This window comes from Pseudochrobactrum kiredjianiae (assembly GCF_030362795.1).
GTDB lineage: Bacteria > Pseudomonadota > Alphaproteobacteria > Rhizobiales > Rhizobiaceae > Pseudochrobactrum > Pseudochrobactrum kiredjianiae.
Genome location: NZ_JAUCBM010000016.1, coordinates 1 through 57,671, shown reverse-complemented (window position 1 = coordinate 57,671; position 57,671 = coordinate 1). Strand labels below are relative to the sequence as shown.

The window sequence follows — 57,671 nt, the reverse complement described above, 5'->3', positions numbered from 1 at the left end:
TCATAGGCGCGTGCAATATCGCGCTCTTTCTTAATGGTGTTGCCATAAGAAATGCGATCTGCAGATGCACCGGCATTCAATGCCATTTCAATTTCTGCAACGGATGCTGTGTCGAAGTTCGAGCCCATGGAGGCGAGCAGCGACAGAATCTGCGGTGCAGGATTTGCCTTTACAGCATAGAAAATGCGCGAGGCAGGCAAAGCCTTTTCAAAATGTTCATAGTTTTCACGCACAACGTCGAGGTCAACGACAAGGCAAGGGCCTTCCGGACGTCGGGTGGCAAGAAAGTCGATAATGCGCTGAGTAGCCATCCTGATCTCCTGAACTGCATTTAAGCAGTGAAAAAGCCGCATCTTCATATCATTTGCGATGCGAAAGCCTGCCCTCGTGCGATGAGCACAAGGTTGAGCATGGTTTCAAAGGACTGATGAGCAAATACCTGCGCTTTCACGCAACATAAAGTCATCAGAGGGACAAAGTGCCTTACGGCAAATATGAATCAGCCTCGCGCGTAGCCAGCCTTTGGAGATGCGGGAAACACGGAACAAATACATATGCAGATGGATCAACGCCCTGAATTTAGCGTTTCTCCGCTTTGTCTGCCTTGGCTTGGAATGGGAAATCCCGGTTCCGCACTTAGGGCAATGAGGGTGTGCCTCTTTGAGTTTCCGACCTGTGGAGAGCCGGAAGACAGCAGAAAGGCCCGCACCGTCGTTGCTTCAAGATGTCCTCGATCCGTGGTTGGCCATCAGATCGACTGGAGCGGTTAGGTCCAGGTTACCGTACCGGGTCATTCTCCATTAAGAATACCGGCGGACACCCACAGGCACGTGCGACTTTGGGCAAGGGCGATATAAGATGATTTATGTGTCCACACAATGACAAATTTGAGCTGATTTGATTTTTTTTGGTTAATAAATCACTTCTTTATTCAAAATACGGCGCAGTGCTTTATGAAGATCATTAAAATCACGGTCACAGAACTTTAGTATGACGAATCACTTTGAAATTTCTGAGACATTTTGAATATTCAGGATCGCGATATATGGTGCAATTTCGTCGCCGATCTGAAGGGAAGAGTTCATGGACACACTGACACGGATGCGTGCTTTTATTGATGTGGTTGAAGCCGAAGGTTTCTCCGCAGCAGCACGTAAAATCGGCCGTTCAAAAGCGCTTCTCTCCAAATATGTCCGTGAGCTGGAAGATGATCTGGGCGTGCGTTTGCTGAACCGCACAACACGACAATTCTCACTCACAGAGAGCGGCCATACCTACTATCACCGTGCGACGGAAATCCTGCGCGAACTCGACGATTTGCAAGATTCCATCTCTGAAAGCAGCGGCGATGTGCGCGGTAAGATCAAACTCACCGCCCCGCGCAGCTTCGCTGACGCCTCACTGGGCATGTCGCTGATTGATTTTTGTGCCGATCATCCTGAAATCTCCCTCGACATTCATCTCGATGACCGCTTTGTGGATTTGGTTGAAGAAGGCTTTGACCTTGCTATCCGTATTACCCGTTTGCAGGATTCATCGCTGATTGCCAAAAGGCTGACTGCATTTCACACCGTTGTCTGCGCCTCGCCGGATCTGATTGCACGCCTTGGCCTGCCGGAAACACCGGAGCAGTTGCGTGACATGCCCTGCATTGTCGATACCAACAGCCGCTCGCGCAACAACTGGCAGTTCCGCAATCAGGACGGCTCGATGATGACCGTCGCCATTCGCGGCCCTTTAGAAGTGAACAGCCCGCTCACCACGATGGCGGCGACAGTCAAAGGCTTAGGGTTCAGCGTATTGCCACGTTTTGTGGCCGATCATGAGCTGGCCAAAGGCACGCTTGTACCAATGCTTCAGGATTTCATGCTCAATGACGGCGGCATTTACGCCGTTTATCCGCACCGTACCTATCTGCCAGCCAAAGTGCGCCTGCTGGTCGATTATCTTGCCAAGTGGTTCAAAGATAATCCCTGCAAAGAACTGACCGGCGGAGAGCAATAAAACACAACGGCCAGTAAACGAGTTGATTTTTAAATTTGACGTTTGAAACAACATTGATGTCGGTCGGGGTTCAAATGTCAAATTCAATCCACTAGAGCGCCGTGTGCCATACTTGGCGCACAAAACTCGCTCTAACACTTTAAAATGAGAGCATAATTTCACCTTAAACTGATCCAAGTTTAAGGAATTATGCTCTAGCCGTAGTTTCGCCTCACTACTCACTCAATTTACCGCTTTGCGCATTAAAAGATTTTCGATTCATGACGAACAGTAACAACAAGCGTTTTCTGAATGTAGCCGGACTAACCTGCATCCTTGCAGGGCTTAGCGCTGCGCCAGCTGCAGCACATCCGCATGTTTTTGCTGAAGCCCGTTTAGAGATCACCATCTCACCGGAACGCACGATTGAGAAACTGGCGCATGTCTGGCGTTTTGATGATCTGTTTTCATCGACTGTTTTGTTAGAATTTGACAAGAAAGGCACATTGAAACTCGATGCAGCAGAGCTCAATGAACTCAGCACAACCATCGACACATCAATTGCCGAGTATAAATATTTTCAGACAGTTACGCAGGATGGCAAAGATATTGCCATGAAAAAACCTGAGCATCTGATTGCTGATCTGCCGGATAATCAGTTGATCGTGCTGTTTGAAAGCAAACCGGACAAACCATTGAAGCTGGAACCGGGGCATAAACTCAGTTTCGGTGTCTATGATCCGACCTTTTACACCGCGATTGATTATCTGAAAGATGAAGATTTGATAATCAAAGGTATGCCTGCCGGTTGCAGCTCTGCGGTTGTGCGCCCTGACCCTGATGAGGCGCTTGCGCAAAATCAGGATAGTCTGACACAAGCGTTTTTTGACGAAGCCGCGGCCATGACCAATGACGTGTCCAAATTCTTCGCCACCCGCATAGAAATCACCTGTAAATAATCTCCGCGCGGCCATTTCATCGGGTCGCGTTCACATCGCATTCGTTACGTTATATCATCAGAGGTACCGCAGTATGAATTTCATCAACAGGCAGAGGCTTCATCTCTCACCGTTAAGGCATTCTGCTCTGCTCCTGACCATACTGCTTACCTGTCTTTTGCTTGTCTCCGTATCGCAGACATGGGCGCAATCTTCCTTAGGCATCGGCGCCAGTGAAGTCTCACTGCAACCCACCGGCCCCTTTGCGCATCTGATCTTATGGATTAATGCCGAGCAAAAACGCTTTTATCTGATGATGACTACAGCGCTCAAAGCCATGCGGGAAGACCCGTGGGCAGCATGGACGCTTGTCAGCCTGTCCTTTCTCTACGGCATATTACACGCCGCAGGTCCCGGTCACGGTAAAGCAGTGATTTCATCCTATATGATTGCCAATGAGACAGCTTTGCGTCGCGGCATTTTCCTGTCTTTCATTTCATCCATTTTGCAGGCAATTTCTGCCATTATTCTCGTAACCCTTGCATGGTTTGTATTACGTAGCATTGGCATTACGATGGGTGCAGCCGGACGCTACATGGAAATTGCCAGCTATGTGCTGGTGATCCTCTGCGGTATCTATATTCTCATCCGTAAATTCCGCGCCAAACCACAGGCTTCGCCGGTCATACCGGCAGAGGTTGCGGCACCGTCACCTGTCTGGCAAGGTTCACTTTCAGCGGCTGCAACACAAAAACCGACCGCGCTCAACACATCCATGCGGCTCAAATATCAGCCTGCCAATGCCAAATCAGCGACTTTCGATCATGAGTTTTCCGGCAGCGGCGCCAATTGCACCGCTTGCGGCCACAGCCATCTTGCAGACCCGTCCACGCTGGGTGGTGATTTCAACTGGAAAACCGCCTGGGCAGCCATCATCGCTGTGGGTGTGCGCCCCTGCTCCGGCGCCATTATTGTTCTGACATTCTCGATGCTCAACGGCCTGATGCTCGGCGGCATTCTTTCCACATTTGCCATGGCAATCGGCACATTTATCACTGTGGCTGCACTGGCAACTTTGGCTGTGACTGCTAAGAACACCGCTTTGCGACTGGTCAAAAACCCGCTGATGTCAACGCGCCTGCAAACGGCGATCGAGGTCGCCGCCGCATTGTTTATCATTCTCACCGGCGTGCTATTACTGACTGCCGCCCTGAGTTAAACATCGGTCAATGCTGGCGTTTTTTCTGTGCTTTTGCCCGCAGCCAAAACACTGCGAAAAACGCCATGACAAAGACAATAGCAATCAATGCGGCCAGCACATGGCTGTAAGGCCCCACTGCCAGCATAATGATTGGCATGAAGTAAAATAGCGCACCAAAAACCACCAGTATCAGTGCGGCGGCAAGTGCAGAGTTGCGTGTTTCATTGTTATTTTTTTGCGGCGCCGTCATGTGATCCTCCCCGATCCTGACTACTGCACAATTCCTTAAACCTGAATCAGTTTAAGGTAAAATTATGCTGTAAATATAAAGTGTTAGAGCGAGTTTTGTGCACCCAAGAGGGTGCACAAAGCTCTAATTGCGAAACGCTTCCAGCTTTTGAATTTGCTGCCCGCTCGCGTCAAAATTCTCAGGAGCCAACCAGTTTTGATAAGCTTGTTTCAAGGTCGGCCATTCGCTGTCGATCATAGCATACCATGCCGTATCACGGTTCTTGCCTTTAACAATCAGATGCTGGCGGAAAATACCTTCAAACTGGAAGCCGAAACGCTCTGCGGCACGTTTTGACGGCAGATTGTCATTATTACATTTCCACTCGTAGCGGCGATAGCCAAGCTCATCGAAGATATACTGCATAAACAAATATTGCGCTTCTGTTGCCGCTGGCTTGCGGGAGATCAGCGGTCCCCAATAGACATTGCCGATTTCAATACTGCCGTTTTCTGCATCAATACGCATCAGCGCCTGACGACCCGCGATTTTGCCTGTAGCCTTGTCGATAATGGCATAAAACAGCGTCGTCTGGCTCGCTGCGGATTTCTCCAGCCACGGACGCATGTCTTCCAATGTTGCGGGAACAGTATCAAATAACCATGTAAAACGGCTGTCTGCATCATCAACGCTGGAGGCCTCAAACAAGCCTTGCCCGTGCTTATCAGCATCAAGTGGCTCCAGCCGGACATAGCGCCCTTCAAGAACCTTACGTTCGGGCAACGGACGTGGTGTCCAATCAGACAAATCCCGCATAATTATTTCTCCTCATTTTGTGGGAGAAATGACCATATTTTATGACGTTTGCAAACTGATTTCATTTTGCTGCAAACGGGCAGCACTGCGATCTATCGACACTGCTTTAATGAGCGCGAAAATTTGATCGCCCTTCTGAAGATTGAGATCCTGTACAGATTTGCGTGAAATGCGCGACAGCAACTGCACATCACCCAATTGCAGATTGAGTTCCGCAAAAGGTCCGTCATCCGTTAGAATAGAATTGATCACCACGGGAAAAATATTACGGATACTAATATCAACCGGCGCATAGCGTGACAAAGACACATCACGGGAGCGGATGCGCAACCGCACCTTCATGCCTGTTTGCAAAGCGTGATCTGTAAGCTGGAAACAATGCCCGCCAATGGCGATTTCAGCCATGGCATAAGCATCATCACTGCGGGTGACTTCTCCCAGCAACAACACACTTGTTGTATCGCCTGTGCCATCAATCTGGCTGAAAATATCAAACACTGAACCGCTTTCCTTCACCCGTCCCCGCTCCAGCAACACGAGCGTATCTGCCAGCCGCGCAACCTCATCCACCTCATGGCTGACAAAGACGATTGGCAAACCACTCTCATCCCGCAGACGCTCCAGATAAGGCAAAATCTCCTGTCGCCGCGCATGATCCAGCGATGACAGCGGCTCATCCAGCAACAGCAGTCGCGGCGCTGACAGCAATGCCCGACCTATGGCAACGCGCTGTTTTTCACCGCCGGACAATTGATGCGGCTTGCGCTGCAACAATGCACCGATTCCGAGCAGTTCGGTGATTTCTTCAAGCTTGCGTTCGGGTTGGCGTTTTCCTGCCCATTGCGCATAGGTCAGATTGCGCAACACACTGAGATGCGGAAATAAACGGGCATCCTGATAGACATAGCCGATATGGCGTTGCTCAGGCTTCAAATGTATATTTTTGGCGCTGTCAAACAGCACTAAGTTGCCAATCGCAATCCGCCCTGCCTCAGGTTTCAGGGTTCCGGCAATCATCCGCAGCAAAGTGGTTTTACCCGCACCGGAGGCACCGAATAGAGCAGTCACGCCGGTTTCTGCACGGAAAGCCGCCTCAACACGAAAGCCGCCATTGCCGCCTTTGACATTCAGTTCAAGTGCATTGGAAGAAAGCTTTGGCATTACTTCCCTCCTGCCGTGAGGCGACGCTGCAACCATTCGGATAGAACTACCGCCAGAACTGACAATACCACGGAGACCAGAATAAGCTTCAGCGCAGCGGCATCACCGCTCGGGCTCTGCATCAGCGCATAAATCGCCAGCGACAGCGTTTGAGTCTCACCCGGAATATTGGAAACGAAAGTAATTGTGGCGCCGAATTCGCCCAGTGCCTTGGCAAAACCCAGCACACTGCCGGCAATAATACCGGGCATAAGCAAAGGCAGTGTCACAGTCATAAAGGCTTTGATCCGCCCTGCGCCGAGAGTGCGGGCAGCTTCTTCCAAACCCTTGTCAATATTTTCAATGGCCAACCGCATAGGGCGGATCAGCAACGGCAAAGCCATCACGCCGGCAGCGAGCGCTGCGCCGGTCCAGCGGAAAGCAAAGCTGAAACCAAACCATTCCAGCAACAAACTACCGATAGCGCCACGCGCGCCGAACAGCACCAGCAGGAAATAACCGGTAACGACCGGCGGCAAGACCAAAGGCATGGTCAGCACCGCCTGCAACAGACTTTTGCCGGGGAAATCATAGCGCGCCAATATCCACGCAAAACCAAAAGCAACCGGCATCGCCCCGAGAATAGCAATTCCTGCTATTCTCAAAGACAATGCGATGATTTCCATTTCCGGCGTAAGCATCATCAAACCAATGCTTTATTTTGCATCGGCCGCAGGCACAAAGCCTTTATCGGCAATGATTGCCTGTCCGGCATCACTGCGCAGGAACGCCAAAAAGGCTTTCGCATTTTCATCTGGCGTACCAACCAGTGCTGCCGGATACAGAATTGGCGCATGGCTGGATGCAGGGAAGCGGTAAACTTCTGTCAGTTCCGGCACCTGCGCACGGTCAGACGCATAGACAATACCGGCATTCACTTCCCCACGGGAAACATATTGCAGAGCAACACGTACATTCTCTGTAAATACTGCATTGGCAGAAACATCAGCCCAGATGCCGAGCTTTTCCAGAGCGGCCTTACCGTATTTACCGGCAGGCACATTGGAAGGATCGCCCATCGAGAAACGTCCGGCTTTCAGGATTTCAGCCGCTTCCGCAGGTTTCGCATCTTTAGCTCCGGCGATCACCAGCGCATTACCAGCAATTACAGCGCGGCTATCATTATCGATCAGCTTGCGTTCCTGCACATAATCCATCCAGTCGAGATCCGCTGAGATGAAAATACCGGCAGGCGCACCGGCTTCAATCTGTTTTGCCAGCACCGAAGAAGACGCATAGGACGCGGACACTTCCGAGCCGTTTTCAGCTTTAAATTTTTCTGCCGCCGTATCAATCACGTCTTTCATGCTGGCTGCAGCAAAGACAACAATTTTCTCTGCCGCAAAAGTCGGCAGGGCAGTACCAGCCAGCAGGCCAAGCGCAACAACAAATCTGATCATGACATCCCTCAATATTTTTCAATCATTATATTTCATCATGCATAACGTGTCCTAACCCATGCATCAAGCAATAAAAAAAGGCCCTCCGAATGGAGAGCCTTTGATAAAAATTCAACTTATGTGAAATCAATCTCCGATATGCTGCTTGGCACCGCGCTCTTTCGCCAGCAATACCTGACGCTGACGCTCGGCATAACGGGCACGGTCAGCATCACTGCGCTCATGATAGCAGCTATCGCAAGAAATACCTTCCTCATAGAACTGAGACAATTTGCTTTCCGGTGTCACCGGATTACGGCAGGCGCGGCACAGCTCCACATCACCTTCAATCAGACCATGACCAACGGAAACGCGCTCATCAAAAACGAAACACTCACCTTCCCATCGCGTGTCTTCCGCAGGCATATCTTCAAGATATTTCAGAATGCCGCCTTTAAGGTGGAAAACATCGTCAAAGCCTAAGCCTTTCACGAAAGCAGTTGCCTTTTCGCAGCGGATACCACCCGTGCAGAACATGGCAATTTTCTTGCCTTCCATCTCACCGCGATGCTCTTCAACCCACTGCGGGAACTCGCGGAATGTCTTGGTCTTCGGGTCAATCGCGCCTTTAAAAGTACCAATGGCATATTCATAATCATTACGTGTATCGATGAGAATCGTATTTTCATCATCAATCAGCGCATTCCACTGTTCCGGCTGCACATAGGTGCCGACGCTCTGCAATGGATCAATACCTTCCACACCCATGGTCACGATCTCTTTCTTGAGACGTACCTTCATGCGGTTGAACGGCATCTGGCTAGCTGTCGAATATTTCAGTTCAATATTCTGCTCGCGCAAGGCAGGAATAGCTTCAATGAAAGCAATCAGCGCGGCAATGCCGGACTGGGTTCCGGCAACGGTGCCGTTCAACCCTTCAGCAGCCAGCAGCAAAGTTCCTTTGATACCATTCTGGTCGCAAAGTTCAGTTAGCGGAGCCTGATAGGCTTCAAAATCCGGAAAACGCGCAAAACAATAAAGCGCAGCAACAGTGAAATGTGCCTCACACATAGATAAACCTCAAAAGCTGGTCGCCTCGCAAAGGCGCTGCCGTGATATTCCGCCTGACAATCACAAAATTTGTCAGACAGCCGAAAACAAACGAATTTGTCTCTTTGTGCTGTAACGCCGCTTTACGCTGATTTCAAGATCATGGCCGGATTTTGCCTGCATACTGAGGGATCTATCCCCGCCCTGAACGGCCATGGCAAATTCACAGCGGTTTTGTTTCAGGAGAAATGGCGATGTTTAATGCAGATATCAGGGATATGTTTCTAAAAGCAGGGCGCGAACACGATCTCGATCCCGCAGCATTGGCCGCTATCGCCCAAACAGAAAGCGGCGGCATTGTAACCACCCGTATCAATGGTCACGATGAGCCCTTAATCCGTTTTGAAGGTCATTATTTTGACAAGCGTCTCAGCCCTGCGGATCAGGCAAAGGCCAGAGCATTAAAACTCTCTTCTCCCAAAGCCGGAGCTATTCGCAATCCTGCCACGCAAGCTGCACGCTGGCAGCTGTTACAACAAGCCGCGCAGATTAATCGCGATGCAGCATATGAATCCACATCTTGGGGCGTCGGACAAGTTATGGGAGCCCATTGGCACTGGCTGGGTTATCCCTCTGTGATTGAAATGGCTGAGACTGTGCGCCAATCCGTACAACAGCAGATTGAGCTGATGTGCCGCTTTCTGACCTATAGCCATTTACGCGATGCACTCAATAATCACGATTGGCAGAAAATCGCTTATAACTACAACGGTCCACTTTATGCGAAAAACCAATATGACCGCAAACTGGCACAGGCCTATGCGCTTTATCAGCCTTTGTTTCCGCCCTCCCGTCCCCTCACCCCGTTAACAGCATAGACAAAACCACGCTTGCCCGTTAAATCGATTATAAAACAATCGTGAGGGTGAGATGTCGCAGAAAACTGAAAAGCTGATTCCAGTTATGACGGGTCAAACTGTCATTCCGGTACTGTTAATTGACAAAGCGCAGGACGCTGTGCCGCTTGCACGCGCTTTAGCCAAAGGTGGCCTGCCTGCCATCGAAATCACCCTACGCACTGAAGCAGCGCTTGATGCAATCCGTGCAGTTGCGGAAGAAGTACCGGAAGCAATTGTCGGCGCAGGTACAATCCTCAATGCACTTCACTATGAACAGGCTGTGCGTGCCGGTTCACAATTCATTGTCAGCCCCGGTGTGACCGATGCTATTCTGGATGCAGCAGAGCAAAGCGACATCCCGCTACTGCCAGGTTGCGCCACCGCCAGCGAAGTGATGTGCTTGCGCGAGCGCGGCTACACCCATGTGAAATTCTTCCCTGCTGAACAGGCCGGCGGTGCGCCCTATCTCAAAGCCCTGTCCTCCCCGCTCGCAGGCACATACTTCTGCCCGACCGGCGGCATCAGCCTCAGCAATGCGATGCATTACCTGAACCTGACGAATGTGCTTTGCATCGGCGGCTCGTGGATTGCACCAAAAGAACTGGTTAATGACGGCAAATGGGATGAGATTACAGCTCTTGCCGCAGCCGCAGCAGCGCTTAAAGGCTGAGTTTTATTATCATTTACAGACATAAAAAAGGGGGCTTTCGCTCCCTTTTTTATGTCCCGTTACAGAGATCAATTCATCTTTGAGAATTTAGCAATCGGAATGAAAGTCACTGCATTGCCTGTAAAGCGGTGCGCATTACCGGCAGGCAAATCTTTCTGGAAACCAGCGGTATAAACAACGGTTGGTGCCTGACGCATTGCATCATTACGCAGGACCGGATTTGAAACCGGAACAACCTTGGCGACTGGCTCACTTGAAATAACCGCATCTGTTGCCGCATCAGCAGGCTGGAGCACAGCATTGGCCGCAGCTTTTGCAGTCGTCCGGTCTGAACGACCTGCTTTTGCAGTTGTACGGACAGTCTCGGCGCTTACAGCATTATTCTGAGCGCTGGCAGCAGGATTACGTCCGGATTTACCACCGCGCATATCTTGCGGCATCACCATAGCAACCTGCTGTTCCTGAGCCTGCGGGCGTGGAGCCTGCGGCGCAGGGATAGCGGCAGTATGGTCACTATTGCTCAACAGATCAGCAATCACATCCTGACCGGCATCTGCACGCGCGACAGACGGCTCACGAACTGCCTCCGGTCGGGTTGCAGGAATTGCAGCCGATGCGAGAACTGTATTAATTGCCTGACCGGCGGCCTGCGGACGCTGTACCGGAACCGGCACATAACCGCTCAGCATAGGATTGGTATTCGTGCTTCCGGTATCTGCAGCAACCAGCGCTGCAATCTGGTCATTAGCTGGTTGTGCAGGTGCAGAAGGCGCACCCGAGGCACCGGCAAATGCCTGCGCTTCCAGTGTGTTCGGTGGCGGAGGCGCCATCGCCATCAGCACTTCCGCCTCAGTTTGCGGACGTTTGGTTGGCAAAGGCACAGCAAAGGCCATTGCAGCTTCTGCATCCGGTGTCATTTCCACGGGAGCAGCAGGGCGCGGTGCATTCATTGGCACCGGCGCATTACGGGCAGGCAGAGCCGCAATCACAGTTTCTTGTTCAGGTTCAGGTGCACGATTTGGTACGGCAGGAACCGGAGCCTGACGGGCAGGAACGGCAGCTGCAGGTGCATTGCGTGCAGGACGGGCATTTGCCACGGCACGGCTGCTACCTTCACCATTATCTTCTTCTTCGTCAGCACCACCACCAAACAGCATGCCAAACAGGGATTTGCTCTTTGGCTTGGCAGACGCCATCTGAATACTGCCACCACCGGCCTTACGAGCCTCATAGGCAGCAAGTGCCTGCTCATAACCCGGCAATGGCTTGCCGTCGGTTGGTACGTGAATTGTCTTACCATCCGGGAAAACTGCCAGCAATTCGCGGCGGCTCAGGCGCGGCCAATGGCGCACACTGCCCACATCAAGATGCACAAACGGCGAACCGGAGGTCGGGTAATACCCTACGCCACCGATCTGATAGCGCATAGCCGTATCGCGCAGCTTCTTCAGCGGCACGCCCGGAATATAGAAATCCATCGCCTTACCAAGCGTATGCTGACTGCTTTTCGCAACACCGCGTGTACGCGAGCGCAACATAGAGTTGGTGGCCGGAGAACGGTAAGCGGAAACAACTGTAATATAATCGCGGCCACCGGCAGTCTGATAAACCTGCCAGACCAGATCGAACAAGCGCGGATCCATCTTGGTCGGCTCGTTACGGCGCCAGTCACGCAGGAAGACATTCAGCTTCTTCAAGCCATCGGGCAGATATTTGCCGTTTTTCTTAAAGGTAATTTCGGCACGTTCACCGGTATGCACAAAATGCAGCTTCAACGTACGGGTTTCGGCTGCAGCCTGTGACGGTGCGAAAGCTGTAACAGCCGTGAAAACAAGAGCCAGCTGCGCGCTGAGTTTAACAACCCTGCTCGCCCAGCCTGCCAGTTTAGATGTTTTGCTGTTTTTCAATTTCGAATGCCTTACCGTTTACAGTCACGCTATTCAGATGAATATCGGATTTAATGGTTAATAGACACTTATTGAACAGACAATGAGTTTTCAGCATGACGAAAAAACCGCATTCGGGAAGCACTTTCCATCATGGTAAAGAGTTTATGAACAAGTTTTTCAATCTAAGGCTGTGCCAATTTTAAATTACACGCAATTCACCTGCAAAATCCAATCGCACCCCTAAATGTTGCATATATGCACCATCTGATTGAAAATATTCATCTTTCATAACGAATTTACAGCTTGCTCTACTTACAGCTTTGCAAAAAACACACGACGGCAATCACAAAATTTATATATTATTTCAGAGATATAACCGACTTTATACGGACAATTTCCACACCAAATCGCTCACGTTATTTCTTTTACGTAACACAATGTGATGGGATAAATGCCCTAATTCGGGGAACCAAATCGGCTTTTCACTCTCCTTAAACAGAAAATGCCCAAATCAGCGAGCAACCTGCAAGTGATTTGCTGTCACAGATTAACGCCATGAACAAACCGGCACCTGCATTTCTGCCCGCAATTTTCACGCTGATGAGACATATGAAATCTGTGCAGGAACGTCCTATATAGTCATCAGTCATGAAAAGAATCGTATGAGGTTGAACCGTTATGAATTTACACAACCACGCAGAGTTTCTCCGCATGCCAGCCGATGCACCGCAAGCACAGGCCGCAGCATCAACGGATCTGAGCAATCTGCCACGCTGGAACCTCACCGATCTTTACCCTGCGCCGGATAGTCCTGAACTCAGCCAAGACCTTAAACTCTCAGCGGAGCGCTCCGTTGCCTTTGAAACCAAATGGAAAGGCAAGCTGGAAGCGGAAGTCTCCAAGGCACAAGGCGGCAATTTCGCCGATGCGATCAAAGAATTCGAGCAGCTTGAAGAGCTGATGGGGCGCATCTACTCCTATGCAGGTCTGCTCTATGCGGATGATACATCCAGCGCGACCAATGCCAAGCTCTATGGTGACGTGCAGCAGAAGCTGACTGATGCCAGCAGCCATCTGATTTTCTTCTCGCTGGAACTTAACCGCATTGATGATGCCCTGCTTGACAAGGCAATCACTGACAATCCGGCCATTGGCCACTATAAGCCGTGGCTGGTTGATCTGCGTAAAGACAAGCCTTATCAGCTGGATGATAAGACCGAAGCGCTGTTCCATGAAAAATCCGTCACCGGTTTTGGCGCTTGGAACCGCCTGTTTGATGAAACCATGAGCGGTTTGCGCTTTACAATCGACGGTAATGAACTGCCGATTGAGCCGGTGCTGACCATGTTGCAGGATGCCGATGGCGCAACGCGCAAAAAAGCATCGGCAGCGCTTTCCAAAACCTTTGGTGAAAATCTGCGCCTCTTTACGCTGATTACCAACACGCTGGCCAAGGATAAGGAAATTTCCGATCGCTGGCGAGGTTTTGAAGATATTGCTGACAGCCGTCACCTGGCCAACCGCGTGGAACGCGAAGTTGTCGATGCACTGGCCAGAGCGGTCAATGATGCTTATCCGCGTATTTCACATCGCTATTATGCGCTGAAAGCCAAATGGCTTGGTCTTGAGCAACTCGACAACTGGGATCGCAACGCACCGCTGCCGGAAAGCTCACAGGCGACAATCGGCTGGGATGAGGCAAAAGCGACTGTGCTTGATGCCTATGCAGGCTTTGCGCCGGAAATGGCCGATATTGCCCGCGACTTTTTTGACAAGAACTGGATTGACGCCCCAAGCCGCCTCGGCAAAGCACCGGGGGCTTTTGCGCATCCGACCGTGCCTTCCGCACATCCTTATGTGCTGCTCAACTATCTCGGTAAGCCGCGCGATGTGATGACCCTTGCCCATGAGCTGGGTCACGGTGTGCATCAGGTGCTGGCTGCGAAGCAGGGCGCATTGATGGCATCCACCCCGCTGACTTTGGCAGAAACCGCATCGGTTTTCGGGGAAATGCTCACCTTCCAGTCCCTGCTCGCAAAAGCCAAGGACAAGCGTGAGCGTAAAGCTATGCTCGCGCAAAAAACCGAAGACATGATCAATACTGTTGTGCGCCAGATCGCCTTCTATGAGTTTGAACGCAAAGTGCATACCGAGCGCAAAAACGGCGAACTGACCGCTGAACAGATCGGTGAAATCTGGATGGAAGTGCAGCGCTCAAGCTTAGGTCCGGCAATTCGCCTCAACCCGGGCTATGAGAGCTTCTGGACATACATTCCGCACTTCATCCATTCGCCATTTTATGTCTATGCCTATGCATTCGGTGATTGCCTCGTGAACTCGCTCTATGCGGTTTATCAGAACAATCCTGAAGGCTTTCAGGACAAATATTTCGACATGCTGAAGGCTGGCGGCACCCGCCATCATTCAGAACTGCTGGCACCATTTGGTCTCGATGCATCTGATCCGGCGTTCTGGCAGCAGGGTCTGTCGGTCATTGAAGGCATGATCGATGAGCTGGAAGCGATGGAAGACTGATCGCTGTGATCCCGCATTCTTCTGAAGCCACTATCCTGTTTCGTGATGATGTTGAACAGCAGTCCATGCTGTTCAACAATCCTGAGCAATTGATCATCATCGAGCAGGCTTCGGATTTTGAGGCGGGTTTTGCTGCACTGGAAGCGGCACGCCGTCAAGGAAAATGGCTGGCTGGCTATTTCAGCTATGAAGCAGGCTTTTTGCTGGAGCCGAAGCTGGCACCATTATTGCCGGAAAACCGCCGCGTGCCACTGATGTGCTTTGGCGTTTTCAATGAACCACCCGCGACTATATCTGACGACACGCCGCCAGAAGACACCAATGCCGGTCTCTCAAACTTCCACGCCGGTTGGTCACAGAGCGATTATCAGCGGTGCTTTGATCGTCTGCACCGTCATTTGCGGGAAGGTGATTGCTATCAGGGCAACCTGACCTTTCCGATCACGGCACAGTATCATGGCGCGCCGGAAGCCCTGTTTAACGAACTGAGCAAACGCCAGCCGGTGCGCTACAGTGCATTTATCAACCTGATGCCGCAAGACAAGGCACCGCTTATCCTGTCTCGCTCACCGGAGCTTTTCTTTGAGGTTGATAAAGACGGCTGGATTGAAACCCATCCGATGAAGGGCACTACGCCGCGGGGACAAACCCCGCATGAGGACGATGCCTTTCGTGATTTTCTGATCCACGACGAGAAAAGTCAGGCCGAAAACCGCATGATCGTGGATTTACTGCGTAATGATATCTCGCTTATTAGCGAAGTCGGTAGTCTTTCGGTACCCAAACTGTTCCATGTCGAGCGCTATCCGACTGTGCATCAAATGGTCAGCCATGTACGGGCTAAACTTCTGCCCGATCTCACAATCCGACAGGTTTTTGCAGCACTGTTCCCCTGCGGCTCAATTACCGGCGCGCCTAAAATCAGCGCCATGACAATTCTTCATGCGCTGGAGCAACAGGCTCGCGACATGTATTGCGGCTCTATCGGCTGGATCGCCCCATCAGGCGAAATGCGTTTCAACGTCGCCATCCGTACGCTGTCACTTTATTCTGACGGAGAAGCCGTTCTCAATGTCGGCGGCGGTGTGGTCTATGATTCAACCGCAGAGGCCGAATATGCCGAATGTCTGCTGAAAGCCCGTTATGCAACCGGTGACAGCCATGTCTCCGGCACATGAGGTGCCAAAATGCAAAAACCTGATTTTGGTCTGATCGAAACTTTGCGCTTTGAGCCTGCCAATGGTTTTCTGCGATTAGAGCAACATTTGCAGCGCCTGCAATCTTCAGCAAAAGAACTCGGCTTTGTCTTTGATGAGGCTATTATCCGCGCAGAGCTACAATCACATGGCAAAGGCGATCAGGCTTTGCGTGTCCGGCTTTGTTTAATGCCTGACGGCAGGACTGATATCATCACCGCGCCGTTCCAGCCCCTGAGCACAGATACGCACTGGGTTTTGGCGGTTGCTGAAACACGCCTCAACAGCACTGACCCGTTGCTACGTCACAAAACCACCCGCCGAGAAATTTACGAGACCGCACGGGCAGAGTTCACGCCAATGCAAGCGGATGAAGTCCTGCTACTCAATGAAAAAGATGAATTATGCGAAGGCACGATTACTTCTCTTTTCATTGATATGGGCGATGACCTGTTGATGACGCCGCCTTTGGAATGCGGCTTGCTCAGTGGTGTATTCCGGCAGGAATTACTGCAAAGCGGCAAAGCCAAAACCGCAATCCTCACCATGCAGGATTTGCAAAATGCCAAAGCAATTTTTGTCGGAAATTCATTGCGCGGTATGATTGCAGCGCGGCTTGCAGTGAAAGCCTGACAAAACCGGCCTCAAAATGCCATGCTTACATTCTAGAGCGGTTTACATCCAGCTTAGATCATGGCGCTGGCTCTAGATTCTTTAGTTTGACGCATTCTCATGCCATTCAAGTAACCCAACTTGAATGTGAAATGCTCTAACTTTCCCACCACAAAAACAAACCCAAAATGCTACGAACACCAAGATGTGAGGTAAAAAAGCAACAGATACAAGGCTCTTGATGGTTAAGAAACCTATAATGCTCTTGTATTTAGCAGCAATTCCATACATCAAATTACTATAAAAATTTTGCAGAATCCCGGGAGAGCTCGCTTATGAAAACATTCCGCACGGCCGCATCCCTTTGTTTGGCTGCCACACTTGCTGCCTGTACAACCTATGGCCCGATCAATGATGGCGGTGGCAACAATGTTCCTACCCGTCCGGCCAATGCCGGTCTTGACGGTGGCTGGGTTGATGCCAACGGCATTACATCCAATTTCAACGGCGGTATTTTTGAAACCCGTACAACAGACACCAATGAAAAGCTGGCAGAAGGTAATTACCGTTATCTGTCTCCGCGTCTGGTGGAAATTGATATGCGTTCAATCGTTCGCGGCACCACATCCAAGGTCAATTGCGCACAGGTAACCCAGTCACAGCTCAATTGCACCACATCGACAGGTTCGCAGTTCTCGCTGACACGTAAAGCCTGAACCACTGCGCTTTGAAATTCAGAAACGCCCGTAGCAAGCTGCGGGCGTTTTTGCGTTCTGGCATCCCAAAATAGGGAGATGCAAAGAGCATTCGTCATATTATCATGCTATTTTGAATAATCTGTCAGCGGAGAGAACCATGTCCCGACTGTTTAAAATCCTGATCTGCAGTGCAAGCCTTACAGCCCTGTCACTGCCTGCCTATGCTGATTATGCTCTGACCATCCTCCACACCAATGATACGCATTCCCGTATTGAGGAGGTCAACAAATATGATGCAACCTGCTCAGCCAAGGAAAGTGCTGAGCAACAATGTTTCGGCGGTATGGCACGGCTGAAGGCGGCCATTGATGCAGAGCGCGCCAAGACAGACAATGTGCTGGTTCTGGATGCCGGTGATCAGTTTCAGGGTTCGCTGTTTTTCACCACCTATAAGGGCGTGGATAATGCCGAGTTCATGAATGCCATCGGCTATGATGCCATGGCACTCGGTAATCATGAATTTGACCTTGGCCAAGACGGGCTGGCACCTTTCTTAAATGCAATCCGGCTACCGGTTCTCTCAGCCAATATTGAAAGTGCTGACACCTCCCCCATTCACGGCAAGTTCGCACCTTATCTTGTTAAAACTGTTGGCGGTGAAAAGATCGGCATTATCGGCCTGACCACACCGGATACGGTAGCGATTGCGCGGCCTGGTAAAGACCTGCGCTTTCTCGATGCTAAAGAAACACTGCAGCGCCTGATCCCCGAGCTGAAACAACAGGGCGTTACCAAGATCATCGCTCTCACCCATCTGGGTTATGATGAAGATCAAAAACTGGCGGCAGAATTGGATGATCTGGACGCCATTGTCGGCGGACACAGCCACACACTGCTCGGTGACAATGCGCGCGCTTCCGGCCCCTATCCTACTCTGGTTAAAAATCCGTCAGGCAAAATGGTGCCGGTGGTAACCGCTTCTGCCTATACGCAATATCTGGGTAAGCTGGTGCTGGATTTTGATGATGCCGGCAATCTCAAATCCGCCTCTGGCGCCCCTATCCGGCTGGATGCCTCCATTAAACCGGATGAACAACTGGCAAAGCGTATAGCAGAAATGGCCAAGCCGATTGAAGCGCTGAAAACCCGCCGCGTTGCCGAGGCAACCAAGCTGATCGACGGTTCTGCCGTTAGCTGTCGTACACAGCAATGCCCGATGGGCGATCTGGTGACCAGTGCCATGCTTGATCGTGTCCGCGATCAGGGGATTACAGCAGCACTCATTAACGGCGGCGCTTTACGCGCTTCCATTAAAGCAGGTGAAGTCACGATGGGCGATGTGCTGGTCGTACTGCCATTCCAGAATACGGTTGCAACCTTCCAGATCAAAGGCAGCGACTTACGTGCGGCGCTGGAAAACGGCGTCAGCCAGATCGAAAAAGGAGCAGGCCGCTATCCGCAGGTCGCGGGCATCAGGTTCACAATGGATATTGCCAAACCTGCCGGACAACGTATCGGCACAGTCGAAATGCAAGACACAAATAAAAACTGGCAACCACTGGATGATAATAAGCTCTATGGCATTGCTGCAACGGACTATCTGCGCACTGGCGGCGATGGCTATACGATGATCGCTGAGAAAGCTGAGAAGGCCTATGATTATGGACCGTCTCTGGATCAGGTCACGGCTGAATATTTGCAGACACACTCGCCCTATTCCGGCGACACCCAGCAAGCGGCAAAAGCACCTGAGCCAGCTACGCCACAAGCCTATACAATCCAAAAAGGTGATAGCTATTGGACTATCGCCGAAGCTCTTTATGGCAATGGGATGAAATGGAAAGAGCTGTTTCAGCAGAACCGGCATTATAAGCCTCGCCATCTGCCGGTTGGTGCAAGTTTGAAAACCGGTGCTCCTGCTTCACCTTGACAATTATAGTTTGAGTTCTGCCCTCATATTATAGTTATATTCTGGCTATGCTGGCCAGAATACTGTTATGATAGGTAAAATTTATTCGGCAGCTTTTGTTGATCCGGAATTTTGCCAGTCTCGGCCACTCTCGGCCAGCCTCTGGCCAAGTCTGGCACCGGCACAACAGGAAGTTGCCTCATCAGGATAGAGACAAAACCATGCATGATGATGTGATGAGCCAATCGACATTCGCCCAGCCGGTACAAGCAAAACCTGTGCTTGAAAAAACAGGGGTTATGCTGATTAATCTGGGCACACCTGATGGCACTGACCGCACATCTATGCGCCGCTATTTGCGTGAATTTCTGATGGATTCCCGCGTGATCGAATGGCCGAAAGCATTGTGGTATCCAATCCTGTTCGGGATCGTACTCAATACACGTCCTAAAAAATCCGGCGCACTCTACGATCGCATCTGGAACCGTGAGCGCGATGAATCACCTTTGCGTACCTATACGCGCTCACAGAGCGACCAGCTCGGCGCCCGCCTGTCCGATCTCGGCAATGTCGTGGTTGATTGGGCCATGCGCTATGGCCAGCCTTCCATTGAAGATGTGCTGACCCGCCTGCGCGAACAGGGTTGCACCCGTATTGTCGCCTTCCCGCTCTATCCGCAATATTCTTCTTCAACCACCGGCAGCGTAATTGAGAAACTCAATGATGCGCTGAACAAGCTCCGTTTCATGCCAGCAGTACGCACTGTGCCATCCTATCAGCATGAGCCGGTCTATATTGATGCGCTGGCACGCTCAATTGAAGAACACATCGCCAAACTTGATTTCGAGCCGCAGGTGGTGGTTGCCTCTTATCACGGTATCCCGCAGAGCTATGCACGCCGCGGCGATCCTTATCCGCAGCAGTGTCTTGAAACTACCCGCCTGCTACGCGCGCGCCTCGGCTGGGATGAGAACACACTCATCAGCACCTTCCAGTCGCGTTTCGGCCCTGAGGAATGGCTCCAGCCTTATACGGATAAAACCATCGAAGACATGCCGAAAAACGGCATTAAATCTGTGGCCGTGTTCAATCCGGGCTTTGTCTCCGACTGTCTTGAAACCGTGGATGAAATCGGCAATGAAGCCGCCGAAGCTTTCCATGAAAATGGCGGTGAAAATTTCAGCCATATTCCGTGCCTCAATGATACCGACCTTGGCATGCGCGTGATTGAAGATCTCGTGCGCCGTGAATTGCAAGGCTGGGTCTAAGACATTTAGAATAACACCATTATATTTTCCGGCCGATTAAAAAGGAACCAGAATGGAATTCGGAGCAAATCTTGCCCTGCTGATTTTAGCCGCAGTGGTTATTTTTACACTGTATGCCGGTATTAAAATTGTACCTCAGGGCTCCAATTTTACCGTTGAGCGTTTTGGCCGTTATACCCGCACTTTGTCGCCGGGTCTGAACATGATCGTCCCTTTTTTTGATCGCGTCGGCGCACGCCTCAATATGATGGAACAGGTGCTTGATGTTCCGACACAAGAAGTGATTACCCGCGATAACGCCACCACATCGGTGGATGCGGTGGCGTTCTTTCAGGTATTGAATGCAGCACAGGCTGCCTATCAGGTCTCCGACCTGCAATATGCAATCCTCAACCTGACCATGACCAATATCCGTACCGTTATGGGCTCGATGGATCTGGACGAACTGCTCTCAAACCGCGACACGATCAATGATCGCCTGTTGCGTGTGCTGGATCAGGCTGCGCATCCGTGGGGTATCAAAATCACCCGCGTTGAAATCAAAGACATCAACCCGCCGAAAGATCTGATCGATTCTATGGCGCGCCAGATGAAAGCCGAACGCGATAAACGTGCGCAGGTTCTGGAAGCAGAAGGTGACCGTAACGCGCAAATTCTGCGTGCCGAAGGTCTGAAACAGTCGCAAATTCTTGAAGCGGAAGGTAAGCGTGAGGCCGCCTACCGTGAAGCGGAAGCCCGTGAGCGTTTGGCTGAGGCGGAGGCCAAAGCGACAACTATGGTGTCTGAAGCGATTGCGCAGGGTGACGTGCAGGCGCTGAACTATTTTATTGCACAAAAATATACGACCGCACTCTCTGAAATGGCATCTGCCAAAAATCATAAGATCATTATGATGCCGCTTGAAGCCACCTCACTGATCGGCTCGCTGGGCGGCATCGGCGCGATTGCCAAAGAGGTTTTCGGTAATTCCGGTGCAGGCGACGAGCAAAATTCACCATCCGCGACACCGCGCAAAGCACCGGCCAAAGCGGCTCCTGCCCGTAATGATGGTACAACACGCAGCGGTTCTGCCGATTACGTCTCGGTTCCGAACCATATTATCGGCAATCGCGTACCGCCGACAGGGTCACGCTAATGCCGGATATGCTCGCAGCATTGGGTATCTGGAACTGGGTCGTTCTCGGGCTGGTTCTGTTGTTTCTGGAACTGGTGACACCGGGTGTCTTCCTGATCTGGATCGGCTTTGCTGCTCTGGTAACCAGCCTGTTTGCATTTACCGGCCTCAGCTTCATGGCAAGCTGGCAAATGCAATTGCTGCTTTTCATGATCTTGTCAGTGATTTTTGTGCTGATCGGACGCCGCTATTTCAATCCGCGGGAACAGAATAGTGACGAGCCTTTGCTCAACCGCAGAGCCGATCAGCTGATCGGCATGCGGACGACGCTGGAGGAACCGATTGTCAACGGTCACGGACGCGCTCGTTTTGATGATACGCTGTGGCGGGTTACCGGTGCAGATTTGCCAGCAGGAACAGTTATCATTGTGCGGGAATATCTCGACGGTCTATTACAGGTTGAAGAAGTGAAATAAAAAAAGCGGCTGAAAAGCCGCTTTTTCTTTGCATATTTTAGAGCAGTTTCAGTTAGAGCATAATTCCTTAAACTTGGATCAGTTTAAGGAGAAATTATGCTCTAATTTTAAAGTGTTAGAGCGACCTTTGTGCGCCAAAGAGGGCGCACGGCGCTCTAATATTGAACCGTTGAAACCGCTCTATCTTTTTGTTTTTACGCGCATTTGAATCCGAAAACCGCTTCACACTTTTCGGAATGCGCTTTAAAGACAGTTTTATGCAACGCCAGCGCGCAGCAGATCATGGAAATGCACCAGTCCGACAGGACGGTTCTCTTCCACTACAATCACCGCGCCAATCCGCGCTTCATTCAGCAAAGCCAGAGTTGCACCAAGCAACTGGTTCGGGCTGACAGTCTTCGGGCTGCGAGTCATGATATCATCGACTTTCAGCGTCGCCATCGGACGATCGACATTGCGTGTCAGATCACCATCGGTAATGATACCGGCCAATGTGCCGTCTTCATTTTCAACGATCACACAGCCAAAATGCTTATGGGAATGAATACGCATGGCTTCCGGCATCGGTGTGCCGATTTTGACCAATGGCAGTTCCTCGCCACGATGCATCACATCTTTTACATGCGACAGGCTGGCACCCAGCGAACCACCCGGATGGAAAACGCGGAAATCCGTCGCTGTAAAGCCGCGCTTTTCCAGTAGCGCCAATGCCAGAGCATCACCAACAGCCAGTTGCATTAGCGTGGATGTGGTTGGAGCCACACCATGCGGACAGGCTTCCGCCACTTTCGGCAACAGCAACAGCACATCGGATTCGCGGCCAAGCGTAGACTCTTTACCCGAAGTCAGTGCAATCAACGGCACTTTGAAGCGGCGGGAATAGCTGACAATGCCTTTCAGCTCGGCGGTTTCACCCGACCATGACAGCGCCAGAATAACATCATTGCTGTTAATCATGCCGAGATCGCCATGATTGGCTTCTGCCGCATGCACGAAAAATGCTGGCGTACCGGTTGAGGCAAAAGTTGCTGCCAGTTTGGAGCCAATATGCCCGCTTTTGCCGATGCCGGTGACAATCACACGTCCCTTCATCGCGGCAATCGTCTCAACAGCACGATCAAACGGCTCAGCAAGTCCGTTTTGCAGCGCCCCTTCAAGCGCGCTCATGCCAGCTTTTTCAACGGCGATTGTATTCAGGGCGGAGCGGATAGCTGGGCTGTGACTGCTCAATGGACTTCTCTCACTTCATTCATCCGGCTAATATTACTCTTCTATATAGAAGCCGGAACTGCATTCTGCAAAACCAAATATGAGGTAAAACTTTACGCCTTACCTGTCCAGCCTGTCCTTACACCGAAACCCGGCACATTCATACTCAAGCAAAAGCGCACTCCGAAGAGTGTGAAGCCACACTGGGGATAAAATGCGCGTAAAATAAAAAAGCACAAGCTAAAAAGCGTAGTAATGCCAACCCATTACACTAAAAGAAACCTTGTATTAACCATAACCATTTACCTTCAGACATGAAGCCTGTTCTGTGCAGGCATTTTGCGATTCCGATTCATTTTCTGGCAGGGCAATGAAAAAAACAGTTAACACGGGTCATTTCCCCCCGATCCAACACTGCGGCCTGCATAAAGCAGCGCTGCTGGCGGGTGTTGTGCTGTTTGCAATTACCACGGGATCACAGGCGCAGACAGTAACTGCTGAACCTCTGCCGGATGTTACCAATATTACTTATGACGCCAATGGCCGAATTATTGAACAGCCAGCTGCAACAGCAACCGCCCCTGCCCTCAACACTGCAACCATTCCCTTGTCCGATGACATTGGTGGTCTGCGCACCGGCCCTGCTGACAGCGGCAGAGTGGCCCGTGAAGGCCGTGAGAATTTACCGGAAGGTTCAGTTGATGGCCGCCCGCGTGCGCCGTATGAAGCCGATCCGTTTGAGCCACAGGGCATTCGCGCCGGTAGTTTCATTTTACGCCCATCGCTGGATCAGGGTATCCGCGCCACCAGCAATGCTGACAACAGCGCCTCAGGAAGCAGCGGTGTCTTGTCTGAAACCGCATTGCGGCTGAATGCGCGTTCCGACTGGGCAAGCCATTTAGCAACATTGGATGCAACAGGCATTTTCGAGAAAAACCTGTCCGGTCAATATGTTTCCAATCCACGCGGGCAGATTGATGCCGCATTGCGACTGGACATGAGCGATGACACACGTCTGAACTTCGGCCTTGGTTATTCGATCAATCGTGAAGATGCATCTGATCCGAACGGCATCAGCGCAGCCCGTAGTCGCCCGTTAGTGCATAATCTTTCCGCACAAGCCGGTGTCGAGCGCGATATAGGCAAGATTTTTGCCCGTGCCGTCGCACGCGTCAATAATACCCGCTATGGCAATGCCAAATTGTTTAACGGCGATCAGCTGGATCAGAGCGACCGTAACAATACCTATGTCAGCATGACCCTGCGCGGTGGTTTTGAAGTCAGCGCCATTATCCGCCCGTTTGCGGAAGTGGAAGTTGGTCGCCGCATTTATCAAAACGATAATGGTCTGGATCGCAATGCCACGCAACTTGGACTGCGCACCGGCTTGCAAATCAATAGCGGCGAAAAACTGAACGGTGAATTTTCTATCGGCTATCTCACTGCCCGCAGTGAAGACGATCGCCTGCGTAATACCGGCGGCTTGTCGCTGGATGCCGCAATGAACTGGTCGCCGCAACGCGGCACTGATGTCCAGTTTGGCTTGCGCACTTATCTCGATAGCAGCCCTGATATTGGCGGTAATTCGTCACTTCTCTATCTGGCCAATATCAATGTCACCCGCATGATCCGTTCAGACCTTAGTCTCAATGCACGTATTGATGCTTCCGTGCGTGATAATCGCGACGTCAGCGGCACCGATTACGGCATGGGGGCTGAAGCCGGTGCAACTTACTGGTTCAACCGTTTCTTCGGTGTGGACGGCAAACTGCGTCATGAATTTATCAAGAGCGATGTGGCGAGCCGTGATTATCAAAGCAACAGTGTTTATCTCGGCGTAAAACTGCGTCGCTAAACAAATCAATACAAACAAAAAAGCCGGTCAAGGACCGGCTTTTTTGTTGAATCAAGACAATTTAATTGTCTTAAGCAATTCGTCAATGCTGACTTCAACCAGCGGGCGGATATCATGGCGCCAGAGGGCAAAAGCCACATTGGCCTGAATGAAGCCTTCCTTGGAACCGCAGTCGAATGTACGACCCTGATAATTGAATCCGTAGAAATCCTGCTCTTTAGCCAGTTTCAACATAGCATCTGTCAGCTGAATTTCATTCCCGGCACCTTTTTCTTGTTTGCTCAACAGGTCAAAGATTTCAGGCTGCAAAATATAGCGGCCGTTAATATAGAGATTTGACGGTGCGGTGCCTTTAGCAGGCTTTTCAACCATCTGATTGATTTCAAAGCCATTGCCGATTGCATTGCCTTTACCGACAATACCGTATTTGTGGGCTTCTTCGGGATCGCATTCCTGCACAGCAATCACATTGCCGCCGGTCTGCTCATAAAGCTCAACCATTTCTTTGAGGCAGCCTTTTTTCGACTGCATCACCATATCCGGCAGCAGCAGCGCAAATGGCTCATTACCAACCATCTCGCGCGCACACCATACGGCATGGCCAAGACCAAGCGGCACCTGCTGACGGGTAAAGCTGGTTGTGCCAGGCTGCGGCTGCAAGGTCTGCATATGGTTCAGCTCATTGAGCTTACCGCGTTCCTGCAATGTTGTATAAAGTTCAACCTGAGCATCAAAATAATCTTCGATAACTGCCTTATTACGGCCGGTCACAAAAATCAGATGCTCAATACCCGCTTCGCGAGCCTCGTCAACCACATATTGAATGACCGGCTTGTCAACGACAGTCAGCATTTCTTTTGGCACCGATTTGGTGGCTGGTAAGAAACGTGTCCCCAGTCCGGCGACAGGAAAAACTGCTTTGCGGATTTTTTTAACTGAACTCATGTCACTTCCCGTTTTATCCGAGCTCAACTGATTATCAATCAGAGACGCCGGTCGTATTTTTAAGATGGCGAACCTGTAGGATGGCCGCCGCTCAAACCCGATTTATAAAAGCCATTACAGCCAAACTATGAAAAAAGCCTGTATTATCTAAAGTTTACGGTCACATTTCATGTACTTGTATTAATAGATTTGACCGCAGTAATAGTTACCCGATTGTCTTCATGTCCGGTTCATGAGGAATGCAGTATTTCGAATAAGCAGGTATTACAGAGATATAGGTAATGCCCGTCTGATTGTCCTTCGCACAATCCGGACAGGATTTTTACCCGTTCTTAATTCTGAAATCGCATGGTAAACTAAATGCTAACTTCCGTGTGGCATAAAGAATGAACTTAGAGCGTATCCGGAAGAAATGTGAAGCGTTTTTTATTTCCGGTGTTCAGTTCACTATTGGTCGCATTCTCGTGCCCCCGACATATTTGAAGAATATTGTTTGTTTACGAAATGCCAAGGTTTTTATTCAGGGAGAAAAGCATGCTTCGAACCCATATTTTCAGTCGCCGCCTGTGGAAGACAGCTGCAACAACCGCCTCCGCTGTTGCGCTGTCATTGATGCTTTCAACAGGATATGCTTCTGCCGACGCAAAATTCCGTCAATGGGTTTCCGGTTTCCGCCCCGTCGCACTGCAGAATGGTATTGCTCCGGCTACTTTTGACCGCGCTTTTGCCGGCGTGAATGAAATTGATCCGGAAGTACTGCAAAAAGCCCGTTATCAGCCTGAATTCACCTCACCTGTCTGGGACTATATTGACAACCGCGTCAATGAACATTCCATCGGCACCGGTCAGGCTATGGCGCGCAAATGGGGCAAAGCGCTCAACGCCATTGAAAAGCAATATGGCGTCGACAAAAATGTGCTGCTGGCGATCTGGTCGATGGAAACCGGTTATGGCGAAATGATGCAGCGCCCCGATGTGATGCGCGATGCAATCCGCTCGCTGGCAACACTGGCTTATGCTGACCAGCGCCGTGCAAAATACGCCCGCAGCCAGCTGATTGCTGCGATGAAAATCCTTCAAACCGGCGATATTGACCGCAGCCATCTCAGCGGCTCATGGGCTGGCGCGATGGGACATACACAGTTTATCCCGACCAGCTATCAGGCCTATGCGGTTGATTTTGATGGCAACGGCAAACGCGACATCTGGAATTCCGTTCCTGATGCGCTGGCAACTGCCGCCAATCTCCTGCGTAAGAACGGCTGGGAGCCTGGCCGCACATGGGGCTATGAAGTGGTTCTGCCCGCTTCCGGAAAATTCCCTTCGGGCAGTCTGAGCATTGCCGACTGGCGTCGTCTGGGCATTGTACGTGCCAATGGCCGCCCTTTCCCGAGCGATGCGGAAAAAGCCACGCTCAAAGTTATGGATGGTCGCAGCGGCCCAGCCTTCCTGATGACCAAGAACTTCTTCGTTATCAAGCGTTATAACAATGCCGATAAATACGCCCTCGGTGTTGGTCTGCTGGCAGACCGCGTTGCCGGGTATCAGGGGCTGGTACAGGATTGGAATCGTCCTTTCACACCAATCAGCATGAAAGAACGTGAGGAACTGCAAGGCCACCTACGTGCGCTCGGTTATTACGACGGTAATATTGACGGTAAAATCGGCTCCAGCTCACGCAAAGCGATTGAGGCTTTCCAGCAGCGCAACGGCCTTCAGACAGACGGTCACCCGAGCAAAGAAGTGCTCAGCGTCTTACGCCGTCGTTAAACAGATTTCAGTTTTCAGGCCGGTTCATCCGGCCTGATTTTTTTACTGTACAGCGATGTAGAATGAAGACCCGATATGCGCCACCACAGCATGTCTTTACCCCAAAAGCGGGTGCCGGTTTTGGGGTAAAGACATGCGTGAAAACAAAGAGATAGAGCATTTCGAATGATTCAACTTAGATGCGAAATGCTCCAGACAATTTTACCCAGAGCTTTATCAGGTAAAACCAGCCGGATCGTTTTGGCTGTTCTATGCGCCCTGTCCGTCTTCCTTAGCATACCTGCAACAGTACAGGCACAAGAGCCTGTCATTCAGCTTGCACAGCAACAGCCTCCACAACAAAAACGGCGCACATTATTTGACATGCTGTTTGGCAATTCCCGCGAGCAGCAACCTCAGCAAAATACTGTTCGTCCGCCTGTGCAGCAACAACAACCGCGACGTACCACAGCTCCAGTTAAGAAAAAACCGGTCATCGCTAAACCAAAACCGGCCATTGTTGCACCTCCGCCGGCACCCGTTATCGCTAAGAACCCTGATGCAGCCAAAATTCTGGTCATCGGGGACTTTATTGCAGGCGGTCTAGCCGAAGGTCTGACAGAAACTTTTGCCGATGCCGCTGACTTACAGGTCATCAATCGCAGCAATGGGTCATCCGGTTTTGTCCGTCAGGATTATTATAACTGGAGTAAAGAACTGCCTGCCATTCTGGCCGAGCAGAAACCCGCTGTCATCGTCATGATGATCGGGGCAAATGATCGCCAGACCATAACGCAAAAAAGCATCAGCCTTGTTCCCGATTCAGATGAATGGAAAAAGCTCTACCAAGACCGTGTGGAAGCGTTTTTACAGGTAACAACCAAGTCCGGCGTTCCGGTGATCTGGGTCGGGCAATTGTCTTACCAATCTGCGGCACTTTCACAAACCATGCTGTCTTTGAACACAAGCTACAAGCAGGCCGTGGAACAGACCCCGACCACTGAGGGTGCGGCAAAAGCCGTTTTTGTCGATGTATGGGATGGATTTGTTGACGATAAAGGCGGCTTCACCCAGACCGGCGTGGATGTCAGTGGCCAGACTGTGCGTCTGCGCGGCAATGATGGCATTACCCTGACGGCAGCAGGTAAACTCAAACTCGCTTTTTATGCCGAGAAGCCATTGAGGCAATTGCTGAAACCATCACCAGCAGCAACACCTGCCAACGACCTCAAAAGCAATGAACCAATGGCCACACCTGTTCATAAAGAAATGACGCGTATCGGACCGATGAAACTTCGTGATCTCGACCAGGCAGGTGAGGACACATTGCTGGGGGATACAAGCACAGCTGCAAAAACATCCGCGCGACCTGGCGCTGCAGAAACTAAAGCTGCACCGCTCGGTCGAGCGGATAATTTCCAGTGGCCACGGCCTTAACTGTTTAGAGCGCTGTGCGTCCTCTTGGGCGCACAGCGCTCTAACACTTTTGCTGGAGCCAATCCTTTATGATGGGAGCAAGCTGGCGCCCATCAAACGCAGATCAATCGCTCTTGCAGCCTGTCTGCCTTCACGAATTGCCCAGACCACCAGCGACTGACCACGGCGCACATCACCCGCAGCATAGAGCTTCGGCACCGATGTGTGATAATCCATCTCATTAGCCATTACACTCTCTCCGCCACGCGCATCTTTTTTCAGTTTCAATCTGTCGCCTAATTCCGGCAGAATACCTTGCTTGGCAGGGCCACTGAAACCAAGGGCGATAAAAGCGAGGTCGGCCTGCAAAATGAACTCAGAACCGGAAATCGGTTTGCGGCGCTCATCCACTGCACTGCAAAGTACATGGGTGAGCTTGCCTTCCTCACCACCAAAACCGAGCGTTGCCACCTGAAATTCACGCACGGCGCCTTCTGCCTGTGAGGACGAAATGCGGATTTTTGTCGCCCAATAAGGCCAGATGCCAAGCTTATCTTCACGCAACGGTGGTTCAGGGCGAATATCCAACTGTGTTACCTGCACTGCGCCCTGCCGAAACGCCGTGCCCACGCAGTCGGAAGCCGTATCACCACCGCCGACAACCACAACGCGCTTGCCTGCTGCCGAGATACTATCTTCCAAAGCCCATGCGCGCGATTGTTCATCTTCGCCAGCAACACGACGATTTTGCTGCACCAGATAAGGCATGGCATCATAAACACCATGTAGCTCAGAGCCCGGCAAAGCCGGATCACGCGGCGTCTCCGCGCCCCCGCAATAGAGCACAGCATCATATTGTTTGAGCAGCTCTTTAACCGCAATATCCTTGCCGATTTCCACACCGCAATGGAAAGTGACGCCCTCGCCCTGCATTTGCGCAAGACGACGATCAATCAGTTTCTTTTCCATTTTAAAATCAGGAATACCATAGCGCAGCAAACCACCAGCGCGGCTTTCACGCTCATAGACATCCACACCGTGACCAGCCCGCGCCAGTTGTTGCGCCGCCGCCAATCCCGCAGGGCCCGAGCCGATAATCGCCACACGCTTGCCGGTCTTAACAGAGGCGATTTGCGGTTGCATCAAACCCATTTCAAACGCTTTATCGGCCAATGCCTGCTCAACAGTCTTGATCGCCACCGGCGCATCTTCCAGATTGAGCGTGCAGGATTCCTCGCAAGGTGCTGGACAAACCCGTCCGGTAAACTCCGGAAAATTATTAGTGGCATGCAGATTGGCAATCGCCTCTTCCCATACCCCCGCATAAACCAGATCATTCCAATCCGGAATCTGGTTATTCACCGGACAACCACTGTCACCGCTTTTATCACCATGGCAGAATGGCACCCCGCAATCCATGCAACGTGCAGCCTGTTTCTGTACTTCCCAGTCGCTCATCGGCAGCGTGAATTCACGAAAATGCCTGATGCGATCCGATGCCGGCTGATATTGCGCAACCTGCCGGTCGATCTCCAGAAAACCTGTAACTTTACCCATTTTAAAAACCTATATTTTCAGGAGACGCGATTACTCTGCAGCAACCGGATTACGCAGAAGTTCCATCTCTTCCAAAGCGCGGCGATATTCGACCGGCATGACTTTGACGAATTTCGGACGATACTGTTCCCAATTATCAAGGATCATCCGTGCCTGTTCCGAGCCCGTATAATGATGATGATTGGTCAAAAGCTGCACCAGCCGTTCCTCATCATGGCGGGTCATATTGCCGGAAACATCCACACGGCCTTTATGCATCAGATCACCGCCGTGATGATGCAGGCGCTCCAGAATATCATCTTCTTCAGGCACCGGCTCCAGCTCCACCATTGCCATATTACAACGCTCGGCAAAGTCACCGGCCTCATCCAGCACATAGGCCACGCCACCGGACATACCGGCCGCGAAATTGCGCCCCGTCTCGCCGATCACAACCACCACCCCGCCGGTCATATATTCGCAGCCGTGGTCGCCCACACCTTCAACAACCGCCACGGCACCGGAGTTACGCACGGCAAAACGCTCGCCCGCTTGTCCGCGAATATAACATTCACCTTCAATCGCGCCGTAGAGCACAGTATTACCGGCAATGATCGCCTCATCGGCTTTAAGCTGACTACCCGCATCCGGCCGGATAATAATCCGCCCGCCGCTTAAGCCCTTGCCAATATAATCATTGCCTTCGCCATGCAGCTCAAAGCTGATGCCATGTGCCAGAAATGCTGCGAAAGACTGGCCAGCCGTACCGTTGAAACGCACCTGTATTGTCTCTTCCGGCAAGCCCTTATGCCGGTAGCGTTTGACCAGCGCACCGGAGAGCATGGCACCGGCTGAGCGATCCGTGTTCTTAATGCTGCGAGTAAGTACAACCTTCTCACGATTTTCCAGCGCCGGTGCTGCGGCCTCAATCAACGCGCGATCCAGCACATCATCAATCGGATGTTGCTGTAATTGCGTATGGCGTAATTGTGCTTCATCACCCGCAACCGCTGCATAAGGGCGATAGAAAATGCGGCTGAAATCGAGGCCTTGCGCCTTCCAGTGATTGATTGCCGCCTGTTTTTCCAACAGGTCAGAACGCCCGATTATCTGTTCCAGTTTGGTGAAACCAAGTTCGGCCAACAGCACGCGCACCTCCTCTGCAAGGTAGAAGAAGAAGTTGATCACATGCTCCGGTGTGCCTTTAAAGCGCTGGCGCAACACAGGATCCTGCGTGGCAACACCCACAGGGCAGGTATTGAGATGGCATTTGCGCATCATGATACAACCGGCAGCGATCAGCGGCGCAGTGGAAAAGCCGAACTCATCCGCGCCGAGCAATGCGCCGATAATCACATCGCGCCCAGTACGCAAACCACCATCCACCTGAAGCGCAATACGTGAACGCAGACCATTGAGTACCAAAGTCTGATGGGTTTCCGCCAGACCTGTTTCCCAAGGCGAACCGGCATGTTTCAGCGAAGTCAGCGGTGAAGCGCCGGTACCACCATCATAGCCGGAAACAGTGATATGATCGGCACGCGCCTTGGCAACACCGGCAGCAACCGTGCCAACACCGACTTCCGACACCAGCTTGACGGAAATATCAGCTTGCGGATTGACATTTTTCAAGTCGAAAATCAGCTGCGCCAGATCTTCAATCGAATAAATATCATGATGCGGCGGCGGCGAAATCAACCCGACACGCGGTGTGGAATGACGTGTCTTGGCAATCGTCGCATCCACCTTATGACCCGGCAACTGCCCGCCTTCACCGGGCTTGGCACCCTGTGCCACCTTGATCTGGATCATATCGGCATTGACCAGATATTCTGTGGTCACGCCAAAACGCCCCGATGCCACCTGCTTGATCGCCGAGCGTTGCGGGTTTGGTGAACCGTCCCGCAGCGGATAAAGACGATCCGGCTCTTCGCCACCCTCACCGGTATTGGACTTAGCACCAATGCGGTTCATCGCAACCGCCAATGTTGTATGCGCTTCACGCGAGATTGAGCCGAACGACATCGCACCGGTCGAGAACCGTTTCACGATGTCGGCCGCAGTTTCAACCTCTGCCAATTCAACCGGCTTTTTACCGCGCTCGCCTGCACGCTTGAGATGAAACAGGCTACGGATGGTCTTAGCAGCCGCAGAACGACTGTTGAGCATCTCAGAATATTCGGCAAAGCTCTTCGGATTATCATTGCGTACTGCATGTTGCAGCTTTGCCACCGCATCCGGCGACCACATATGCGCCTCACCACGAATACGGTAGGCATATTCACCGCCGACATGCAGTGCGCCGGTGCCGCCAATTTCCTTGATAAATGCTGTATTGTGGCGCAGCACAGTTTCCTGCGCCACTTCATTTAAGCCCACGCCTTCAATCATCGAGGCCGTGCCGAAGAAAAACCGATCAACAAAATCCTGGCGAAGCCCGATGGCGTCAAAAATCTGCGCGCCGCAATAGGACTGATAGGTGGAGATGCCCATTTTTGACATCACCTTGAGCATGCCTTTGCCAAGCGATTTGATATAGCGGCTGACAATCTCACTGCTATCTACTTCCGGCGGGAAATCCCCGCGCTGATGCATATCGGTCAGCGTATCAAAAGCGAGATAGGGATTGATCGCCTCGGCACCATAACCGGCAAGGCAGCAGAAATGATGGACTTCTCGCGGCTCACCGCTCTCAACCACCAGTCCGACAGAGGTACGCAAGCCCTTGCGGATCAAATGATGATGCACAGCGGCAGTCGCCAGCAAAGCCGGAATGGCAATACGATCTGCCCCCACCTGCCGGTCGGACAGGATGATGATGTTATAGCCACCATGCACCGCCGCTTCCGCACGGTCACATAAGCGTGCCAATGTACCATCCATACCTGACGAACCTTCATTCACCGGATAAGTCATATCCAGCGTCTTGGTGTCAAAACGGTCTTCCGAATGGCCGATCGAGCGGATTTTTTCTAAGTCGGCATTGGTCAGGATTGGCTGGCGCACTTCCAGACGCTTGCGCCGTGATGTGCCAACCAGATCAAAAATATTCGGACGCGGCCCGATGAAAGACACGAGGCTCATCACCAATTCTTCACGGATCGGATCAATCGGCGGATTGGTGACTTGCGCAAAATTCTGCTTGAAATAGGTGTAAAGCAGCTTGGCCTTGTCCGAGAGTGCGGAAATCGGCGTATCCGTACCCATCGAGCCAACGGCTTCCTGACCCGTTGTCGCCATCGGCGCCATCAGCAGTTTGGTGTCTTCCTGCGTGTAGCCAAAGCTGCGTTGACGCTCAATCAGACTAACATCACGGCGCAGAGCGCGTGGCTCCACCGGCGCCAGATCCTCCAGCACCAACTGCGTATTTTTCAGCCATTGGCGATAAGGGTGAGCACTGGCGATCTGAGATTTCAGCTCATCATCACTGACAATGCGCCCTTGCTCCAAATCGATCAGCAGCATACGTCCGGGCTGTAATCGCCATTTTTTGACAATCCGGCTTTCATCAACGGGCAGCACACCGGCTTCTGATGCCAGAATAATCCGGTCATCATCCGTCACCAGATAACGTGCCGGACGCAGACCATTCCGATCAAGCGTCGCACCAATCTGGCGGCCATCGGTAAAGGCAACAGCGGCAGGGCCGTCCCACGGCTCCATCAAGGCTGCGTGATATTCGTAAAACGCTTTGCGTTCATCAGCCATCAGCTTGTTATTGCCCCAAGCTTCGGGGATCAGCATCATCATGGCATGGCTCAGGGAATAGCCCCCCTGCACCAGAAATTCGAGCGCATTGTCAAAACAAGCCGTATCCGATTGCCCTTCATAGGAAATCGGCCAGAGTTTGGAGATATCATTGCCGAACAGCTCGCTATCAACCGAAGCCTGACGCGCTGCCATCCAGTTGACATTGCCACGCAGCGTGTTGATCTCGCCATTATGTGCAACCATGCGATACGGATGTGCCAGCTTCCATGACGGGAATGTATTGGTTGAAAAGCGCTGATGCACCAGCGCAATGGCACTCTCAAAACGCGGATCACTCAAATCCTGATAATAAGAACCGACCTGATAGGCAAGGAACATGCCTTTATAAATCACAGTACGGGCCGACATTGAGACAATATAAAAACCGTTATCACGGCCTTCTGTCTCATGGAAAATCCGGTTGGAAATCACCTTGCGCAACACAAACAGGCGGCGCTCGAAATCGTCATCATTCGTAATATTCGGATTGCGCCCGATAAAGACCTGACGATGCACCGGCTCGGTTGCGGCAATATCCTCAGCTTTGGACAAAGAACTATTATCAACCGGCACATTGCGGAAACCGATCAGGCTCTGGCCTTCTGCCGCTATTACTTCCGTAATCACGCGCTCCAGATGGGCACGCAATTTTACATCCTGCGGCATGAAAATCTGACCGACGGCGTAATGTCCGGCATCCGGCAAAGCTATGCCATTTTTTGCCATTTCATCACGGAAGAAGCGGTCAGGAATTTGCACCAGAATACCCGCGCCATCGCCCATCAAAGGGTCTGCGCCAACCGCGCCACGATGCGTCAGGTTTTCAAGCATCTGCAAACCGTCCAGCACAATCTGGTGCGACGGAATGTTTTTCATTTGTGCAATAAAGCCGACACCACAGGCATCATGCTCACGCTTTGGGTCATAGAGCCCCTGACGCACAGGCAAGTCGCGATTTTGCAACGTCGGAATATCGGGAGTTCGGTTTTGAGGTTTGGTGGTTTTAGTCGATGTTGTGGTTTTGCCGCCTATTTCTGTATGCATATGAGCCTGAATTGCCCCAACAGAATGCGACTTGATCAACATCGAAACCTCCTTAGACCCGGTACAGGGCCATTTGCCGGTTCAGGCGTGCGGCAGCAACCCGTCCTCCAGACGGGATAAATACCAGCGCTAAAACGACAGAATTGTTAAATGAATTTGTGAATATGCCTGCCCGTAAAACACAGCAAAGGAAGCAGGCAGCATTCTGCAACAGATATGTCATGGATCAGCCTCCTTGATGCAAAGCGCACGATTGTCGTGCTTGTTGTCAGGGGATGCTTTCACCGCTCAACACAACAGCAGATTTATCTGCCACGACGCAAACCGGAAAAGCAGTGCATGAATTATAGCAAAATTCGTCTGATCTGTGTTGTGACGAATATCACTTAATAGGTCAGCATTGCTGCCCTATCATTTTATTGCAGAATATTTTCCACTCTACAAGCACGAAATATGCAATTTTAAATCGGTTATTTGTAATTTTATTGCGCGATCCGTTGTGACTTATGAAAAAACAAAGATTTAGCTATGTGATATTTACAACGACAGAGCCAAACTGCGTCAATGTGACCACACGCGGAATTGATGACAGGTTTCATTCGTGTGCGACAAAAAATTCGCTATAACACCTGCAACATTCAAGCATACGGAGCCTGTTGATGTTTTTCGCTTCCGATAACTGGGCAGGTGCCCATCCTAACATTACCGCCAATATCGCTGCCAATGCCGGCGGTTTCGCCGCCTCCTATGGCGCCAGCGAAATCGACAAAAAAGTCGAACAGCGTTTCAATGAATTGTTTGAACGTGAAGTCGCGGTTTATTTTGTCGGCACAGGCACAGCCGCCAATTCTCTGGCACTGGCCAGTGTCAACCGTCCGGGCGGTGTCTCGCTTTGCCATCGTGAAGCCCATGTGATCGAAGATGAATGTGGCGCACCTGAATATTTCACCGGCGGCGCACGTCTGCATCCGGTTGATGGTGCACTTGGCAAAATGGATCCGGCAAATCTGCGCAAAGAATTGAAACGCTTCAATCCGGGCTTCATTCATGCCGGTCAGCCAATGGCCGTCACCATTACGCAAGCCACTGAAATCGGTACGCTTTATACACTTGAAGAAATTGCGACAATTTCGGCAATCTGCCGTGAAAAGAATTTGCCATTGCATCTCGATGGTGCGCGCTTCGCCAATGCTCTGGTCACGCTCGATGTGACACCGGCAGAAATGACATGGAAGCAGGGCGTGGATATCGTCTCTTTTGGTGGCACCAAAAACGGCTGCTGGTGTGCAGAAGCACTGGTGTTCATGAACCCGGATCAGGCCAAAGATCTGCCATTTATCCGCAAACGCGCGGCACAACTGTTCTCTAAAACCCGTTTCATTGCTGCCCAGTTCGATGCTTATCTCAAAGATGATCTCTGGCTCAACCTTGCCCGCCATGCCAACGCAATGACCAGCAAACTGGCACAGGCGATCAATGGTTCAGACAAAGTGAAACTGGCTTGGCAGCCACAGGCCAATGAACTGTTTGCGATTTTGAAAAAATCCGACAGCGAAAAACTACAGGCTCAGGGCGCAGTGTTCTACGACTGGAACCCGCCGCATAGCGCGGATCCGATTGCCGAGGATGAAACCTTTGTCCGCCTCGTTACCAGCTTCGCCACCACGGAAGCTGAGATTGATCAGTTCGCGGCTCTGATCAAAGCGCTTTAAACAAAAAGGGCAGGAAATTTCCTGCCCTTTCTTCATTCAGACTATAGGCAGCTTAGTTGCTGCTGATTGCTTTCGCATCAACTGTTTTGGCATCAATGCTCTGTGCAGTATCGCCGGAAACAGCGGTGACATTAATCTTGCGCGGCTTCAGCTCTTCCGGAATTTCGCGTTTAAGATCAATATGCAACAGGCCATTTTTCAGGCTCGCACCGGCAACCTCAACATGGTCGGCCAGATGGAAACGGCGCTCGAAAGCACGTGAGGCAATGCCGCGATAAAGAAACTCTTTTTCAGCATCAGTTTCCTCAGTAATCTTGGTGCCTTTAATGGTCAGCTGATTGCGATGGGCTTCGATTTCAATTTCATTCTGGTCGAAACCGGCCACAGCCATGGTAATACGGTATGAGCTTTCACCGGTGCGCTCGATATTATAAGGCGGATAAGCCTGCGCACTTTCCGGCTGACCAAGGCTGTCCAGCATGGTGAACAGACGGTCGAAACCAACGGTTGAACGGTAAAGCGGAGAAAAATCAAAATGACGCATAATATGCCCTCCTTCAGAGCGACGTTGCGTTAAAGTACAGACTGAAAAACTCCCAGTTTCGGCGAGCCTTTCTTGTTCATGCAGCCCCTTATCAGGCGGCTACACCAATGATCTGGTATTAAAGAAAACACATTTCAAGGGGGCAATATCAGCATTTACAATTTGTTTTCTGCCCGTCATCTTCCTGCTATAGTTGATTGTAACTTCTGGAATAATATATTTTCAGAACCGGCTTCATGAGTAATCGCGCAATGACACAAATCTATTTTGAAACCGAAAATAACCCTGCACCAGCAGGCTTACAGGCAGGCTATTTCAAATCTGCCGATGGTTTTCAGCTGCGCTATGCCGTGAGCAAAAATACAGCAGAGACATCCCGCCAAGGCACTGTCATTCTGCTGCATGGTCGCAATGAAGCCTTTGAAAAATACTTTGAAACGATTAGCGATCTGAACAAACGCGGCTTCTGCGTGGCGACCATGGACTGGCGCGGTCAGGGCGGATCTTTCCGCATGCTCAAAGATGCGGAGCGCGGTTATGTCCGCAATTTTGCCGATTATCGGAGCGATTTTGAAACCTTTCTCAAAACGATTGTGATGCCGGACTGCCCGCCGCCTTTTTATATTCTCGCACATTCTACCGGCGCGTTGATAGCCTTGCAGTCGCACGAAATGCTGCAATCCCGCATCCAGCGTATGGTCTTGATCTCCCCGTTTTTAGGTTTAGCGCGCAGCATTTTTTCAGACCGGCAGTTGCGGCCGCTGGCGACCCTACTGGCCTATGCCGGTTTTGGCAGCCGCTATGCGGGGAAAGTTCCGTTACAATTGCCGCCGGAGAGCTTTGCCCGCAATCCGCTAACCCATGATCAGACACGCTATATCCGCAATGCCACTATTACGCGTGACCAGCCGCAGCTCGGCATTGCAGGGCCAACAATTCAATGGCTGGCACAAACATTGCGTGCCATTCACAGCATCAATACAACCAAATTTTATGAGAGCTTCACGATCCCGACCCTGTTTCTGGTTCCGGGTGCAGATCGGGTTGTCGACAGCAAGGCAGCAACGCGCTTTGCAGGCAATCTGCGCACAGCATCATTGATTACCATTGATGGTGCCTACCACGAATTATTGCAGGAGAGCGACTTTTACCGCGAGCAGGTCTGGGCAGCTTTTGATGCTTTTATCCCGGGATCAGCCGCACCGGAACAGCTCACTGAACCGGCGCTGACTAGAGCGCCGTGTGCCAGACTTGGCACACAAAGGTCGCTCTAACACTTTAAAACTAGAGCATAATTTTATCTTGAACTGATCCAAGTTTATGGAATTATGCTCTAGACTTTAAACCGGTCAGGAATTCAGTAGTTTCAAAGCCTGTTCATGCAAAGCCGGTGTTGCGGCAGCAACAATATAGCCGCCCTTCTCAGCAGGGCCGCCATCAGCCTGTGTGATAACGCCACCAGCCTGTTCAATCACCGGAATAAGCCCCATCACATCATAAGGCTGCAAGCCGCTTTCGATCACCAGATCGGCAAAGCCGGAAGCCAGCATCGCATAGGCATAGCAATCCACGCCATAGCGCGACAAACGCACCTGCGCTTCCAGACGATCAAATGCCTCACGCTGTCCGTCTTTGAACAGTGAAGGCGATGTGGTGAAGACAGTCGCTTCAGACAAATCTGTGGTCTGACGGGTCTTCAGCTGCACTTGTCCGCCATTACCGGCATATTCAGGCCCGCTCCAGAAAGCACCCTCGCCCAGCGTATAGAATAGCTCATTGGTGAATGGCTGAGACATCATGCCGATGCGCGCATCGCCGTCAATCATCAGACCAACCAGCGTTCCCCACACCGGCAGACCGGAGATGAAAGCGCGCGTTCCGTCAATCGGATCAATCACCCAGATATGGCTGCTATCGAGCTTTTCGCCGCCGAATTCCTCACCCAGAATACCATGTTCAGGAAAATGCTCATTGATAACTTTGCGGATAGCAACTTCAGCCTCACGGTCAGCTTCCGTAACCGGATCAAAACCGACAGTATATTTGTTATCGATTGCAATTTTCTGCCGGAATCGCGGCAAGGTTTGTTCGGATGCTGCCAAGGCAACTTTTCTCAAAAACGACGAATCCACCACAGAAATTCACTCCATTTCACAGCTACAAATGAGCATTTCGACGAAATTTCGGCAATATTTCGCGTCGAAATGTTTTATCCTGATTATCAGGATAAAACATTTTGAGCAAAAATATCAAATAGTTATAATGATTGTAATTTCAGACAATTCAGAATTTTCATTAATTAGTCTTATTTAGCCAGATTCCGAATTGACCGCGCCCCGCCTACAAAATAAAATGGTTAACGGACAATATGTCTGTTTTCGCCCGCAAGGGCGTTTCCTCCCTAGATTTTGGACCGCACTTTTGTGCGGTCTTTTTTTATGCAGATTTTACTCTGCCGCCTGCGGATGACGTAAGAATACATAGTCCGGCAGCGCTGTCAGATCAGCCATAAACTGTGCCAGATCACGATACAGCATGGCAAAAGAGGCCAGACGCTCCAGACTGGTTTCATTCACATAAAGAGCACGGTTAATTTCGATCTGCAAAGCATGGAAGTCGCGATGCGGCCGCCCGTAATGTTCGGTAATATAGCCCCCCGCATAGGGCTTATTATGCGCAACATGATAACCCATATTTTGCAGCAATTCGATTGCCGCCCAGGATAAGGCATCTGAACAGGAGCGTCCGAAACGATCGCCGATAATAAAATCCGGTCGAGCCGGTTGATTGGTCAGACTATTCGGATCGCCCCATTCCACACCACTGGGCATTGAGTGACAATCTATCAGTACTGCATAGCCAAATTGTGCCCGCGTATCGCTCAGCAATTGCCCGAGCTGATGGTGATAGGGCTTGTAAATTGTCTCAATCCTGTCCATCGCCTCATGCAGCGGCAGGCGGGATTTGTAGATATCCTGCCCCTCGCCGACAATTTTAGCGACCGTACCCAAGCCCCCAGCAACCCGTGCCGAGCGGATATTGGCATAGGACGGCACCGGCTGGTCAAACATTTTGGGATCAAGTTCGTATGGCTCGCGGTTCACATCCAGATAGGCACGCGGAAAATGCGCCCGCAGCAAGGGTGCCCCTAATGGCACCGCTGAGGCGAATAATTCATCCACATAGCAATCCTCAGACTGACGGATATCATGCGCATCAAGCCGTGATTGCTGCAAAAATTCTGGCGGATAGTAATGGCCACTATGGGGCGAATTGAAAACAAACGGAATGCGCTGCTGCGCCGGAGCGCAAACTTCAAAGGGAACCACCGTCTGAAAATCCCGTTGCAGGCTCATTATCCGTCTTTTATCCGCTTCCTGTTGTGCAGCCTTAAGCCCTGCTGCATGTATCAGGCAAGCCTAGCTGATAATCAGGAAAAGCAAAGCCGGAATTGTCATATTTCTTCATAAAATCATAGTGAACAGCGTTTCCGTTATCATAACTCAATAATTTTCAATGCACCCCCATGACAATTTCATGAAGCGCTCTATATGGGATTTTTTAAAGCACTGTGCTCCGCAAAGCCTGCAGATCTGAGACATGCTCAGTCTGTCCTGTCCGCACAATAAGGCGGGACAGATAATTATGAATGATTCATCCGATATTTACCAAAGCAGCGTCTTATAGGATCAGATTGAATCGCTTTTATCGTCATTTTATCACCGTAATATCGTGCTGGGGATAAAAATATATCGTATATAAGAGCGTACAGATATTCGGACGGACCAATGAAAAGAATTCTGCTTGCTGAAGATGATAATGATATGCGCCGTTTTCTGGTGAAAGCACTGGAAAAAGCGGGCTATCATGTCACCCACTTTGACAATGGGGCCAGCGCATATGAACGCCTGCGTGAAGAGCCATTCTCTTTGCTGCTGACAGATATTGTGATGCCGGAAATGGACGGTATTGAACTGGCGCGCCGTGCAACCGAGATTGATCCTGATCTGAAGGTCATGTTCATCACCGGTTTTGCTGCCGTGGCTCTCAATCCTGATTCACATGCACCGCGTGAAGCTAAGGTTCTGTCCAAGCCGTTTCATCTGCGTGATCTCGTCAACGAGATCGAAAAAATGCTGTTGGCTGCCTGATCTCAAGCCAAACCGCCCAACCTGTTAAAAAACAACAGGTAAAACAAAGATTTTTCTCTTTATTCTTCAAAAGGGCATTGACGCGCACGAACCAATATGGTGTATGCGCGTCATCGGATGGGCGTATAGCTCAGCGGGAGAGCACTACATTGACATTGTAGGGGTCACAGGTTCAATCCCTGTTACGCCCACCATCCAGATCCAGCCTTAAAATTTGAAAATTATTATCGTTACCAAGTTCATTGGTGATGTGCCGAATTTATACTGCCTCAAAATAATGATTGCAGATACCGGCTAAAGCATAATTTTAAAGTGTTCGAGCGACCTTTGTGTGCCAAGTCTGGCACACGGCGCTCTAGTAAAACAGCTTACTTATAGTCTTTGCAATATTGCGGCGCTGCGGCTCCGCTCTGCTCGCATCCGTTTTTAATTTCATCCATCATCATACGGCAGCTATTTTCAGCATTGCATGGCGGGTGGCTGCTACCGGACATTTCCAGACAGCGGTCAACGAGCACTTTCGCCTTTGCCGCACCAATCGCTTGTGTGCAGGTCCCCTTATCCAGATTGCCACTCAGTTTCTGCGTTGCAGTTTTTTGGGCTGTGGCCGGCTGAGATGGCTTTACGGCTTTATCAGCGTCAGCCTGTTTATGCGGCACACAGGACAAATCCCCCTCCTCGCAATTCAACTGTACCCGCAGGTCAAGAATGCGCTGACTGGTGAGTGCTGTAACGCAAGCAGCGATCAAAGACGGAGCAACAGAGCCATCCTGATAAGGTGCTGTTCTGAATGCGCATTCTTTGTCACGATAAACAATCCACGCACGCTGAGCGTCACGCAAATTGGTTTTATCCTTCGCGCCTAGCTGTTTCATCAGAGTTTGATAATTCTTGTTCAAAAGCGCATCTGCGTTTTTGGCATCGTTGCCCAAACAGGCGGTCATTTCAGATTGAGTTCGCGAAGTGCTGCAATCTGCACCACTCGCAGCCGCCTGAGCGACATCTCTGTCAGCTGTCAAAAAAAATGTACTGATAGCGAGACCAGCGATAAAAAAAACACGCTGTAAACAGGCTTGAAACATCTTAATTCCCCCGATCAAAACTACCGGACGCAATGAAAATGTAAAATTACCCCGCCATAATCTGTCTCAGCGGAGCCTGTTTTACAGTCCGGAACAGATATATTATTATACTGATCTGCATACTTCACAAGAGTATCAGTAAAACAGACGCAAAACGCAGTTAATGATCAGAACAATGGAATTGATATCAGATGAATGCTGACACACTGATCCCGCAGACGCACGAAATCTTCGTCCATATTCGCATTATCATCGGCATGATTTTAGGATTAAGTGTAGCGCGGCTGGTCAGCGGATCAACACGCTTCATTCAGCATCCGGGCAAAGACAAAATCTATCTGATACATTTTGCCTGGGTCATCTGTATTTTTCTGTTTATTCTTCATTTCTGGTGGTTCGAGTTTGCGCTTTCCCAGATCAAAATCTGGACATTTACACTCTATTTCCTGCTGATATCTTATTCCATCATCTTTGTGATGCTGGCGGCCATGCTGTTTCCGGATCAGCTGACAGAATATCAGGGGTTCAAAGACTATTTTCAGAAGCGAAAAACAGGATTTTATATTCTTCTGCTGGCGCTGTTCACGATCGATAGTCTGGATACTTTCATCAAAGGAAAGCAATATTACGAACATTACGGAATTTTATATCCGATACGTCAAGCTTTCCTGATTGCCGGTGCTGCAGGTGGCCTACTGTTTCGCTCGGAGCGCTATGACCTGATCTATGTTATTGCCGCACTTGCATCACAAGTCGTCTGGATCATGGTGCTTTTCAATCTGCCGGGCTAAAAACAATAAGCCTATATTTGCGCACCGGTCAGGCGGCTGCGCAACACACCAAGTGCTTGTGCCTTTCTTATAATGGCTGCGCGATAGCGATATTCGATATCAATCTTGGTGTTGATTGCACCATAAATTGCAGCATCCGAATTCAGGAGATCTGTCAGGGAACGCTTACCAAGCTGATACTGCTCAAAGAACAGGTCGCGCGAGTCAATCGCCCGTTTGATTTGCTGCTCAACAACACGTCGCTGAGAAGCAGCGCCCGTACCCTCTTCCACAGAAGCATCAAACATTGTTGTATTGGTCAGGCGGATTGAATCCACGCGATAGCGGGCTGCACGTTCATTATCATTCGCCGCCGTTACGCGCGCGCGCGTGGCACCACCCTGATAAATATTACCCTTTATCGACAGCATCACATTCGAGCTGGTGTCCCCTTTTCCCGGATCATAGGAATAAGAACCAGCAACACTCACACTCGGATAGTAAGACGCTTTTTCAGCATTCAGCTGATATTTTGTTGCTTCTACTTCCTGTAATGCAGCCACGATGCTTGGATGTTTATCGATCATGCTGCGTTTCAGCGACCGGTCAATACTCTCAAGCAGCGGATCAACCACTTTCAATCCCTGATAACTACCACCAATCAGACTGATAAGATTTGAACGTGCGGCCTGTTCAGAGGCAGTAGCGCCAATCAGGTCCGATTCTGCACCATCAACACGCACATTCGCTAATACAAGATCGGCCTGATCTGACACGCCGCTATCAGAGCGAAGTTTAATAATATCTCTCATACGCTGCAACGAAGCCAGACTATCCTCTGCGGATTCTTTCAGCATCTGCGCACGCTGAGCTGTGATAAACGCCGTTGCCACTTCCGCAGCAACGCGCTCACTGGTTACATCAATCTCTGCTCTGGCGCGTACCTCGTTGCTTTTGGCAGCTCTGATGATATTTTTTGAGCGCCCGAAATCATAAACAAGCTGCTCCGCATTCAAGCCGACAGAATGTGAAATGTTACCACTGGCTTTATCATTTTTAAAACTGCTCCCGACACCACTGCCAAAAGAGACCTGCGGATATTGTGTAGATTGGGCAACCAAAACATTGGCCTTTTCACGCCCTTCAAGGGACTGCGCCGTGACGATATCCGGATGACGACCAATGGCTTTCTGGATAGCAGTTCCCACAGCCAGTGCTTTGTTTGACTGGATAACATGTCGCGGCATCAACGGCAGCAATGTGGCCTTATCTGAAGCAGTCTTATCATCAGCACTTGCTTCCAATACGGTTTTATCCTGCGCCTCTTTCGTTGTTTTATCTGTCAGTTTTGTATCCGCGTTATTCTTGTCTGCAGGCTTTGTTTCAGCAGCTTTTACATCGGCTTCCGGCAGCATAGCCAGCGTTGTGCTACGGGATGGCAACTGAAAGCTGCTTGTCTCTGATGCGGATGCGAGCGCTGATTTTTGAAATGACTGCCACGGCTTGGCAACGACCTGCCGGATGGCGGGATCAGACTTGTAGTTCTCGCTGAGCATGCCCCTCAGCACCCAGTCCTGATAGGCAGCCACATCTGTCGCGCGGCTCTCAGTCAAGAAAGTTCCCGATATAAGCGTGAACGCTATCACACCAAAGGCTGAGACAGGGATTTGCACAAGTCATTCCAATCAAACGTCATTGTTTAGAATTCCGACATTTGATTGTTATGGTTAATCTTTCGATAATATACGCTTATGCGAATACAATGATGATAACCAAAAGTACGCCTATAAAAATAACAGGCAAAATATAATAAAATATACTTACAAAACAAAACGGCCTGAAGTGTTTTTCAGGCCGTTTATAGGATCAATTATCTTTCACGGAGTGCTTCACCCATCTTGTTCAGCGGCTTAACCAGATATTGCAGAACTGTCTTTGTGCCGGTTCTGAATTCCACTGATGCCACCATCCCTGGAATAATCGGATGCTCCACCCCATCGGGTGTTTTCAGGGATGAATTATCCGTTTTGACGTAAACACGGTAATAGATAATACGCTTATCAATCTCATCCACGAGTGTATCCGGCGATATGCGCTCTACCTTGCCCCACAAGCCGCCATAGATCGAATAATCATAGGCCGTGAGTTTAACGGCGGCCACCATGCCCGGCCGGATAAACGCAATATCACGCGGGTTTACACGGGCTTCCACCACCAGCTGTTCTTCAATCGGCACGATTTCCATAATTGTACCGCCGGGCGCAATAACGCCACCGACTGTGGTCACATCAATATCTTTAACAATACCGCGCACCGGTGCTGTAATAATCGTGCGGGCAAGCTGATCCATGCGCCCGACATTCAGCTTCACCTGTGAATCCAGCTCCGCCATCGTTTTGGAATAGCTTTCACGCGCAGTAACCTGAAACTGGTTTTCCAGCTCTTTCATCTTGCGGTCAAGCTCAACCATCTGCTGGCGTAGACGAATGACTTCCACCTCACTCGCTGCTCCTTTAGCGACCAACGGTTCCGTTAGTTTCAGTTCGCGGGACGTCAATGCAAAAGATTCCTTCAGGCTTGAGAGATTGGCATTCAGCGTATCACGCTGGCTGTCAAACAACCGCTGCTCGCGGTCCATCAGGTCTTTTTCACCTTTCACACTCTCCGGAAAAATCAGCTCTCCGCCATTCATCTGTGAGCGCAGCCGCGCAGCAGCAGCTTCAAGCGACAGAATTTTGGAATCCAGTTCACCATAGGAAGCACGAAAACGCGTATCATCCAGCACGGCCAGCCTTTGCCCTTTTTCGACAATATCGCCTTCCTGCACTTGCAATTCGGACAGGATACCGCCTTCCAGAGACTGGATCATCTGCGCGCGCGAAGATGGAATGATCTTGCCATTACCGGCAGCAATTTCTTCCAGTGGCGCAAAATATGCCCAGAGCAGCAAAGCGCCGACTGCGACAAAGCTCATCCAGACCACGATGGAAGGACGACGGCTTTCCGGCAGCAGACTAGGTTGATGATAAAGATCGGAGCCTTCAACTGTTTGCGACATTTAAAATTACTCCGCTGACTTCAGTTGTACAATTTGCGCTGTTTTCTGCGGCATGTCTGCCACAGCTGCACCTTGCAACCGCGCCAGCACAACGTCTTTCTTGTCATCAATAATAACCCGACCACGCTCCATCACGATAATTCTGTCCACCAGCTCAAGAATTGCCGGACGATGGGTGGCGATCACCACTGTGCGTTCTTCCATCCATGGCTTGATCTCTTTGATAAACTGCTTTTCTGATGCTTCATCCATTGCGGATGTCGGTTCATCAAGCAGCACAATCGACGGATCACGCAACAAAGTTCTGGCCAGCATAATCGCTTGTTTCTGCCCACCGGACAGCCCCGATCCGCCTTCCATCACCGTTGTTTCCAGACCTTTGGACAGGGTGCGGACAATCTGTCCGGCGCCACTAATGGACAGCGCCTCATCGAATTGCGCACGCGTTGCCAGAGGGGACCCGATCTGGATATTTTCCTGAATGGAGCCGTGGAACAGACGGCTTTCCTGTGTCAGCAAGCTCACTTTATTACGCACATCATTGGTATCGATATGCTGAATATTGGCCTTATCCAGCACGATAGCGCCCTTTTGCGCAGGCAAAGCAGCACCAAGCAGCTTCAGCAGAGTGGTTTTTCCGGCACCATTACGACCAACCAGAGCCACACGTTCACCCGCCTTGATACGGATATTGCCAATACGCAGATTGGCAGCGGCTTCAGGATCATAACCAAATTCAACGCCGGTCAGTTCATATTCACCGGCAATATGTGCGCGGCGCATACGCTCTGCGCCGGTCGGGTGATCAATTGGTTTTTCCAAAAGATCATCAAGACCTTTTTTCGCGGTTTTAGCCGACTGCCAGCGTGTGAAAATCTGAGCAAGCTGTGCAAATGGCGACAAGGCACGACCAGTCAGCATACTACAGCCAATCACACCACCGGTGGTCATATCACCGGCAAGAACCATGTAAACACCAGCCACAATCACCATAACATAGGCCAGCTGCTGAACTGACTGGATCCAGTAGACATACATTGAGATAAGTTGCTTTTGCTTGGTTGCTGTTACCGATGAGGCCTGCGAATAACGATCCCACAAACGGTGAAAACGACGCTCAGCCTGCAAAGCTTTGATATCTTCAATCCCTTCAATGGACTCCACAAGGATCGCATGGCGCAACGCGCTTTCCTGCGCGGTTACATTGGACAATTTTGCCAGCGGGATTTGCAGCAGCAAGCCCGGAATGATGATCAGCGGCAGAGCAAGCGCCACCATAAGGATCAGCGGGCCGCCGATCATCCAGATCACAAACAGGAAGACAATAGCGAATGGCATATCAATCGCCGCCGTCAGTGTGCTGGAGCCGAGAGACTCACGGATTGTTTCTGTTTCACGCAACTGTGCGATGAAAGAGCCGGTCGATTTCGGTCGCGCATCATTGCGGATATCCAGCGCGCGCGCAAAGAACATACTCGAAATCGTTAAGTCGACTTTTTTACCGATCATATCGGCAAGCTTCATGCGCGAAATTTTCAACGCATACTCAAGCAAAACCGCCATGATAACGCCGGATGCCAGTACCCAGAGCGTCGGCACGGATTGCGCCGGAACCACACGATCCCAGACCTGCATCCCGAACAAGGCGCTACCAAGCGCCAGCAGATTTGCAATAAACGAAGCAACAGCGATTTCAAAATGCCGGCGCTTATCAGCCAGAAGCATCGACCAGAACCACGAGCCTTTATAATTGGACAAATGCCGCGCAAGACGCGCATCTTTGACCGCCTTTTTCGCGGAAACCAGCAGGAAAGTTCCGGTTAAATACTTATCCGCATCCTCGCGGGCGATTTTCCATTCAATCGCCTCAGCCTGATCGACATTAACGCATGTAATTTCTTCTTCACCGACAGCAGCAATAATTGTTGCGCCGCCTTCTTTAAGACCGGCAACGATAGGAAATGCAAAGACCGGCAGAGCATACAGATTGGTCTTGCTGAAAACCGCAGTCAGCCCGAGCCTTTTGGCCGCCTGAACCACATTGTCTTCAAAAGTTTTAGCCGCGGACCAAACGAAGGCGCGGCTTATCATATCGTTCGACACGGGCATTCCGTGATGGTTAGCAATCACACCAAGTGCTGCCGCCCAAGCGGACGGGTTCTTTTCCTGAGCCATACACATCATCTTTCGGAACTAAAGCATGCAGCCAAAAATGGATCCGGTTTGGTCAACATGCGGAAAAACACAAAGGCCGGAACGGGCGCAATACGTGCACTGTACTGCGATACGATCCGGATACGCTTACACAACAAAATGAGGCGCCTCCGCAAAGAGGCGCCTCAAAAGCTTAAATGTGAACAGAGGTCTGTTGTAGCAAACGCTCCAGATCGAGATCGCCGTTATTCAACGGTAGAGGAACTGCCAGCGGTTCCGGCTGGGTTTCAACCGCAGGTGCGGCTGCTCCGGTATCCGGCGCCTGTTCTTCCGGCAAGGCCGAGAGATCAATGCTTTCCTGCGGCGCAGGTTCTGTGAGCGCATCCTGAATAAGCTGCGTCACATCTGTCTCTTCTGCCGGTTTCTCAGCCTGTCCGGAAGTATCCGAACTTGCCTGTGCCAGATCAATCAGACCAGCTAGTACGGACTGACCATCATAAGCATCGACACCATAACCGCCCTCACCGTAGTGCTGGCCATCCTGCACATCGAGTTCTGCAAGCAGAGCAGATGTATCAAGCGACATCGGAGCGGCATGAGCCTGCGGCTCATTCCAGTCGTCAGCCTGCGGATCGTGATCAACCGATCTGGCCGAGAAGCTGTGCATATCGCCATTATCCGGCATATCTGCACTGAAGCCCTGCGGTTCGCCACCAGCCGGACGGATGATGGTGATCTTCCACGGGTCAGAGGCCACGCTCACGTTACCGGCGGCATCAGCAACCGTTACTGTGATCGTCTGCGCTTCAACTGTCATGGCAGCGCTTGGCTTGAAGCTCCAGGTACCATCTGCCTCAACTATGGTTGTGCCCAGCAGCTTGCCATTGGCCATAATGGAAACTGTGCCGCCGGCTTCGCCTTTACCCTTGAAGGTCGGGCGGGAGTCATCGGTTGTACCATTATTGCTGACCGGACCGGTTTCAGTACCAACGGCATCGATAACCTGAGTAAGCTCTGGTTTAGCAGGTGCTGTCAGATCCACTTTCACCGTAAAGCTGGCTGCTGTGGTGCTGAGATTACCTGCCGCATCCATGGCCTTGAAGGTAATCACATGCGTGCCTTCTGTCAGTGCCTTGTCGGCTGCCGGTGTAAAGTTCCAGTTGCCGGAGGCATCTGCTTTCGCCGTTCCGATTTCAACACCACCAACATAGACCCTCACTGTGCTGTTGGCTTCAGCCGTACCGTAGAAGGTCGGCCTTGTATCATTGGTAGAACTACCATCAACAAGATCGTCCAGCTTCGTCGCAACATCATCCACGACGCGGGTAATCTTCGGCGCATCCGGTGCAGTTGTATCAACGGTAATATTAAAGACCGCAGATTTCGGACCGATATTACCGGCCTTATCAATCGCCTCGGCCGTAAAGCTGTGCTTGCCTTCAGCAAGATCTGTCGGAATCTGGAACGTCCACTTACCGGTTGTGGCATCTGTCACCGCGGTTCCGATGATTGTCTTACCATCGGTTCCGTAGATCCGCACGGTGCTGCCATATTCCGCAGTCCCTTGCAGCATCGGCTTAGTATCATCGGTAACACCGTCACTCTTCACGCTACCCGTAACCGAACCAACATCATCGAGAGCATCATTGATCGCTGGTGCAGCAGGCGGCTGCGTATCAACCGTTACAACATAACCAGGCTTACTAAGATCCAGCTGTCCAATATTTCCAGCTCGGTCAATACCAAGGGTGCGGAAGGTATGTGTACCATCACTCAATGCATTGGTTGTATAAACCCAGTTACCATTGGCATCTGCTTTGACTTCCCCAATTTGAGAAGAGCCATCATAGATGCGTACTGTCGCCAAAGGTTCCGTTGTACCTTTAATTATTACAGTCTTATCATTAGTGACACCGCCACTATCCACTTTACCTGCATAGAGTCCTTCATCAGCGATAATTTCTACAATTACCGGAATATCTGGAGGCGTCAAATCAACAACGACTTCGAACGCTTCTGACAAAACACTCGTTGTTCCAGCGATCGTATAAGTTGCTGTGAATTTATGTGCACCCTCAGAGAGGTTATTGACAGTAACAACCCATTTTCCATTACCGCTACCTGCAATCGCAGAGCCAACCTCAACACCATCTTTATAAAGTGTAATCCTACCACCGGTAGCACCAGCACCATTTTTAACGTAGCCGTAAACGGTAATAGATGTGGCATCCGTAGGACTATCATCATAGATAAATGACTTAACCGTACCAATAACATCACCATAGAAAGTAATAACTGGCGGCGGCGCCACCTCATCAGAGTTATTAATGAAGAAATAAGGCTTTTTATCATCAGCATGATAAATATTACCCATAACAGCGTTATATTGATAATCAAATAAACTGTTCTGAAAATACGCGATATTACCAGCCTCATCCATGATGGCGAATTGATAAGTATTCCATCCTTTATTCTCAGAAAAAGGAACTTTTAGGTTAAACTTACCCGTTCCTGTATCAACATCGGCCGTAGCAACAACCTTACCATCCAATATAGCTACTGCTTTAACCCCAAACTGACCCAAAGTAACAGTACGACTAAATTCAAAATAGCTCTTACTTGTATCATAATAAGAATCTAAATTTGCAAGTTGATCACTACTATTACGCCCAAAAGATGGGGCAACTGTATCAACCGAAATTGACCAAGAGTTGGACGTTGCACTCGGATTACCGGCCTGATCTTCAGCTTTGGCGGTCAACAGTACAGTTCCCTCACCTAACCTGCTTGTTGTCAAACTCCATTTATTATCTGCACCAACAATAACCGTACCTACAGCATTGCCATTGGCATATACCGTCACTTTCGTACCGGCAATACCCGTACCAGAAACCGTTGGCGTATTATCATTAGTCAACTTTCCTTGCTCAACAGGACCAACATACAGATCAACATCGTCCCAGACCTGCAGGATGACTGGTGCTGGCGGAGCCAACAAATCAACAGTGATTTTCCATGGCTCTGACAGCGGACTTTCTTGTCCGGCACGGTCAATTTGTTTAACCGTGTAGACATGATCGCCTTCCGAGATGTTCTGGCTCGGCGTCCAGTTCCAGCTGGTCGTATTACCCAATGTATAACGGGCAACTTCCACGCCATTGTCATAGATGATGACCGTTGAATACGCCTCCGCCGTCACATAAATCGTTGGTGTCGCATCATTGGTATAACCGTCTTTCGGTACATCACCCGTAATCGGAGCAACATTGTCGTAAATCCGGTCAATGGTAGCTGCAACCGGCGGAACCGTATCCACATTCATGGTGAATGTAGACGTGCTGCCACTGGTATTACCGGCCGCATCCGTGGCCTTGAAGTTAAAGCTGTTCGAACCGTCTTTCAGATCAGTTGTTGGCTTCCAGGTCCATTTACCGTCAGGCCCAACCAGCACGGTACCCACTTCAACATTGTTGTGAATAATCGTTAGGGTCGAACCAGCCTCAGCCGTACCCTGGAAGGTTGGCTTCGTCTCATTTGTCCAGCCATTACTGCTGATATTACCAACCACCGGCTGCGTACTATCATAGACAGAAGTAACGACAGGCGTTGATGGCGCCGAAGAATCCACCGTTACGACATACGGAGCCTTCGAATAGGTCTCGTTTCCGGCAGCATCCACCGACTTAACAACGAACTTGTGTTCACCATTACTGAGATACGATGTTTTATACGTCCAGACACCACTGGCTGGAACAACCAATGTGCCTAAAGTTGTGGTACCATTTGGCCCGCCATAGAAGGTCAATGTTGTACCGGCTTCAGCCTTACCAGACAGTGTCGGATACGTATCATTAGTCAGACCGTTACTTGGGATATTGCCGACAATACCACCGGCAACCGCATCAATAACCTGCTCAATAACCGGTGCCACAGGGGGCACTGTATCAATGACCAGCTTAAAGCCTGTACCCATCGCCGGACCGGTATTACCGGCCAGATCCGTTGCACGCGCTTTAAAGTTATAGACACCATCCGGCAATTCTTTCCCAAGTGCCGGTGTAAACGACCAGCCACCCGAGCCATTTGCCGTTGTCGTACCGATTACACCGTAAACATCATCAAAAATCTCAACGATGCTATAGGCTTCAGCCGTACCACGCAGGGTCGGTGTAGTATCCTTTGTAAAGGTGCCGCTGCTCATGGTTCGGCCAAGTTCACTGTCATAGGCATCATCAATACGCGGTGCCGTTGGCGCTACAGTGTCAATAATGATTTCCAGCGTATTGGACGCACCTGTGGTATTACCGGCAGGGTCTGTCGCCGTAGATGTAAACTTATGCGTACCATCACCCAACACGCGGGTTACCTGATAGCTCCAGTTACCATCTGCATCGACAGTCGTTGTGCCCAGATAGTTACCATTGTCATAGACAGCAATCGTGGTGCCTTTTTCACCCTTACCAACAATGAGTGGCAGATTATCATTGGTGGTCTGGCGGTTGCCGATATTACCGGTATGTCCCGGAACATCATCAACCACATGGGTAATTTGCGGCACATCCGGTGCTCTCGTATCAACGACGATCGTGTAGCCAGCTGATGCAGGGCCTGTATTACCGGCAGCATCTGTTGCTGTTGCAGTAATCACATAGCTGCCATCCGGCAAACCTTCCGGCAGTTTCATAGACCATGCACCGCTCGAGTTGGCCTTAACGGTACCAACCAACAAGCTGCCTGCATAGATATGGATCGTGGCATTCCCCTCGCTCGTACCTTCAACACGCGGTGCCGGATCGTTGGTCAAACCACCTTCTGTAATCGTACCGGTATGATCCGGAACGTTATCCACGATACGGGTAATCTTCGGCGCATCCGGTGCAATTGCATCCACCGTCAGCTTGAAGATACCGGAATTGTTAATGCTGGTATTACCCGCAGGATCAGTCGCCGTTGCATAGAAATTATGCGTCTTGCTGTCGAGCGGTTCTGTCAGCTGGATTTGCCAGTTACCACTACCATCAGCAGTGGCCTGTCCAACCAGAATACCACCATCACGGTAAAGCTTGATCACATGATACGCATCCGTTGTTCCGCGGAACGATGGCAAGGTATCATCGGTCAGAGAGCCATTCGGCATCGCCGGATTGATAATACTACCCACATCGTCAGCCGCACTGACAATAACCGGCGAAGCTGGTGGCGTGATGTCGATCGTCACGATGCGTGGGAACGATTGCGAACCTTCAAAACCAAGTTCATTCACAGCTGCTGCGGTCAGGCTGTGATAGCCTTCACTCAGCTTGACATTGGCGGTTTTGAAATTGAACGACCACTTACCGTCAGCATCAGCCGTTGTGGAACCAAGCAATGCACCATTGTCATAAATACGAATGACAAGGTTTGGCTGCGCAGTACCCGTGAGCAGAGGATCCTGATCGTTTGTCACGCCGTTATTGGCCACCTGAATCAGTTCCGAGCCGTTATTATTAGCCAGGTTCTCAATTTTCGGCACTTCCGGCGGGATAGTCGAAATCACCACAGACCAACTGTTAGAGGTGGCAGACACATTGCCTGCCTCATCCACAGAGGTGACCGTAAATGTATGCGAGCCATCTGCCAGCAATGGCGCTGTATAAGCCCATGTTCCGTCTGCACGAACCGTGGTTTCTCCAAGTAACACTGTACCGTCATAGACACGGATTGTTGTACCGGCATCACCCTTACCGGCCAAAGTCGGTGTTGGGTCGTTCGTCGGCGTACCGTTCGGAACATTCCCAATGCCCGGCGCCACATCGTCAAAGACGGCTGTGATTTCCGGTTTAGCCGGTGGCGTCAGATCAACAGTTACAACCCATGCAATGGATTCACCGCTCTCGTTACCGGCCTGATCGGTTGCCGTAACAGTAAAGCTATGTGCACCCTCTTTCAGATCAGTGGTTGGTGTGAACGCCCATGTACCGTTCGGATTGGCAATAGTCTGACCAATCAGCGTACCATTGTCGTAAATCTTGACAACAGAACCGCTTTCCGCACCCGAACCGGAGAGACGTGGCTTGGTATCATCGGTCGTTTTGCCATTGGCAACTGTACCCTGAACCGCACCGACATCGTCCAATACGTTGGTGATGGATGGGGACGCTGGCGCAAGTGTGTCAACCGTAATCTTGAACTCGTCAGACTTGACAGACACGTTGCCTGCCGCATCCACACTCACAACCGTGAATGTATGAGGACCATTGCTCAGCGGATTGACCGGTGTATAGCTCCACCCACCCGATGCATCGGCCGTTACTTCACCAATCAGCGTTGTGCCGTCATAAATGCGGACAAGACCATTGGCTTCAGCGCCGGTACCTTTCAGAGTTGGTGTCGTGTCATTGGTAAAGCCGTCTTTTGCAATGTTTCCGACGATCGGTTCTTGATCATCCGTAATGAACGCAATAACCGGCTTGTTCGGTGCAACTGTATCCACTGTGACTTTAAAGCCATCAGAAGCAGCACTCACATTACCTGCGGCATCCGTTGTTTTAGCCGTAAATGTATAAGTACCGTCAGCAATTGCATCAGTCGCCTTCCAGCTCCACTGACCGCCCGCATCCGCACGAACAGTCGCCACCAGAGTACTACCCTGATAGATACTGACCATCGCATTCGGCTCAGCACCGGCACCCGACAGTTTCGGACGATTATCATTGATAATCGCACCATCACCGAATTCACCGATAACCGGACCAACACCGTCATAACCAACCGTAAAGCGCGGGGCATCCGGTGCGGTTGTGTCGATTACGATATTATACGGGAACGAAGGCTGGCCTTCCACACCTGCACCATCAACCATTTTGGCTGTGAGTGCATGGTTACCTTCCGTCAGATCGGTCGTTGGTGTGAACTTCCAGTTACCGTCGGCATCAGCTGTCGCCTTCCCGATGAATGAACCGTTATCGTAGATGTTGATTGTCGCATTCGCGTCAGCAGTACCCTTGATTTCAGGTCGCACATCGTCGGTTGGCTTACCATTGCCGACAATACCCGTGACACTCCCAACATCATCACTGACTTCGGTGATGGACGGTGTGCCAGGCACAGCGGTCGAGACCACAATGGTGAATGGTTCAGACAGCGCACTTTCCGTACCAACCGCATTCACAGACTGAACTGTGAAGGTGTGGGTACCGTCAGACACAAAGCCTGTATATGTCCAGGTGCCGGCTGCAGTCGCAACCGTCTCACCAAGCAAAGTCCCGTTGACGAAGATCTTGACCACAGTGCCCGCAGCAGCCGTACCGGACAGCGTCGGGGTGGTATCATTGGTGGTCTCACCCTTGCCCACAGGGCCGATACCAGGATTGGTATCATCCCAGATCTGATCGATCGTCGGTGTTTTTGGTACAGACAGGTCAATATGGATCGTCCAGCCCGCAGACGGAACGCTCTCATTGCCAGCCTTATCCGTCGAGGTCACAGTGAACACATGCGAACCGGTTGCAAGATCAGTGCCCGGTGTGAACGACCAGGTCCCGTTGCTGTTGGCAATCGTCTCACCCAACAACACACCCTTGTCATAGATCTTAACCGTGGAACCGGCTTCCGCACTGCCGCCAGACAGTGTCGGGCGAAGATCATCCGTCGACTTACCATCGGCAACATTGCCCTGAACCGCATTCACATCATCATAGACAGTCGTGATCGACGGGGCATTTGGTGCAGCCGTATCAATCGTCACAGACCAGGTCGGGGAATATGGCCCCTCATTGCCCGCCGCATCAACCGCTTTAATACGGAAGTTGTGAACACCATTCGACAGATCGCTCTCGGACTTGAAGGTCCAGGCACCATCTGTCACCGCAACCTCACCAAGCAGTGTCGTGCCGTCATAGATGCGAACAAGCGTCACACCTTCTTTGGCTGTACCAGTCACAGTCGGGCGCGCATCATTGGTCAGACCGCCGGAGACGATATTACCCTCATGCGGTGCAACGGCATCCACAACCTGCGTAATCTCGGCATCACTCGCTGTCGGCGCTGTCGTATCAACGCTCAACGAGAAGGCTGAAGACGATGCTCCCTCATTACCAGCCGCATCAACAGTGGTGGCGATGAACGAATGTTTGCCTTCCGACAAGGTCGGAACATCAAACGTCCAGTTGCCCGAAGCATCCGCCTGAACCGTGCCAAGCAGTTTGCCGTCGCTATAGATACGGATCAGACCATTGGCCTCCGCACCCTTACCATTGAGGCGCGGCGTTGTATCATTGGTGAACTCGCCATTCTGGATCAGACCAGTATTTGGCAGAACATCATCGCTCGCATTCAAGATCTCAGGCTTGAACTTCGCATCAGGGCCTGTCACGTCAACTTCAATGCTCCAAGGCATCGAGGCTGTACCTTCATTGCCCGCCTTATCGGTCGAAGTCGCCGTGAAGGTGTGAACACCCTCACTCAGATCTGTGCCCGGTGTGAAGCTCCATGTCCCGTTGGCCGCAGCGGTGGTCTCACCCAGCAACACGCCATTGTCATAGATCTTAACCGTGGAACCACCCTCAGCACCGGAACCAGAGATCGTCGGCTTGGTATCATCCGTGGTCTTGCCATTGGCCACTGCACCCTGCACAGAACCAACATCATCGAGAA

General features: G+C 50.9%; 41 protein-coding genes and 1 tRNA gene (1 of these 42 running past the window's edge). 22 read left to right on the top strand and 20 right to left on the bottom strand.

Annotation, left to right across the window (positions count from 1 at the left end; genetic code table 11):
- A protein-coding gene (locus QUF18_RS18245) for a type III PLP-dependent enzyme (RefSeq protein WP_289388710.1) crosses the window boundary here: on the bottom strand, positions 1 to 311 show its start. The gene continues 820 nt to the left of window position 1, outside the view; 311 of the gene's 1,131 nt are visible here — the first part of the coding sequence; its start codon is at positions 309 to 311; the stop codon falls past the left edge of the window.
- Positions 312 to 1,083: 772 nt separating this feature from the next.
- Here QUF18_RS18245 and QUF18_RS18240 point away from each other — a divergent pair.
- The 3 genes from QUF18_RS18240 (at position 1,084) to QUF18_RS18230 (ending at position 4,140) form a co-directional block, all read left to right on the top strand.
- On the top strand, positions 1,084 to 2,004 hold the full coding sequence (locus QUF18_RS18240; protein ID WP_289388709.1) for a LysR family transcriptional regulator: 921 nt from the start codon (positions 1,084 to 1,086) through the stop codon (positions 2,002 to 2,004).
- A 260-nt stretch (positions 2,005 to 2,264) separates the two neighbouring features.
- A complete protein-coding gene (locus tag QUF18_RS18235; RefSeq protein WP_289388708.1) occupies positions 2,265 to 2,942 on the top strand; it encodes a DUF1007 family protein in 678 nt (225 codons plus the stop codon).
- A 157-nt stretch (positions 2,943 to 3,099) separates the two neighbouring features.
- Complete coding sequence (locus QUF18_RS18230; protein ID WP_445482826.1) at positions 3,100 to 4,140, top strand: nickel/cobalt transporter; 1,041 nt, start codon at positions 3,100 to 3,102, stop codon at positions 4,138 to 4,140.
- Between the two features lie 7 nt (positions 4,141 to 4,147).
- Here QUF18_RS18230 and QUF18_RS18225 read toward each other — a convergent pair whose 3' ends face one another.
- From QUF18_RS18225 to trhO, 6 genes are all read right to left on the bottom strand, one after another.
- Complete coding sequence (locus QUF18_RS18225) at positions 4,148 to 4,372, bottom strand: hypothetical protein (RefSeq protein ID WP_289388707.1); 225 nt, start codon at positions 4,370 to 4,372, stop codon at positions 4,148 to 4,150.
- 123 nt (positions 4,373 to 4,495) lie between these two features.
- Positions 4,496 to 5,167, bottom strand: a complete 672-nt coding sequence (locus QUF18_RS18220; RefSeq protein ID WP_289388706.1) for a GNAT family N-acetyltransferase — start codon at positions 5,165 to 5,167, stop codon at positions 4,496 to 4,498.
- Between the two features lie 39 nt (positions 5,168 to 5,206).
- Positions 5,207 to 6,328, bottom strand: a complete 1,122-nt coding sequence (gene modC / locus QUF18_RS18215) for a molybdenum ABC transporter ATP-binding protein (protein ID WP_289388705.1) — start codon at positions 6,326 to 6,328, stop codon at positions 5,207 to 5,209.
- Positions 6,328 to 7,011, bottom strand: coding sequence for a molybdate ABC transporter permease subunit (gene modB / locus QUF18_RS18210; RefSeq protein WP_374807212.1), 684 nt, complete (start codon positions 7,009 to 7,011; stop codon positions 6,328 to 6,330). Before modB ends, modC begins: the two co-directional genes overlap by 1 nt.
- 12 nt (positions 7,012 to 7,023) lie before the next feature.
- A complete protein-coding gene (gene modA, locus QUF18_RS18205; protein WP_374807213.1) occupies positions 7,024 to 7,779 on the bottom strand; it encodes a molybdate ABC transporter substrate-binding protein in 756 nt (251 codons plus the stop codon).
- 114 nt (positions 7,780 to 7,893) lie between these two features.
- A complete protein-coding gene (trhO, locus tag QUF18_RS18200) occupies positions 7,894 to 8,817 on the bottom strand; it encodes an oxygen-dependent tRNA uridine(34) hydroxylase TrhO (RefSeq protein ID WP_289388702.1) in 924 nt (307 codons plus the stop codon).
- A 233-nt stretch (positions 8,818 to 9,050) separates the two neighbouring features.
- On the opposite strand from trhO, the gene QUF18_RS18195 reads away from it, so the two are divergent.
- Both QUF18_RS18195 and QUF18_RS18190 read left to right on the top strand, forming a co-directional pair.
- Positions 9,051 to 9,674, top strand: coding sequence for an N-acetylmuramidase family protein (locus tag QUF18_RS18195; protein ID WP_289388701.1), 624 nt, complete (start codon positions 9,051 to 9,053; stop codon positions 9,672 to 9,674).
- 52 nt (positions 9,675 to 9,726) lie between these two features.
- The gene (locus QUF18_RS18190; protein ID WP_289388700.1) at positions 9,727 to 10,365 is read left to right on the top strand and encodes a 2-dehydro-3-deoxy-phosphogluconate aldolase; all 639 of its coding nucleotides are present in this window, start codon (positions 9,727 to 9,729) and stop codon (positions 10,363 to 10,365) included.
- A 68-nt stretch (positions 10,366 to 10,433) separates the two neighbouring features.
- Here the strand turns inward: QUF18_RS18190 and QUF18_RS18185 are convergent, their stop codons facing one another.
- Entirely contained in the window at positions 10,434 to 12,272 is a 1,839-nt protein-coding gene (locus QUF18_RS18185; RefSeq protein ID WP_374807214.1) for a peptidoglycan L,D-endopeptidase MepK, read from the bottom strand.
- 660 nt (positions 12,273 to 12,932) lie between these two features.
- Between QUF18_RS18185 and QUF18_RS18180 the strand changes: the two genes are divergently transcribed.
- From QUF18_RS18180 to QUF18_RS18140, 9 genes are all read left to right on the top strand, one after another.
- Positions 12,933 to 14,789: a M3 family oligoendopeptidase gene (locus QUF18_RS18180; RefSeq protein WP_374807215.1), complete on the top strand. Its 1,857-nt coding sequence runs from the start codon at positions 12,933 to 12,935 to the stop codon at positions 14,787 to 14,789.
- A 5-nt stretch (positions 14,790 to 14,794) separates the two neighbouring features.
- Entirely contained in the window at positions 14,795 to 15,967 is a 1,173-nt protein-coding gene (locus tag QUF18_RS18175) for an aminodeoxychorismate synthase component I (RefSeq protein WP_289388698.1), read from the top strand.
- 9 nt (positions 15,968 to 15,976) lie between these two features.
- A complete protein-coding gene (locus tag QUF18_RS18170) occupies positions 15,977 to 16,618 on the top strand; it encodes an aminotransferase class IV family protein (protein WP_289388697.1) in 642 nt (213 codons plus the stop codon).
- A 314-nt stretch (positions 16,619 to 16,932) separates the two neighbouring features.
- Entirely contained in the window at positions 16,933 to 17,313 is a 381-nt protein-coding gene (omp10, locus tag QUF18_RS18165; protein WP_289388696.1) for an outer membrane lipoprotein Omp10, read from the top strand.
- Positions 17,314 to 17,452: 139 nt separating this feature from the next.
- The gene (locus tag QUF18_RS18160) at positions 17,453 to 19,225 is read left to right on the top strand and encodes a 5'-nucleotidase C-terminal domain-containing protein (protein WP_289388694.1); all 1,773 of its coding nucleotides are present in this window, start codon (positions 17,453 to 17,455) and stop codon (positions 19,223 to 19,225) included.
- 67 nt (positions 19,226 to 19,292) lie between these two features.
- Complete coding sequence (locus QUF18_RS18155) at positions 19,293 to 19,415, top strand: hypothetical protein (RefSeq protein ID WP_289388693.1); 123 nt, start codon at positions 19,293 to 19,295, stop codon at positions 19,413 to 19,415.
- A gap of 25 nt (positions 19,416 to 19,440) precedes the next feature.
- Positions 19,441 to 20,472, top strand: coding sequence for a ferrochelatase (hemH, locus tag QUF18_RS18150; RefSeq protein WP_289388692.1), 1,032 nt, complete (start codon positions 19,441 to 19,443; stop codon positions 20,470 to 20,472).
- Between the two features lie 52 nt (positions 20,473 to 20,524).
- Entirely contained in the window at positions 20,525 to 21,607 is a 1,083-nt protein-coding gene (locus QUF18_RS18145; RefSeq protein WP_289388691.1) for an SPFH domain-containing protein, read from the top strand.
- Positions 21,607 to 22,062, top strand: a complete 456-nt coding sequence (locus QUF18_RS18140) for an NfeD family protein (RefSeq protein WP_289388690.1) — start codon at positions 21,607 to 21,609, stop codon at positions 22,060 to 22,062. Before QUF18_RS18145 ends, QUF18_RS18140 begins: the two co-directional genes overlap by 1 nt.
- Before the next feature lie 255 nt (positions 22,063 to 22,317).
- On the opposite strand, the gene QUF18_RS18135 is transcribed toward QUF18_RS18140, so the two are convergent.
- Positions 22,318 to 23,292 (bottom strand): KpsF/GutQ family sugar-phosphate isomerase, encoded by a 975-nt coding sequence (locus QUF18_RS18135; protein ID WP_289388689.1) that lies wholly within the window; start codon positions 23,290 to 23,292, stop codon positions 22,318 to 22,320.
- 349 nt (positions 23,293 to 23,641) lie between these two features.
- On the opposite strand from QUF18_RS18135, the gene QUF18_RS18130 reads away from it, so the two are divergent.
- The gene (locus QUF18_RS18130) at positions 23,642 to 25,126 is read left to right on the top strand and encodes an outer membrane beta-barrel protein (protein WP_289388688.1); all 1,485 of its coding nucleotides are present in this window, start codon (positions 23,642 to 23,644) and stop codon (positions 25,124 to 25,126) included.
- Positions 25,127 to 25,177: 51 nt separating this feature from the next.
- Here QUF18_RS18130 and galU read toward each other — a convergent pair whose 3' ends face one another.
- Complete coding sequence (gene galU / locus QUF18_RS18125) at positions 25,178 to 26,071, bottom strand: UTP--glucose-1-phosphate uridylyltransferase GalU (RefSeq protein WP_289388687.1); 894 nt, start codon at positions 26,069 to 26,071, stop codon at positions 25,178 to 25,180.
- 504 nt (positions 26,072 to 26,575) lie between these two features.
- Here galU and QUF18_RS18120 point away from each other — a divergent pair.
- Positions 26,576 to 27,841 carry a lytic murein transglycosylase gene (locus tag QUF18_RS18120; protein WP_374807216.1) on the top strand — a complete coding sequence of 422 codons (1,266 nt, stop codon included), beginning with the start codon at positions 26,576 to 26,578 and terminating at the stop codon, positions 27,839 to 27,841.
- A 165-nt stretch (positions 27,842 to 28,006) separates the two neighbouring features.
- Positions 28,007 to 29,257, top strand: coding sequence for an SGNH/GDSL hydrolase family protein (locus tag QUF18_RS18115; protein WP_289388685.1), 1,251 nt, complete (start codon positions 28,007 to 28,009; stop codon positions 29,255 to 29,257).
- 66 nt (positions 29,258 to 29,323) lie between these two features.
- Here the strand turns inward: QUF18_RS18115 and QUF18_RS18110 are convergent, their stop codons facing one another.
- Positions 29,324 to 30,793 carry a glutamate synthase subunit beta gene (locus QUF18_RS18110; RefSeq protein ID WP_289388684.1) on the bottom strand — a complete coding sequence of 490 codons (1,470 nt, stop codon included), beginning with the start codon at positions 30,791 to 30,793 and terminating at the stop codon, positions 29,324 to 29,326.
- Between the two features lie 30 nt (positions 30,794 to 30,823).
- Entirely contained in the window at positions 30,824 to 35,566 is a 4,743-nt protein-coding gene (gene gltB / locus QUF18_RS18105) for a glutamate synthase large subunit (RefSeq protein WP_374807219.1), read from the bottom strand.
- 659 nt (positions 35,567 to 36,225) lie between these two features.
- Between gltB and QUF18_RS18100 the strand changes: the two genes are divergently transcribed.
- Positions 36,226 to 37,278 (top strand): threonine aldolase family protein, encoded by a 1,053-nt coding sequence (locus QUF18_RS18100; RefSeq protein ID WP_289388682.1) that lies wholly within the window; start codon positions 36,226 to 36,228, stop codon positions 37,276 to 37,278.
- A 52-nt stretch (positions 37,279 to 37,330) separates the two neighbouring features.
- On the opposite strand, the gene QUF18_RS18095 is transcribed toward QUF18_RS18100, so the two are convergent.
- Complete coding sequence (locus QUF18_RS18095; protein WP_289388681.1) at positions 37,331 to 37,822, bottom strand: Hsp20 family protein; 492 nt, start codon at positions 37,820 to 37,822, stop codon at positions 37,331 to 37,333.
- A 251-nt stretch (positions 37,823 to 38,073) separates the two neighbouring features.
- Here QUF18_RS18095 and QUF18_RS18090 point away from each other — a divergent pair, with 251 nt between their 5' ends.
- Positions 38,074 to 39,096 carry an alpha/beta fold hydrolase gene (locus QUF18_RS18090; RefSeq protein WP_353074553.1) on the top strand — a complete coding sequence of 341 codons (1,023 nt, stop codon included), beginning with the start codon at positions 38,074 to 38,076 and terminating at the stop codon, positions 39,094 to 39,096.
- 75 nt (positions 39,097 to 39,171) lie between these two features.
- On the opposite strand, the gene hisN is transcribed toward QUF18_RS18090, so the two are convergent.
- Both hisN and QUF18_RS18080 read right to left on the bottom strand, forming a co-directional pair.
- A complete protein-coding gene (gene hisN / locus QUF18_RS18085; protein WP_374807220.1) occupies positions 39,172 to 39,963 on the bottom strand; it encodes a histidinol-phosphatase in 792 nt (263 codons plus the stop codon).
- Between the two features lie 306 nt (positions 39,964 to 40,269).
- Positions 40,270 to 41,178 (bottom strand): N-formylglutamate amidohydrolase, encoded by a 909-nt coding sequence (locus tag QUF18_RS18080; protein WP_289388678.1) that lies wholly within the window; start codon positions 41,176 to 41,178, stop codon positions 40,270 to 40,272.
- 432 nt (positions 41,179 to 41,610) lie between these two features.
- Here QUF18_RS18080 and cpdR point away from each other — a divergent pair, with 432 nt between their 5' ends.
- Together cpdR and QUF18_RS18070 are read left to right on the top strand one after the other, a co-directional pair.
- Entirely contained in the window at positions 41,611 to 41,973 is a 363-nt protein-coding gene (cpdR, locus tag QUF18_RS18075) for a cell cycle two-component system response regulator CpdR (protein ID WP_113945070.1), read from the top strand.
- Between the two features lie 119 nt (positions 41,974 to 42,092).
- Positions 42,093 to 42,167, top strand: a tRNA-Val gene (locus tag QUF18_RS18070).
- 174 nt (positions 42,168 to 42,341) lie between these two features.
- Here QUF18_RS18070 and QUF18_RS18065 read toward each other — a convergent pair.
- Entirely contained in the window at positions 42,342 to 43,055 is a 714-nt protein-coding gene (locus tag QUF18_RS18065; protein ID WP_289388677.1) for a lysozyme inhibitor LprI family protein, read from the bottom strand.
- Between the two features lie 191 nt (positions 43,056 to 43,246).
- Here QUF18_RS18065 and QUF18_RS18060 point away from each other — a divergent pair, with 191 nt between their 5' ends.
- Entirely contained in the window at positions 43,247 to 43,846 is a 600-nt protein-coding gene (locus QUF18_RS18060) for a hypothetical protein (RefSeq protein WP_289388676.1), read from the top strand.
- 11 nt (positions 43,847 to 43,857) lie between these two features.
- Here the strand turns inward: QUF18_RS18060 and QUF18_RS18055 are convergent, their stop codons facing one another.
- The 4 genes from QUF18_RS18055 to QUF18_RS18040 all read right to left on the bottom strand — a co-directional run bounded on the left by QUF18_RS18055 (position 43,858) and on the right by QUF18_RS18040 (position 57,651).
- Positions 43,858 to 45,438, bottom strand: coding sequence for a TolC family protein (locus tag QUF18_RS18055; RefSeq protein WP_289388675.1), 1,581 nt, complete (start codon positions 45,436 to 45,438; stop codon positions 43,858 to 43,860).
- A 257-nt stretch (positions 45,439 to 45,695) separates the two neighbouring features.
- On the bottom strand, positions 45,696 to 46,883 hold the full coding sequence (locus QUF18_RS18050; protein ID WP_289388674.1) for a beta-barrel domain-containing protein: 1,188 nt from the start codon (positions 46,881 to 46,883) through the stop codon (positions 45,696 to 45,698).
- 6 nt (positions 46,884 to 46,889) lie between these two features.
- Entirely contained in the window at positions 46,890 to 49,058 is a 2,169-nt protein-coding gene (locus tag QUF18_RS18045) for a type I secretion system permease/ATPase (protein WP_289388673.1), read from the bottom strand.
- A gap of 172 nt (positions 49,059 to 49,230) precedes the next feature.
- Complete coding sequence (locus QUF18_RS18040) at positions 49,231 to 57,651, bottom strand: Ig-like domain-containing protein (RefSeq protein WP_289388672.1); 8,421 nt, start codon at positions 57,649 to 57,651, stop codon at positions 49,231 to 49,233.
- Positions 57,652 to 57,671 lie beyond the last annotated feature (20 nt).

What these genes read in the sequence shown, in the direction of transcription:
- QUF18_RS18140 (WP_289388690.1), top strand. Translation starts at nt 21,607, where the DNA reads ATGCCGGATATGCTCGCAGCATTGGGTATCTGGAACTGGGTCGTTCTC.
- QUF18_RS18130 (WP_289388688.1), top strand. Translation starts at nt 23,642, where the DNA reads ATGAAAAAAACAGTTAACACGGGTCATTTCCCCCCGATCCAACACTGC.
- QUF18_RS18180 (WP_374807215.1), top strand. Translation starts at nt 12,933, where the DNA reads ATGAATTTACACAACCACGCAGAGTTTCTCCGCATGCCAGCCGATGCA.
- QUF18_RS18170 (WP_289388697.1), top strand. Translation starts at nt 15,977, where the DNA reads ATGCAAAAACCTGATTTTGGTCTGATCGAAACTTTGCGCTTTGAGCCT.
- QUF18_RS18060 (WP_289388676.1), top strand. Translation starts at nt 43,247, where the DNA reads ATGAATGCTGACACACTGATCCCGCAGACGCACGAAATCTTCGTCCAT.
- QUF18_RS18115 (WP_289388685.1), top strand. Translation starts at nt 28,007, where the DNA reads ATGATTCAACTTAGATGCGAAATGCTCCAGACAATTTTACCCAGAGCT.
- QUF18_RS18220 (WP_289388706.1), bottom strand. Translation starts at nt 5,167, where the DNA reads ATGCGGGATTTGTCTGATTGGACACCACGTCCGTTGCCCGAACGTAAG.
- QUF18_RS18235 (WP_289388708.1), top strand. Translation starts at nt 2,265, where the DNA reads ATGACGAACAGTAACAACAAGCGTTTTCTGAATGTAGCCGGACTAACC.
- QUF18_RS18145 (WP_289388691.1), top strand. Translation starts at nt 20,525, where the DNA reads ATGGAATTCGGAGCAAATCTTGCCCTGCTGATTTTAGCCGCAGTGGTT.
- QUF18_RS18240 (WP_289388709.1), top strand. Translation starts at nt 1,084, where the DNA reads ATGGACACACTGACACGGATGCGTGCTTTTATTGATGTGGTTGAAGCC.
- modB (WP_374807212.1), bottom strand. Translation starts at nt 7,011, where the DNA reads ATGATGCTTACGCCGGAAATGGAAATCATCGCATTGTCTTTGAGAATA.
- QUF18_RS18110 (WP_289388684.1), bottom strand. Translation starts at nt 30,793, where the DNA reads ATGGGTAAAGTTACAGGTTTTCTGGAGATCGACCGGCAGGTTGCGCAA.
- QUF18_RS18050 (WP_289388674.1), bottom strand. Translation starts at nt 46,883, where the DNA reads ATGTCGCAAACAGTTGAAGGCTCCGATCTTTATCATCAACCTAGTCTG.
- modC (WP_289388705.1), bottom strand. Translation starts at nt 6,328, where the DNA reads ATGCCAAAGCTTTCTTCCAATGCACTTGAACTGAATGTCAAAGGCGGC.
- cpdR (WP_113945070.1), top strand. Translation starts at nt 41,611, where the DNA reads ATGAAAAGAATTCTGCTTGCTGAAGATGATAATGATATGCGCCGTTTT.
- QUF18_RS18155 (WP_289388693.1), top strand. Translation starts at nt 19,293, where the DNA reads ATGATAGGTAAAATTTATTCGGCAGCTTTTGTTGATCCGGAATTTTGC.
- QUF18_RS18195 (WP_289388701.1), top strand. Translation starts at nt 9,051, where the DNA reads ATGTTTAATGCAGATATCAGGGATATGTTTCTAAAAGCAGGGCGCGAA.
- QUF18_RS18100 (WP_289388682.1), top strand. Translation starts at nt 36,226, where the DNA reads ATGTTTTTCGCTTCCGATAACTGGGCAGGTGCCCATCCTAACATTACC.
- trhO (WP_289388702.1), bottom strand. Translation starts at nt 8,817, where the DNA reads ATGTGTGAGGCACATTTCACTGTTGCTGCGCTTTATTGTTTTGCGCGT.
- QUF18_RS18120 (WP_374807216.1), top strand. Translation starts at nt 26,576, where the DNA reads ATGCCAAGGTTTTTATTCAGGGAGAAAAGCATGCTTCGAACCCATATT.
- omp10 (WP_289388696.1), top strand. Translation starts at nt 16,933, where the DNA reads ATGAAAACATTCCGCACGGCCGCATCCCTTTGTTTGGCTGCCACACTT.
- galU (WP_289388687.1), bottom strand. Translation starts at nt 26,071, where the DNA reads ATGAGTTCAGTTAAAAAAATCCGCAAAGCAGTTTTTCCTGTCGCCGGA.
- QUF18_RS18190 (WP_289388700.1), top strand. Translation starts at nt 9,727, where the DNA reads ATGTCGCAGAAAACTGAAAAGCTGATTCCAGTTATGACGGGTCAAACT.
- QUF18_RS18080 (WP_289388678.1), bottom strand. Translation starts at nt 41,178, where the DNA reads ATGAGCCTGCAACGGGATTTTCAGACGGTGGTTCCCTTTGAAGTTTGC.
- QUF18_RS18225 (WP_289388707.1), bottom strand. Translation starts at nt 4,372, where the DNA reads ATGACGGCGCCGCAAAAAAATAACAATGAAACACGCAACTCTGCACTT.
- QUF18_RS18045 (WP_289388673.1), bottom strand. Translation starts at nt 49,058, where the DNA reads ATGGCTCAGGAAAAGAACCCGTCCGCTTGGGCGGCAGCACTTGGTGTG.
- hemH (WP_289388692.1), top strand. Translation starts at nt 19,441, where the DNA reads ATGAGCCAATCGACATTCGCCCAGCCGGTACAAGCAAAACCTGTGCTT.
- QUF18_RS18090 (WP_353074553.1), top strand. Translation starts at nt 38,074, where the DNA reads ATGACACAAATCTATTTTGAAACCGAAAATAACCCTGCACCAGCAGGC.
- QUF18_RS18065 (WP_289388677.1), bottom strand. Translation starts at nt 43,055, where the DNA reads ATGTTTCAAGCCTGTTTACAGCGTGTTTTTTTTATCGCTGGTCTCGCT.
- QUF18_RS18095 (WP_289388681.1), bottom strand. Translation starts at nt 37,822, where the DNA reads ATGCGTCATTTTGATTTTTCTCCGCTTTACCGTTCAACCGTTGGTTTC.
- QUF18_RS18160 (WP_289388694.1), top strand. Translation starts at nt 17,453, where the DNA reads ATGTCCCGACTGTTTAAAATCCTGATCTGCAGTGCAAGCCTTACAGCC.
- gltB (WP_374807219.1), bottom strand. Translation starts at nt 35,566, where the DNA reads ATGCATACAGAAATAGGCGGCAAAACCACAACATCGACTAAAACCACC.